This is a genomic window from Halobacillus andaensis, from assembly GCF_014636475.1.
Taxonomy (GTDB): domain Bacteria; phylum Bacillota; class Bacilli; order Bacillales; family Halobacillaceae; genus Halobacillus_A; species Halobacillus_A andaensis.
Genome location: NZ_BMEL01000004.1, coordinates 519,044 through 574,421 on the forward strand (window position 1 = coordinate 519,044; position 55,378 = coordinate 574,421).

At 38.8% G+C, this 55,378-nt stretch carries 65 protein-coding genes and 3 riboswitches (1 of these 68 only partly in view); of the genes, 45 read left to right on the forward strand and 20 right to left on the reverse strand.

Annotation, left to right across the window (positions count from 1 at the left end; all coding sequences use genetic code 11):
* From IEV27_RS17255 to IEV27_RS17295, 9 genes are all read left to right on the forward strand, one after another.
* Window positions 1–858: the 3' portion of a proline dehydrogenase family protein gene (locus tag IEV27_RS17255; RefSeq protein ID WP_188378859.1), read on the forward strand. 60 nt of this gene lie to the left of the window's left edge; only the last 858 of its 918 coding nucleotides appear in the window; its start codon lies beyond the left edge, outside the window; its stop codon occupies window positions 856–858.
* A 174-nt stretch (window positions 859–1,032) separates the two neighbouring features.
* Window positions 1,033–3,432, forward strand: a complete 2,400-nt coding sequence (locus IEV27_RS17260) for a 3-hydroxyacyl-CoA dehydrogenase/enoyl-CoA hydratase family protein (protein WP_188378740.1) — start codon at window positions 1,033–1,035, stop codon at window positions 3,430–3,432.
* Between the two features lie 21 nt (window positions 3,433–3,453).
* Window positions 3,454–4,629 (forward strand): acetyl-CoA C-acetyltransferase, encoded by a 1,176-nt coding sequence (locus tag IEV27_RS17265; RefSeq protein WP_188378741.1) that lies wholly within the window; start codon window positions 3,454–3,456, stop codon window positions 4,627–4,629.
* Window positions 4,630–4,647: 18 nt separating this feature from the next.
* Window positions 4,648–6,429: an acyl-CoA dehydrogenase FadE gene (locus tag IEV27_RS17270; RefSeq protein WP_188378742.1), complete on the forward strand. Its 1,782-nt coding sequence runs from the start codon at window positions 4,648–4,650 to the stop codon at window positions 6,427–6,429.
* Between the two features lie 131 nt (window positions 6,430–6,560).
* A complete protein-coding gene (locus tag IEV27_RS17275; RefSeq protein WP_188378743.1) occupies window positions 6,561–6,920 on the forward strand; it encodes an arsenate reductase family protein in 360 nt (119 codons plus the stop codon).
* Between the two features lie 80 nt (window positions 6,921–7,000).
* Window positions 7,001–7,384: a glycine cleavage system protein GcvH gene (gcvH, locus tag IEV27_RS17280; RefSeq protein WP_188378744.1), complete on the forward strand. Its 384-nt coding sequence runs from the start codon at window positions 7,001–7,003 to the stop codon at window positions 7,382–7,384.
* A gap of 117 nt (window positions 7,385–7,501) precedes the next feature.
* Window positions 7,502–7,849 (forward strand): toprim domain-containing protein, encoded by a 348-nt coding sequence (locus IEV27_RS17285; protein WP_188378745.1) that lies wholly within the window; start codon window positions 7,502–7,504, stop codon window positions 7,847–7,849.
* A gap of 17 nt (window positions 7,850–7,866) precedes the next feature.
* Window positions 7,867–8,172: a thioredoxin family protein gene (locus IEV27_RS17290; protein ID WP_188378746.1), complete on the forward strand. Its 306-nt coding sequence runs from the start codon at window positions 7,867–7,869 to the stop codon at window positions 8,170–8,172.
* Window positions 8,173–8,276: 104 nt separating this feature from the next.
* The gene (locus IEV27_RS17295; protein ID WP_188378747.1) at window positions 8,277–8,594 is read left to right on the forward strand and encodes a hypothetical protein; all 318 of its coding nucleotides are present in this window, start codon (window positions 8,277–8,279) and stop codon (window positions 8,592–8,594) included.
* Here the strand turns inward: IEV27_RS17295 and IEV27_RS17300 are convergent.
* Complete coding sequence (locus IEV27_RS17300; RefSeq protein WP_188378748.1) at window positions 8,587–9,003, reverse strand: TlpA family protein disulfide reductase; 417 nt, start codon at window positions 9,001–9,003, stop codon at window positions 8,587–8,589. The two genes, IEV27_RS17295 and IEV27_RS17300, sit on opposite strands and share 8 nt — an antisense overlap.
* Window positions 9,004–9,081: 78 nt before the next feature.
* A riboswitch (SAM riboswitch) is annotated at window positions 9,082–9,187 on the forward strand.
* 143 nt (window positions 9,188–9,330) lie between these two features.
* A riboswitch (SAM riboswitch) is annotated at window positions 9,331–9,441 on the forward strand.
* A gap of 71 nt (window positions 9,442–9,512) precedes the next feature.
* Between IEV27_RS17300 and IEV27_RS17305 the strand changes: the two genes are divergently transcribed.
* The 16 genes from IEV27_RS17305 (at window position 9,513) to IEV27_RS17380 (ending at window position 25,561) form a co-directional block, all read left to right on the forward strand.
* Window positions 9,513–10,538, forward strand: coding sequence for a methionine ABC transporter ATP-binding protein (locus IEV27_RS17305; protein WP_188378749.1), 1,026 nt, complete (start codon window positions 9,513–9,515; stop codon window positions 10,536–10,538).
* The gene (locus tag IEV27_RS17310; protein ID WP_188378750.1) at window positions 10,531–11,199 is read left to right on the forward strand and encodes a methionine ABC transporter permease; all 669 of its coding nucleotides are present in this window, start codon (window positions 10,531–10,533) and stop codon (window positions 11,197–11,199) included. Before IEV27_RS17305 ends, IEV27_RS17310 begins: the two co-directional genes overlap by 8 nt.
* Before the next feature lie 28 nt (window positions 11,200–11,227).
* A complete protein-coding gene (locus tag IEV27_RS17315; RefSeq protein ID WP_188378751.1) occupies window positions 11,228–12,064 on the forward strand; it encodes a MetQ/NlpA family ABC transporter substrate-binding protein in 837 nt (278 codons plus the stop codon).
* 77 nt (window positions 12,065–12,141) lie between these two features.
* A complete protein-coding gene (locus tag IEV27_RS17320) occupies window positions 12,142–12,501 on the forward strand; it encodes a carboxymuconolactone decarboxylase family protein (protein ID WP_188378752.1) in 360 nt (119 codons plus the stop codon).
* 226 nt (window positions 12,502–12,727) lie between these two features.
* Complete coding sequence (locus tag IEV27_RS17325; RefSeq protein WP_188378862.1) at window positions 12,728–12,868, forward strand: YuzK family famiily protein; 141 nt, start codon at window positions 12,728–12,730, stop codon at window positions 12,866–12,868.
* A gap of 256 nt (window positions 12,869–13,124) precedes the next feature.
* Window positions 13,125–13,910, forward strand: a complete 786-nt coding sequence (gene sufC / locus IEV27_RS17330) for a Fe-S cluster assembly ATPase SufC (protein WP_188378753.1) — start codon at window positions 13,125–13,127, stop codon at window positions 13,908–13,910.
* 19 nt (window positions 13,911–13,929) lie between these two features.
* A complete protein-coding gene (gene sufD, locus IEV27_RS17335) occupies window positions 13,930–15,237 on the forward strand; it encodes a Fe-S cluster assembly protein SufD (protein ID WP_188378754.1) in 1,308 nt (435 codons plus the stop codon).
* Complete coding sequence (locus tag IEV27_RS17340) at window positions 15,237–16,457, forward strand: cysteine desulfurase (RefSeq protein WP_188378755.1); 1,221 nt, start codon at window positions 15,237–15,239, stop codon at window positions 16,455–16,457. Before sufD ends, IEV27_RS17340 begins: the two co-directional genes overlap by 1 nt.
* Window positions 16,447–16,887: a Fe-S cluster assembly sulfur transfer protein SufU gene (gene sufU / locus IEV27_RS17345; protein ID WP_188378756.1), complete on the forward strand. Its 441-nt coding sequence runs from the start codon at window positions 16,447–16,449 to the stop codon at window positions 16,885–16,887. The genes IEV27_RS17340 and sufU overlap by 11 nt, the downstream gene beginning before the upstream one ends.
* A gap of 32 nt (window positions 16,888–16,919) precedes the next feature.
* On the forward strand, window positions 16,920–18,317 hold the full coding sequence (sufB, locus tag IEV27_RS17350) for a Fe-S cluster assembly protein SufB (RefSeq protein WP_188378757.1): 1,398 nt from the start codon (window positions 16,920–16,922) through the stop codon (window positions 18,315–18,317).
* Window positions 18,318–18,447: 130 nt separating this feature from the next.
* Window positions 18,448–19,263: a sulfite exporter TauE/SafE family protein gene (locus IEV27_RS17355; RefSeq protein WP_188378758.1), complete on the forward strand. Its 816-nt coding sequence runs from the start codon at window positions 18,448–18,450 to the stop codon at window positions 19,261–19,263.
* Between the two features lie 11 nt (window positions 19,264–19,274).
* Window positions 19,275–20,663: a bifunctional metallophosphatase/5'-nucleotidase gene (locus tag IEV27_RS17360; protein ID WP_188378759.1), complete on the forward strand. Its 1,389-nt coding sequence runs from the start codon at window positions 19,275–19,277 to the stop codon at window positions 20,661–20,663.
* A gap of 300 nt (window positions 20,664–20,963) precedes the next feature.
* Complete coding sequence (gene yunB / locus IEV27_RS17365; protein WP_188378760.1) at window positions 20,964–21,737, forward strand: sporulation protein YunB; 774 nt, start codon at window positions 20,964–20,966, stop codon at window positions 21,735–21,737.
* A gap of 54 nt (window positions 21,738–21,791) precedes the next feature.
* A riboswitch (Lysine riboswitch) is annotated at window positions 21,792–21,974 on the forward strand.
* Window positions 21,975–22,152: 178 nt separating this feature from the next.
* Window positions 22,153–23,712 (forward strand): Na+/H+ antiporter NhaC family protein, encoded by a 1,560-nt coding sequence (locus tag IEV27_RS17370; RefSeq protein WP_188378761.1) that lies wholly within the window; start codon window positions 22,153–22,155, stop codon window positions 23,710–23,712.
* A gap of 216 nt (window positions 23,713–23,928) precedes the next feature.
* The gene (locus IEV27_RS17375) at window positions 23,929–25,455 is read left to right on the forward strand and encodes a sodium-dependent transporter (RefSeq protein WP_188378762.1); all 1,527 of its coding nucleotides are present in this window, start codon (window positions 23,929–23,931) and stop codon (window positions 25,453–25,455) included.
* A gap of 1 nt (window position 25,456) precedes the next feature.
* The gene (locus IEV27_RS17380; RefSeq protein WP_188378763.1) at window positions 25,457–25,561 is read left to right on the forward strand and encodes a methionine/alanine import family NSS transporter small subunit; all 105 of its coding nucleotides are present in this window, start codon (window positions 25,457–25,459) and stop codon (window positions 25,559–25,561) included.
* Window positions 25,562–25,592: 31 nt separating this feature from the next.
* On the opposite strand, the gene IEV27_RS17385 is transcribed toward IEV27_RS17380, so the two are convergent.
* Both IEV27_RS17385 and IEV27_RS17390 read right to left on the reverse strand, forming a co-directional pair.
* Complete coding sequence (locus IEV27_RS17385; protein WP_188378764.1) at window positions 25,593–26,534, reverse strand: M23 family metallopeptidase; 942 nt, start codon at window positions 26,532–26,534, stop codon at window positions 25,593–25,595.
* Between the two features lie 30 nt (window positions 26,535–26,564).
* Complete coding sequence (locus IEV27_RS17390; protein ID WP_188378765.1) at window positions 26,565–27,146, reverse strand: YhcN/YlaJ family sporulation lipoprotein; 582 nt, start codon at window positions 27,144–27,146, stop codon at window positions 26,565–26,567.
* Window positions 27,147–27,276: 130 nt separating this feature from the next.
* On the opposite strand from IEV27_RS17390, the gene IEV27_RS17395 reads away from it, so the two are divergent.
* A complete protein-coding gene (locus IEV27_RS17395) occupies window positions 27,277–27,549 on the forward strand; it encodes a YutD family protein (protein WP_188378766.1) in 273 nt (90 codons plus the stop codon).
* Between the two features lie 38 nt (window positions 27,550–27,587).
* Here the strand turns inward: IEV27_RS17395 and IEV27_RS17400 are convergent, their stop codons facing one another.
* Both IEV27_RS17400 and IEV27_RS17405 read right to left on the reverse strand, forming a co-directional pair.
* Window positions 27,588–27,878 carry a cytosolic protein gene (locus IEV27_RS17400; protein WP_188378767.1) on the reverse strand — a complete coding sequence of 97 codons (291 nt, stop codon included), beginning with the start codon at window positions 27,876–27,878 and terminating at the stop codon, window positions 27,588–27,590.
* A gap of 90 nt (window positions 27,879–27,968) precedes the next feature.
* Window positions 27,969–28,238, reverse strand: a complete 270-nt coding sequence (locus tag IEV27_RS17405) for an SAV0927 family protein (RefSeq protein WP_188378768.1) — start codon at window positions 28,236–28,238, stop codon at window positions 27,969–27,971.
* Between the two features lie 108 nt (window positions 28,239–28,346).
* On the opposite strand from IEV27_RS17405, the gene IEV27_RS17410 reads away from it, so the two are divergent.
* Window positions 28,347–28,814 (forward strand): DUF86 domain-containing protein, encoded by a 468-nt coding sequence (locus IEV27_RS17410; RefSeq protein WP_188378769.1) that lies wholly within the window; start codon window positions 28,347–28,349, stop codon window positions 28,812–28,814.
* Window positions 28,804–29,574: a 5' nucleotidase NucF gene (gene nucF / locus IEV27_RS17415; protein WP_281063597.1), complete on the forward strand. Its 771-nt coding sequence runs from the start codon at window positions 28,804–28,806 to the stop codon at window positions 29,572–29,574. The genes IEV27_RS17410 and nucF overlap by 11 nt, the downstream gene beginning before the upstream one ends.
* A 224-nt stretch (window positions 29,575–29,798) precedes the next feature.
* Here the strand turns inward: nucF and IEV27_RS17420 are convergent, their stop codons facing one another.
* Together IEV27_RS17420 and IEV27_RS17425 are read right to left on the reverse strand one after the other, a co-directional pair.
* Window positions 29,799–31,358, reverse strand: a complete 1,560-nt coding sequence (locus tag IEV27_RS17420) for a hypothetical protein (protein WP_188378771.1) — start codon at window positions 31,356–31,358, stop codon at window positions 29,799–29,801.
* A 110-nt stretch (window positions 31,359–31,468) separates the two neighbouring features.
* A complete protein-coding gene (locus IEV27_RS17425; protein ID WP_229735405.1) occupies window positions 31,469–31,975 on the reverse strand; it encodes a phosphatidylglycerophosphatase A family protein in 507 nt (168 codons plus the stop codon).
* A gap of 142 nt (window positions 31,976–32,117) precedes the next feature.
* Here IEV27_RS17425 and IEV27_RS17430 point away from each other — a divergent pair, with 142 nt between their 5' ends.
* Entirely contained in the window at window positions 32,118–33,086 is a 969-nt protein-coding gene (locus tag IEV27_RS17430; protein ID WP_188378773.1) for a 2-hydroxyacid dehydrogenase, read from the forward strand.
* 47 nt (window positions 33,087–33,133) lie between these two features.
* Here the strand turns inward: IEV27_RS17430 and IEV27_RS17435 are convergent, their stop codons facing one another.
* Window positions 33,134–33,355 (reverse strand): NifU family protein, encoded by a 222-nt coding sequence (locus IEV27_RS17435; RefSeq protein WP_188378774.1) that lies wholly within the window; start codon window positions 33,353–33,355, stop codon window positions 33,134–33,136.
* A 164-nt stretch (window positions 33,356–33,519) separates the two neighbouring features.
* Between IEV27_RS17435 and IEV27_RS17440 the strand changes: the two genes are divergently transcribed.
* From IEV27_RS17440 to IEV27_RS17450, 3 genes are all read left to right on the forward strand, one after another.
* On the forward strand, window positions 33,520–33,843 hold the full coding sequence (locus IEV27_RS17440) for a YuzD family protein (RefSeq protein WP_188378775.1): 324 nt from the start codon (window positions 33,520–33,522) through the stop codon (window positions 33,841–33,843).
* An 88-nt stretch (window positions 33,844–33,931) separates the two neighbouring features.
* Window positions 33,932–34,168 (forward strand): YuzB family protein, encoded by a 237-nt coding sequence (locus tag IEV27_RS17445; RefSeq protein WP_188378776.1) that lies wholly within the window; start codon window positions 33,932–33,934, stop codon window positions 34,166–34,168.
* 128 nt (window positions 34,169–34,296) lie between these two features.
* Window positions 34,297–34,659 carry a HesB/IscA family protein gene (locus tag IEV27_RS17450; RefSeq protein WP_188378777.1) on the forward strand — a complete coding sequence of 121 codons (363 nt, stop codon included), beginning with the start codon at window positions 34,297–34,299 and terminating at the stop codon, window positions 34,657–34,659.
* Window positions 34,660–34,702: 43 nt separating this feature from the next.
* Here IEV27_RS17450 and IEV27_RS17455 read toward each other — a convergent pair whose 3' ends face one another.
* Complete coding sequence (locus IEV27_RS17455; RefSeq protein ID WP_188378778.1) at window positions 34,703–35,695, reverse strand: NAD(P)/FAD-dependent oxidoreductase; 993 nt, start codon at window positions 35,693–35,695, stop codon at window positions 34,703–34,705.
* A 287-nt stretch (window positions 35,696–35,982) separates the two neighbouring features.
* Between IEV27_RS17455 and IEV27_RS17460 the strand changes: the two genes are divergently transcribed.
* From IEV27_RS17460 to IEV27_RS17470, 3 genes are all read left to right on the forward strand, one after another.
* On the forward strand, window positions 35,983–37,203 hold the full coding sequence (locus IEV27_RS17460; RefSeq protein ID WP_188378779.1) for an NAD(P)/FAD-dependent oxidoreductase: 1,221 nt from the start codon (window positions 35,983–35,985) through the stop codon (window positions 37,201–37,203).
* A gap of 66 nt (window positions 37,204–37,269) precedes the next feature.
* Window positions 37,270–37,587, forward strand: a complete 318-nt coding sequence (locus IEV27_RS17465) for a YuiB family protein (protein WP_188378780.1) — start codon at window positions 37,270–37,272, stop codon at window positions 37,585–37,587.
* Window positions 37,588–37,677: 90 nt separating this feature from the next.
* Window positions 37,678–38,307 carry a 3D domain-containing protein gene (locus tag IEV27_RS17470; protein ID WP_188378781.1) on the forward strand — a complete coding sequence of 210 codons (630 nt, stop codon included), beginning with the start codon at window positions 37,678–37,680 and terminating at the stop codon, window positions 38,305–38,307.
* A 38-nt stretch (window positions 38,308–38,345) separates the two neighbouring features.
* Here the strand turns inward: IEV27_RS17470 and IEV27_RS17475 are convergent, their stop codons facing one another.
* Window positions 38,346–38,822: a divergent PAP2 family protein gene (locus IEV27_RS17475; RefSeq protein ID WP_188378782.1), complete on the reverse strand. Its 477-nt coding sequence runs from the start codon at window positions 38,820–38,822 to the stop codon at window positions 38,346–38,348.
* Window positions 38,823–38,966: 144 nt separating this feature from the next.
* Here IEV27_RS17475 and IEV27_RS17480 point away from each other — a divergent pair, with 144 nt between their 5' ends.
* Window positions 38,967–40,448 carry a leucyl aminopeptidase gene (locus IEV27_RS17480; RefSeq protein ID WP_188378783.1) on the forward strand — a complete coding sequence of 494 codons (1,482 nt, stop codon included), beginning with the start codon at window positions 38,967–38,969 and terminating at the stop codon, window positions 40,446–40,448.
* A gap of 230 nt (window positions 40,449–40,678) precedes the next feature.
* Here IEV27_RS17480 and deoD read toward each other — a convergent pair whose 3' ends face one another.
* Complete coding sequence (gene deoD, locus IEV27_RS17485; protein ID WP_188378784.1) at window positions 40,679–41,389, reverse strand: purine-nucleoside phosphorylase; 711 nt, start codon at window positions 41,387–41,389, stop codon at window positions 40,679–40,681.
* Window positions 41,390–41,628: 239 nt separating this feature from the next.
* Here deoD and IEV27_RS17490 point away from each other — a divergent pair, with 239 nt between their 5' ends.
* Together IEV27_RS17490 and IEV27_RS17495 are read left to right on the forward strand one after the other, a co-directional pair.
* Complete coding sequence (locus IEV27_RS17490) at window positions 41,629–42,117, forward strand: cation:proton antiporter regulatory subunit (protein WP_188378785.1); 489 nt, start codon at window positions 41,629–41,631, stop codon at window positions 42,115–42,117.
* A 6-nt stretch (window positions 42,118–42,123) separates the two neighbouring features.
* A complete protein-coding gene (locus tag IEV27_RS17495) occupies window positions 42,124–43,302 on the forward strand; it encodes a cation:proton antiporter (protein WP_188378786.1) in 1,179 nt (392 codons plus the stop codon).
* Between the two features lie 127 nt (window positions 43,303–43,429).
* Here the strand turns inward: IEV27_RS17495 and kapB are convergent, their stop codons facing one another.
* Complete coding sequence (kapB, locus tag IEV27_RS17500) at window positions 43,430–43,813, reverse strand: kinase-associated lipoprotein KapB (RefSeq protein ID WP_188378787.1); 384 nt, start codon at window positions 43,811–43,813, stop codon at window positions 43,430–43,432.
* Window positions 43,814–43,930: 117 nt separating this feature from the next.
* On the opposite strand from kapB, the gene IEV27_RS17505 reads away from it, so the two are divergent.
* Window positions 43,931–44,119: a hypothetical protein gene (locus IEV27_RS17505; protein WP_188378788.1), complete on the forward strand. Its 189-nt coding sequence runs from the start codon at window positions 43,931–43,933 to the stop codon at window positions 44,117–44,119.
* A gap of 105 nt (window positions 44,120–44,224) precedes the next feature.
* Window positions 44,225–44,788 (forward strand): superoxide dismutase family protein, encoded by a 564-nt coding sequence (locus IEV27_RS17510; protein WP_188378789.1) that lies wholly within the window; start codon window positions 44,225–44,227, stop codon window positions 44,786–44,788.
* Window positions 44,789–44,810: 22 nt separating this feature from the next.
* Here the strand turns inward: IEV27_RS17510 and IEV27_RS17515 are convergent, their stop codons facing one another.
* Together IEV27_RS17515 and IEV27_RS17520 are read right to left on the reverse strand one after the other, a co-directional pair.
* Window positions 44,811–45,992, reverse strand: coding sequence for a MalY/PatB family protein (locus IEV27_RS17515; protein ID WP_188378790.1), 1,182 nt, complete (start codon window positions 45,990–45,992; stop codon window positions 44,811–44,813).
* 190 nt (window positions 45,993–46,182) lie between these two features.
* A complete protein-coding gene (locus IEV27_RS17520; protein ID WP_188378791.1) occupies window positions 46,183–46,533 on the reverse strand; it encodes a helix-turn-helix domain-containing protein in 351 nt (116 codons plus the stop codon).
* Window positions 46,534–46,677: 144 nt separating this feature from the next.
* Here IEV27_RS17520 and yugI point away from each other — a divergent pair, with 144 nt between their 5' ends.
* Window positions 46,678–47,076, forward strand: coding sequence for a S1 domain-containing post-transcriptional regulator GSP13 (yugI, locus tag IEV27_RS17525; RefSeq protein ID WP_507762589.1), 399 nt, complete (start codon window positions 46,678–46,680; stop codon window positions 47,074–47,076).
* A 32-nt stretch (window positions 47,077–47,108) separates the two neighbouring features.
* Here yugI and IEV27_RS17530 read toward each other — a convergent pair whose 3' ends face one another.
* Window positions 47,109–47,348 carry a DUF378 domain-containing protein gene (locus tag IEV27_RS17530; protein WP_188378793.1) on the reverse strand — a complete coding sequence of 80 codons (240 nt, stop codon included), beginning with the start codon at window positions 47,346–47,348 and terminating at the stop codon, window positions 47,109–47,111.
* Between the two features lie 148 nt (window positions 47,349–47,496).
* Between IEV27_RS17530 and IEV27_RS17535 the strand changes: the two genes are divergently transcribed.
* The 3 genes from IEV27_RS17535 to IEV27_RS17545 all read left to right on the forward strand — a co-directional run bounded on the left by IEV27_RS17535 (window position 47,497) and on the right by IEV27_RS17545 (window position 50,644).
* Window positions 47,497–48,663 (forward strand): iron-containing alcohol dehydrogenase, encoded by a 1,167-nt coding sequence (locus tag IEV27_RS17535; protein WP_188378794.1) that lies wholly within the window; start codon window positions 47,497–47,499, stop codon window positions 48,661–48,663.
* A 130-nt stretch (window positions 48,664–48,793) separates the two neighbouring features.
* A complete protein-coding gene (locus tag IEV27_RS17540; RefSeq protein WP_188378795.1) occupies window positions 48,794–50,140 on the forward strand; it encodes a glucose-6-phosphate isomerase in 1,347 nt (448 codons plus the stop codon).
* Window positions 50,141–50,221: 81 nt separating this feature from the next.
* Window positions 50,222–50,644 carry a YugN family protein gene (locus tag IEV27_RS17545; RefSeq protein ID WP_188378796.1) on the forward strand — a complete coding sequence of 141 codons (423 nt, stop codon included), beginning with the start codon at window positions 50,222–50,224 and terminating at the stop codon, window positions 50,642–50,644.
* Here IEV27_RS17545 and IEV27_RS17550 read toward each other — a convergent pair.
* Together IEV27_RS17550 and IEV27_RS17555 are read right to left on the reverse strand one after the other, a co-directional pair.
* Window positions 50,621–51,619, reverse strand: coding sequence for a potassium channel family protein (locus IEV27_RS17550; RefSeq protein WP_188378797.1), 999 nt, complete (start codon window positions 51,617–51,619; stop codon window positions 50,621–50,623). The two genes, IEV27_RS17545 and IEV27_RS17550, sit on opposite strands and share 24 nt — an antisense overlap.
* 87 nt (window positions 51,620–51,706) lie before the next feature.
* Window positions 51,707–52,270 carry a thioredoxin family protein gene (locus IEV27_RS17555; protein ID WP_188378798.1) on the reverse strand — a complete coding sequence of 188 codons (564 nt, stop codon included), beginning with the start codon at window positions 52,268–52,270 and terminating at the stop codon, window positions 51,707–51,709.
* Window positions 52,271–52,496: 226 nt separating this feature from the next.
* On the opposite strand from IEV27_RS17555, the gene IEV27_RS17560 reads away from it, so the two are divergent.
* Window positions 52,497–53,555 (forward strand): M20/M25/M40 family metallo-hydrolase, encoded by a 1,059-nt coding sequence (locus tag IEV27_RS17560; protein WP_188378799.1) that lies wholly within the window; start codon window positions 52,497–52,499, stop codon window positions 53,553–53,555.
* A 510-nt stretch (window positions 53,556–54,065) separates the two neighbouring features.
* Here the strand turns inward: IEV27_RS17560 and IEV27_RS17565 are convergent.
* The 3 genes from IEV27_RS17565 to IEV27_RS17575 are packed head-to-tail and all read right to left on the reverse strand — an operon-like array spanning window position 54,066 to window position 55,360.
* A complete protein-coding gene (locus IEV27_RS17565; RefSeq protein ID WP_188378800.1) occupies window positions 54,066–54,554 on the reverse strand; it encodes a TspO/MBR family protein in 489 nt (162 codons plus the stop codon).
* 18 nt (window positions 54,555–54,572) lie between these two features.
* Window positions 54,573–54,941, reverse strand: a complete 369-nt coding sequence (locus IEV27_RS17570; protein WP_188378801.1) for a TraR/DksA C4-type zinc finger protein — start codon at window positions 54,939–54,941, stop codon at window positions 54,573–54,575.
* Between the two features lie 23 nt (window positions 54,942–54,964).
* Window positions 54,965–55,360, reverse strand: coding sequence for a hotdog fold thioesterase (locus tag IEV27_RS17575; RefSeq protein ID WP_188378802.1), 396 nt, complete (start codon window positions 55,358–55,360; stop codon window positions 54,965–54,967).
* Window positions 55,361–55,378 lie beyond the last annotated feature (18 nt).

The window sequence follows — 55,378 nt, forward strand, 5'->3', positions numbered from 1 at the left end:
CTGGCTAGACGATACGGATTACGTTTCGGTGCGGGACGTTTTGTAGCCGGGGAAACGATACCTAATGCTGTGAATACGATACAAAAGTTAAATGGCCAGGGGATGAGCGTCACCATCGATCATTTGGGTGAATTTATTGATACAGAAAAAGAAGCTAGAGAAGCTGCGGATGAATGCATTGAAGCTGTTAAAGCTATTGCTGAGCATAAACTGGATTCACAGCTGTCTCTAAAGTTAACATCTATGGGGTTAGACATTTCTTATGAGCTAGCTTTAGAAAACATGAAGAGAATTTTACAAGTGGCTGAAGAAAAAGATGTCTTTATAACGATCGACATGGAAGACTTTGAAAGATGCCAAAAGACCATAAAATTATTTAAAGAACTGCGAACTGAATATAACAATATAGGTACTGTTATTCAATCTTATTTATATCGAGCTGTAGAAGATATTGAAGATTTAAATCAGTACAACCCTAATTTAAGACTTGTAAAAGGGGCATATAAAGAGTCACCTAAAGTAGCTTTTCCAGATAAAAAAGATGTTGATGAGAACTATAAAAAGATTATAAAAATGCACTTGCTTAACGGGAATTATACAGCTGTAGCCACTCATGACGATGCAATGATTGAGTACACTTTAAAGGTTGTTCAGGAGCATAATATTCCGTTAGATCAATTTGAATTTCAAATGTTATATGGTATTCGAGTGGAGCGGCAGGAAGAATTAGTTAAAGAAGGATATAAAATGAGAGTTTATGTGCCTTATGGTACGGATTGGTATGGTTATTTTATGAGGCGTTTAGCGGAACGGCCGGCGAATGTAGCGTTTGTATTAAAAGGAGTTGTTGGAAAATAATCAAGTATGTCGGACGAGGGTCTGACATACTTGATTTCTTTTTATTTTTGAAAACGATTGCGAAATATCAGAATATAATTTATAGTAGAAATAGATACCAATATTTGCACCAAAATATTTTTTTACCTGTAAAATGAATGAGTGTTCATTCAAAAAGTGATAGGGGGATAAAACATGAACCAGAAAATCAAGCGTGCTGCAGTGTTAGGCTCTGGAGTTATGGGGGCTGGTATTGCTGCTCACTTGGCGAATGTCGGAATACCAACTTTGATGTTAGACATTGTACCTCGTGAACTTACGAATGCTGAAAAGGATAAAGGATTGACTCTCGAAGATCCTTTAGTTAGAAATCGAATAGCTGCTCAAAATAAAGAAGCTTTAAAAAAACATAAACCTTCACCTTTAACTAGTCAAAAGAACTTGGATTTAATTCAAGTGGGGAACTTCTCAGACGATATGGAAAAATTGAGTGAAGTGGATTGGGTGATCGAAGTTGTCGTTGAGAATTTGGAAGTGAAGAAAAAGGTTCTGGCTCAAGTAGATCAGCATCGAAAGCAGGGAAGTATTATTAGCTCAAATACTTCTGGAATATCTATAGAAGCGATGTCAGAAGATTGCAGTGAAGATTTACGTAAACACTTTTTAGGCACCCACTTTTTTAATCCGCCACGTTACCTGAAATTATTAGAAATCATTCCAACGAAAGATACGGACCAAGACGTACTTAAGTTTATGAAGAAATTTGGTGAAGATACGCTTGGTAAAGGGGTAGTGGAAGCTAAAGATACCCCTAACTTTATTGCGAATCGCATAGGTACTTATGGACTTCTAATTACCGTTCAACAAATGCTTAAGGGCGGTTACAGTGTGGGGGAAGTCGATTCCGTGACAGGTCCTTTGATAGGACGCCCGAAAAGTGCAACGTTTCGCACCCTTGATGTGGTTGGATTAGACACGTTTATTCATGTGGCAAATAACGTTTATGACCAAGTAGAAGGAGAAGAGAAGAAAGCATTTGAAGTTCCTGATTTTATGAAAGCGATGCAGGAAAATGGTTGGTTAGGAGCTAAGAGCGGCCAAGGATTTTTCTTAAAGAAAAAAGGGGAAAGCGGAAGCCAGATCTTACAGTTAAACCCTGAAACCTTAGATTATGAACCGAGTGAAAAGTTAAAATCAAAAGCCGTAGAACTTGCAAAACAAGAAAAAGGATCAAAACGGAAGCTGAAAGCTCTGGTAACTGCAAAAGGAGATCGGGCGGGAGACTTCATCTGGTCTGTTGTTAAACCTGTTCTTATCTATTCTGCAGAATTGTCTAGTGAAATAGCTGATGATCTTCCTTCTATTGATGAAGCAATGAGGTGGGGATTTGGATGGGAATTAGGTCCTTTTGAAATGTGGGATGCAATAGGTGTGAGAGCATCTGTAGAACGCATGAAAGAAGAAGGTGAAACCATTCCTGATTGGGTCAAAAACATGCTCGAAAACGGCATGGAAACCTTTTATAAACAAGAAAATGGAACCGTTTACTATTTTGACAACGGCAGTTATGAACCTCAACAATTTAATCCTAAAAACATAAATATTAAACGATTGAAAGAAACAAAAGAAGTACTAAAGAAAAACTCAGGTGCTAGCTTAATTGATTTAGGGGATGGGGTAGCAGGACTTGAATTCCACTCCCAAAGTAATGCAATAGGGTTAGATATTATACAGATGATAAATCACGCGATTGATGAAGTAGATAACAATTTTGAAGGATTGGTTATTGGAAACCAAGGAAAGAACTTCTGTGTTGGTGCAAACCTTGGAATGATCTTAATGGAAGCACAAGATTTTAATTTCTTTGAAATTGAAATGGTTGTTAAACACTTTCAAGATGCGATGATGCGTTTGAAATACTCTGATAAGCCAGTAGTAACTGCTCCATTTGCAATGACGCTTGGAGGAGGAGCAGAAGTTTGTTTACCTTCTTCAGCCATTCAAGCCTCATCAGAAACTTATATGGGACTCGTCGAAGCTGGAGTTGGCCTAATACCTGGCGGTGGAGGTAATAAAGAATTATACATTAAACATTTAAGAAACATTCCTAAGGGAGTAGATTTTGACCTTCAGAAAGTAGCAAATAGCGTTTTTGAGAAGATAGCTATGGCTAAAGTTTCTACTTCCGCAGAAGAAGCTAAAGAAAATGGATTCTTGGATCGTCAGGATGCCATAAGTATGAATCAGGATCACTTACTGCATGATGCAAAACAAAAAGTGCTTGGTTTAGCTAGGTCAGGATATCAAGCACCAAAACGTACAAAGGTACCTGTGGTCGGAGAGCAAGGCTATGCTACGATGCTGCTTGGTGCTAAGTCGTTAGCCCTCAGTGGTTATGCAAGTGAACATGATTTAAAGATTGCTGAAAAACTAGCTTTTGTGCTAGCAGGCGGACGTGTGAAAGAGGGAACGTTTGTTGATGAACAATATTTGTTAGATCTAGAAAGAGAAGCTTTTTTAAGTCTTGTTGGAGAAGGAAAATCACAGCAGAGGATGCAGCACATGTTAATGAAAGGGAAACCACTACGTAACTAATACCAAAAAGGGGGAAAAATCGTGAAAGAAGCAGTCATTGTTGCAGGAGCTAGAACACCTGTAGGCAGAGCCAAAAAGGGATCTCTTGCGAGTGCGCGGCCAGACGATCTAGCTGCCTTAACGATAAAAGAAACATTGAAACGTGCCGGTAATTACGAAGGGAATATAGATGATGTCATTATTGGATGTGCGATGCCTGAAGCGGAACAAGGAATGAACATGGCTCGTAATATAGCTGGATTAGCTGGACTCCATCATAAAGTTCCTGCGATTACGATAAACCGTTACTGTTCATCTGGGTTACAAAGTATTGCTTACGCAGCAGAAAAAATTATGTTAGGTCACATTGATACTGCCATCGCAGGAGGCGCAGAATCTATGAGCCTTATCCCTATGGGAGGTCATGTGATTAAACCGAATGTTCAATTGGTTGAGAATGCCCCTGAGTACTACATGTCTATGGGGCATACAGCAGAAGAAGTCGCAAATCGATTTAACATCTCAAGGCAGGATCAAGACGAATTTGCTGCACAAAGCCACAAAAGGGCAGAAGCGGCTTTAAAAGAAGGTAAATTCGAGGATGAGATTGTACCCGTTGAAGTTACAAATCGAGTTGTAGGAAATGACAACAAGGTGAAAGAGGGAACAAAGGTTTTATCTATGGATGAGGGAGTCCGACCTGGAACGACCGTTGATGTATTAGCTAAATTAAAACCAGCCTTTTCAGTCAAAGGGTCAGTGACGGCAGGTAACTCTTCTCAAATGAGTGACGGGGCTGCATCTGTTCTTGTAATGGACCGTCAAAAAGCTGAAGCTAATGGTTTAACACCCTTAGTAAAATTTCGATCATTTGCTGTAGCTGGGGTAGAACCAGAAGTTATGGGGGTAGGCCCCATAGAAGCTGTACCGAAGGCATTAAAGATGGCGGGGTTAACAATTGAAGATATAGGTTTATTTGAATTAAATGAAGCCTTTGCTTCTCAGTCCCTTCAAGTCATTCGTGAACTAGGTTTAGACATGAACAAAGTCAACGTCAATGGTGGGGCAATTGCTTTAGGTCATCCACTTGGCTGCACGGGTACAAAATTGACGCTAAGCTTAATACACGAAATGAAACGAAGAAACGAGCAGTTTGGAGTAGTGACAATGTGTATTGGCGGCGGTATGGGCGCTGCTGGAGTATTTGAATTAATTTAAATGAGGAGGAACTGAAAAATGAGTGAATTAAAAGAGATGATTAAAGGTGGAGGATTTCTTGTTGAAGATCTAGCAGCGGGTGATGTCATTACTCCAGAGGACTTTACAGATGAGCATCAGATGATTGCTAAAACTACGGAAGACTTTGTATTAGGTGAGGTCGTTCCTAAGATTGATAATCTTGAGAACCATGAGTTCGAACACTCTGTAGAATTACTAAAAAAAGCAGGGGAGCTAGGTCTTCTTGGAGCAGATGTACCTGAAGAATATGGCGGCCTTCAGCTTGATAAAATCAGTTCTTCTTTGATCACAGAGAAATTTTCACGAGCAGGCGGTTTTTCTGTCACTCACGGCGCCCATGTTGGTATCGGTTCTCTTCCTATTGTCTTTTTCGGGAATGAGGAGCAAAAACAAAAATATTTACCATTATTAGCTACGGGAGAAAAAATCGCAGCTTATGCATTAACAGAACCAGGGTCAGGTTCCGATGCATTAGGAGCAAAAACGACAGCCAAACTTAATGATGCAGGTACCCATTATATATTAAACGGAGAAAAACAATGGATTACAAATTCAGCATTTGCTGATGTCTTCGTAGTTTACGCTAAAATTGACGGCGATAAATTTACCGCATTTATCGTTGAGAGAGAATTCAATGGGGTATCCACTGGCCCTGAAGAGAAGAAAATGGGAATTAAGAGTTCTTCTACTCGAACACTTGTATTAGAAGATGCTGAAGTACCAGTGGAAAATGTTTTAGGTGAGATTGGAAGAGGGCATGTTATTGCATTTAATATATTAAACGTTGGACGTTATAAGCTTGCGATAGGCGGTGTTGGCGGCTCCAAACGAGCATTAGAACTAGCTGTGAAGTATGCTAATGAACGAAAACAATTTAAAACATCTATTTCTAGCTTTCCGCTCATCCAAGAGAAATTAGCCTCTGTAGCTGCGAATACGTATGCTAATGAGAGCTCAGTCTATCGTACAGTTGGTCTATTTGAGCAAAGCATGGGTAAACTCACCCAAGAACAATTGAATGATGGGAAAGAGGTAGCTAAGGTAATAGCTGAATACGCGATTGAATGCTCTTTAAATAAAGTATTTGGAACCGAGTTATTAGATTTTGCTGCAGACGAAGCTGTCCAAATTCATGGTGGATATGGATTTATGCAGGAATATGAAGTCGAAAGAATTTATCGAGATTCTAGAATTAATCGGATCTTTGAAGGTACAAATGAAATCAATCGAATGATTGTTCCAGGTACATTGCTTAAAAAAGCAATGAAAGGAGAATTGCCATTACTACAGAAAGCTCAAGCTCTTCAGGAAGAGATTATGACGCTTATGCCAGAAGAACCTGGTGATGAGGCCCTCGAGCAAGAGAAATATTTGCTTAAAAATGCGAAGAAGATTGCTCTACTAGCAGCTGGTCTTGCTGCTCAAAAGTATGGTGAAAAATTAGAAGGCGAGCAAGAGCTATTAGTGAATATCGCAGATATTACTGGAGAAATTTATAATATGGAATCTGCTATATTAAGAACAGAAAAAGCGATACTAAAAAACGGAGAAGATAAGAATATGCAAAAGCTTCTTTACACGCAAATTTATGTGCAAGAAGCGTTCAACCGCATTGAAGCTCATGCGAAAGAAACCTTAATTGCAGCGGAATCTGGTGACTCATTGCGTATGATGCTAGGAGCTTTAAGAAAGCTTACACGTCATACTCCAACAAACGTAATTGCCAAAAAACGAGAAGCTGCTCAAACGTTAATAAGCGCTCAAAAATACGTCGTTTAAGCTTTAAAAACCAGCTGTTTCTAAGAAACAGCTGGTTTTTAATTTGACTAAGTTTACATATATCCAATGAATTGATGGACATGAGTATGGTAAAATAAGAATCAACAAGAAACGAGGAGGGTATGATAAGCATGTCATTAACCTTTTACTGGTATCCAAATTGCGGTACGTGCAAGAAAGCAAAAAAGTGGTTGGACGAACACGAAGTCTCTTATACGACGGTACATATTGTAGAAGAAACTCCAAGTGAAGAGGAATTGTCAACCATAATAGAGAAGAGTGGCTTATCGGCCCGTAAGTTCTTTAATACGAGTGGTAAGAAGTATAGAGAATTGAATATGAAAGAAAAACTTAACGATGCTAGTGAAGAAGAAATGATTAAGTGGCTTGCTTCTGAGGGTATGTTAATCAAAAGACCCATTGTTACGGACAGTAATACTGTAACAGTAGGATTTAAAGAGGAACAATTTGAAAATCAGTGGAAGCAGTGAGCAGAACATTGGAAATAAAAGCGTAAAGCTTTTATGTTTATAATTGTTGTTTATATTAATTTTAATCTGGAGGGGTTATCATGAGTTTACCAAAAGAATTGCTTTATTCTGAAGAACACGAATGGGTTAAAAAAGAAGGCGAAAAGGTTCGCGTAGGAATTACTGATTTTGCACAATCAGAATTAGGGGATATTGTTTTTGTTGAGTTACCAGAAGAAGGTGACGAAGTAGAAGCGGATGAACCATTCGGTAGTGTTGAATCTGTGAAAACAGTATCTGAGCTTTATGCACCTGTAAGTGGAAAAGTTGTAGAAGTTAATGAAGAATTGGAAGATAGTCCTGAATTCGTAAACGAATCACCATACGAAAAAGCATGGATGATCGTTGTGGAGCCAAGTGATGCTTCTGAAATAGATGACTTGATGTCTGCTGATGAATACAAAGAAATGATCGATGAAGACTAAATACTAATGAAGTCATGTACGTATAAGATTACATAGGTGCATGACTTGTATGCTCTTATCACAAGGTGCAGGCCGTGCTTACTAGCATGGTCTGTTTCTATATAGTAGGTGACTGCGATGATGGATGAAAGAATATTAATCGTTGAGGGAATTACGGATAAAAAGCAAATAAACAAGGTGTTGAATACCCCTGTAGAAATTTTATGTACGCATGGCACGTTAGGTATCGAGCGAATGGAAGAACTTATTATGGACTATAACCTCGATCATCGTCCTGTTTTTATTTTGGTGGATGAAGATGATTCTGGCAATAAACTACGAAAACAACTGACTGCAGAATTACCACATGCAGAACATATCTATATAGATAAAATGTTCAGAGAGGTGGCTGCTACACCTGAATCTGAACTCGCTCGTGCATTATTGAGCCATCATTTTAAGGTGAAACCTATCTATCTCACCTAGGGCTTAGGAGGACTATTTTGCAAGTTATTGAAAATCAAGAATCATTTAATATTAACGATCATGAATTAGCACTCATTTATATTTATACTCCCTTTTGTGGTACCTGCCGTCTGGCAAGAACATTTTTGGAAGCTGTAGAACATACAATCGGGCGTTCGGTTTTTTATGAATTGAACGCTTCTCTACACCCTGAGTTTATGCAAGAGTATCAAATTAAAAGTGTTCCTTGTTTATTAATTACTAAATATGGTCAAACACTAGAAAAAACCTATGCCTTTCATTCCGTTTCTCATATGTACGAAAAAACAAAAGAATATGTTTGAAAATAGCGTCATTTCCCGGGAAATGACGAACGAATCTTATCTAGTTAGAAAGGTGAACCCTCCTCTGATGCCGAAATAGTTAGTACAGCAGAGGAGGGTTTTGTATGGAAACTATTTTAGAATGGATGAATAGTGTTAACGATAGACAGGATCTACTTCCCCTTTGGAAGGAAAGACCTATCGTTATATTTATTCAAGAAGAAGAGAAAATGGTTCCCTTAACAGTCAACTCAAATGAAATTAAAATTGATCACGATTATGAATTTCATCGTCAGGTTCACATTGAAGGAAATCCTCAAAACATAAAAAAAATGCTGGAAGGAAAAGTAAAGCTTACTGATCTTCATCCCCACGTTGTTCATGTAAAAGGGAAACTTCGGGACTTATTATACGTCGAATCGCTATTTTTCCTGGCTAAATAGCTTTCCCTATAGATTCAACGATTTCCAGAAAATCAGCCTGGTCATTAAATTGATCAATTATGAAACCATCTTGATCAATAATTACAGTGGTGGGTACACCTTCTGCATTATATTTTAAATAAGTGTCTACATCTTCATCTACTAATGTAGGCTGAGTGATGTGCTTGTTAAAATAGTTAATAGCTTCCTCAAAATTACGTTCCCTTCCTTTAACATTAATAGTAATCATAGAAACTTTATCCTTGTTCATCGTTTGATAAAGGTGTTCTTTTTTAGGTAAATCTCTTTGGCAGTCGGGGCACCATGAGGTCCAAAAAGTTAAGACCACGACTTTTCCTAAGTCATCTTTAAGTTGATATGATTTGTCAGCTTGAATGGTAGCTAGATTGAAATCTGGTGCTTTTTTCATCTTTGATCACCTCTCTATATTGATTGACGTGTATAATGAACCATGCTAACATATTAGATAATTTCATAGCCACATCTTCACTTATCCAGAGAGGCGGAGGGGACTGGCCCTATGAAGCCCAGCAACCGGTTGATAAACACGGTGCTCCTTCCAGCAAAGCATTCATTGCTTTGAAAGATGAGAAGAGGAACCATTAGAAGCTCTTCTATATAGTGAAGAGTTTTTTTGTGGGCATTTTTATTAGTTGACAGGGTTATTAGTGGGTGCTACAATCCATTTTGGTACTTAAGTAATTTAGTGCATTAATCAACTAAAATTAAATGAAACCTCTTATCGAGAGAGGCGGAGGGACTGGCCCGTTGATGCCCGGCAACCGTCAAGTAAGCGAACTTGAGAAGGTGCCAAATCCTGCAAAGAATAATCTTTGACAGATGAGAGAACAGATACGAAAGTGGACACGCTTTTCTGTTCTTATACAGAAAAGCGTTTTTTAGTTAGGAGTGGAGTACATGATTTCCATCAAAGATTTAACAAAAGTGTTTCAAACAAAAGATCAAGAAGTTCGTGCCGTAGACGAGTTAAATCTTTCCATAGACAAAGGTGAAATCTTTGGGGTGATTGGTTATAGTGGTGCGGGTAAAAGTACCTTTATTCGTTTATTAAATCGATTAGAAGAGCCTACAAGTGGAGAGATTGAGCTAAACAATGAAAATTTGACAGGGTTAAAGAAAAACGAGTTGAGATTAGCCCGCCAAGAAATTGGGATGATCTTTCAACACTTTAATTTACTTTGGTCTCGAACGGTTTTTGATAATATTGCCTTCCCTCTAGAGATAGCTGGTGTGTCTAGGAAGAAAAGGGAAGAACGTGTAAACGAGTTAATTGAACTCGTGGGCTTAAGTGGACGCGGAGGCTCTTATCCGTCCCAATTAAGCGGGGGACAAAAGCAGCGTGTAGGTATTGCAAGAGCTTTAGCTAATAATCCCAAAGTTCTTCTTTGTGATGAAGCGACTTCTGCATTAGATCCAGAAACAACGGATTCGATTTTAGATTTACTCGTAGGGATAAATGAGAAGCTGGGGCTGACTATAGTTCTTATCACTCACGAGATGCATGTAATAAGGAAAATATGTCATCGCGTAGCCGTAATGGAGCAAGGTAAAGTAGTGGAATCTGGAGATGTCCTTGATGTATTCTTGCACCCTAAGGAGAAAGTAACGAAACGTTTTGTGGATCAAGTCATGGGTGATCCTGATCGAGAAGATTCTTTAAACCTGATTCAAGAAAATTATCGCTCTGGGGAAGTCATACAACTTCATTTCGTTGGAGAAAATACGAATCAGGCCCTAATCAGTGATTTATCACGCAAGTTTGAAGTTGATGTTAATATTCTCCATGGTAAAATCACCCAAACACAAAAAGGGGCATATGGAACTATGCTTGTCCAGCTAGTTGGAGACGAAGAAGTTGTGAATCAATCCATTGAATACATTCGCACGACTTCCGTTGAAGTGGAGGTGAGTCCAAATGCTTGAAGAGCTTTTTCCTAATGTGAAAATGGAGGATATGATAGAAGCAACAAATGAAACTCTCTATATGACAACAGTATCTGTAGCTGGAACGTTTATTTTGGGCTTGCTTCTAGGACTGCTATTATATTTATCTGGTCCCGGAGGATTATGGGATAATAAATTATTAAATTGGATTACGGCCACAGTAGTCAATGTGTTCCGTGCCATTCCCTTTATTATTTTAATTTTGCTATTGTTTCCGTTTACTGATTTTCTTATGGGGACGATTAGAGGACCGGGAGCTGCCCTGCCTGCGCTTATCATAGGGGGAGCACCTTTCTATGCGAGATTGGTTGAAATTGCTCTTAAAGAAGTGGACAAAGGTGTTATTGAAGCAGCTAAGTCTATGGGAGCAAAGTACAGAACGATTATCTTTAAAGTCTTACTTCCTGAATCAATGCCGGCTTTGGTTTCAGGTATTACAGTTACGGCGATTGCTTTAATAAGTTATACGGCAGTAGCTGGTGTAATCGGGGCTGGAGGTCTTGGAGACTTTGCTTATTTTTATGGCTTTCAACGTAGGGATTTTGACGTGGTAGCTGTATGTACGATCTTAATCGTTATTATTGTATTTATTTTCCAATTTATCGGGGATTATGTTTCTCGTAGATTGGATAAAAGATAAAAATATTGATTGAAAAGGAGATATAAACATGAAAAAAATATGGTCCATTTTAATTTTTACAGCTTTAGCACTTGTTTTAGCCGCATGCGGATCTTCAGACGAAGAAGGTTCATCAGAAGATGGAGAAGATCAGTCTGAAATTACAGTTGGAGCTTCAAGCACTCCTCACGCAGAAATCCTTCAGGAAGCACAACCACTTCTTGAAGAAGAAGGGATTACGTTAAATGTTGAAGAGTATCAGGATTACGTATTACCTAACCGTGATTTAGAAGAAGGTGAAATTGATGCGAACTACTTCCAACACATCCCTTACTTAGAGGATCAGCAGGAGCAAAACGGTTATGATTTTGCAAACCTTGGTGGTGTTCACATTGAACCAATGGGGATTTATTCCAAAGACTTTGAAAGTCTTGATGATGTACAAGAGGGAACAACTGTATTGATGAGTAATTCAACAGCTGATCATGGTCGTATTCTCTCCCTTATGGAAGAAGAAGGCTTAATTACTCTTGATGAAGATGTAGAAAAGGTTGAAGCCACAGTAGATGATATTGCGGAAAACCCTAAAAACTTAGAGTTTGATGCTGGAATTGACGCAGCATTGCTGCCGGAAAACTATGAGCGTGAAGATAATGTACTAGTAGCGATCAATACAAACTATGCTATTGAAGCAGACTTGAATCCTAGTGAGGATGCTTTGATTCTTGAAGGTTCTGACTCTCCGTACGTAAATGTGATTGCTGCCAATAGCGAGGACGAAGATAACGAAGCCTTAAATACGTTAGTGGAAGTTCTTCGCTCTGAAGAAATTCAATCATTTATTGAAGAAGAGTACGAAGGAGCAGTTGTCCCTGTAGACGAGTAAAGATGTATGAAATCCGTAATGCGGTTGATACTAACCGCATTACGGATTTTTTTATTTTGGAAGGAGATGAGTGGAAGATGGAAAATCAGGAAATGAATCTTGCTGAAGCTTACCTACAGGAATATAAGCATGGGATGGGAGTATTTTCAGAAAAAATGCCTCATATAGCTCATGCTTTTAGTGAATTTTCGGATACATGTTTTAGAGAAGGAGAACTTTCTAAAAAAGAAAAACAACTTATCGCGTTAAGTATTAGCGTAGTAGCACAAGATGAGTATTGTATTGTTTATCATACTAAAGGTTGCATAGATCAAGGGGCCAGTGAACAAGAAGTGATGGAAGCTTGTGGAGTAGCTGCTGCCTTTGGTGGAGGGGCAGCTCTTAGTCAAGCGGTTACTCTCGTTCAAGAATCAATGACCGATTTAAACCACCATTGATTGAAAAGTTAGAAAATTAAAGGAAATCGAATTAATGAGATCTATGTTTTAGATACAAGCGCTTACATTAATAAATATAAGCAAATTAAGCAATAAAACAAGTGTATAGCAAGTTTGGAGCAAATACCAATCTATGGTAACCTGAATTGTGTAAAAAATCTGAAAGGATTGATTTATTATTACTGACAATTTAGGTTTGAATTATACTCCGGACATGGAAAAAGCCATGCACCAAACGCATAATGTGAGTTATGCTGAGTACGCTAGTAGCTTAGACCAAATGATGAAGGTTGAAAAGAAGCGCGAAAAAGAATTCGAACGCAGTCAGAAATTTGTTTCAGAAGTCGGTCGTCAAATTCATAAATAATAAGTTAGAATAGAAATCGGATAGCTATTTTAGTTATCCGATTTTTTATTTGCTATAAGTTTGTTATTATAATAAGGAAGAAAATAGGTGAGGATTTCTTACAGGTCAAATCATTCCCGATTGATGTCGAAACAAAGGAAATCAGTTGATATCAGTTTCTAAATGATATAAGATTGTAATGAGAATAAATTGAGAATGGTTTTTGATCCAATTCAACTAGAGCAAGTAATAAAAATAGATACTGGAGGTATTATTTATGGCAGGATCAACTCTAGAAATTAAAGATCTTCATGTAGAAATCGAAGGTCAACAAATCTTAAAAGGTGTTAACCTTACAATAAAAGGTGGAGAATTCCACGCGGTAATGGGACCTAACGGAACTGGTAAGTCAACGCTAGCGTCCGCAATTATGGGTCACCCTAAATTCGAAATTACTCAGGGACAAGTCTTGCTTGATGGCGAGGATGTACTTGAAATGGAAGTGGATGAGCGAGCCCAAGCGGGTCTTTTCCTTGCGATGCAATACCCAAGTGAAATTAGCGGCGTAACGAACTCCGATTTCTTACGTTCTGCTATTAATGCTCATAGAGAAGAAGGCGATGAAATTTCTTTAATGAAATTCATTAAAGAAATGGACGATGCAATGGATACGCTGGATATGGATAAAAACATGGCGCAACGTTATTTAAATGAAGGATTCTCTGGCGGTGAGAAAAAGCGTAACGAAATTCTTCAACTTATGATGATACAGCCAGCGATTGCAATTCTAGATGAAATTGACTCTGGACTTGATATAGATGCTCTTAAAGTAGTTGCTAAAGGAATTAATGAAATGCGTGGCGAAAACTTTGGCTGCTTAACGATTACTCACTATCAACGACTTCTAAATTATATTACACCTGATAAAGTACACGTAATGATGCAAGGCCGTGTTGTGAAATCCGGCGGACCTGAACTAGCTGAACGTCTTGAAGCTGAAGGCTATGACTGGATTAAACAAGAACTAGGCATCGAAGACGAAACGATCGGTCAAAAAGCGTAACAGAGATAGGAGGGATACAATGACTGTAAAAGTCTCACTACCATACGACAAAGATTATGTTTCAAATTTCTCTCAAGGCTTAAATGAACCAGAATGGATGAAGACCCTTCGTCTAAACGCTCTGGATAAAGCAGAATCTTTAGAATTGCCTAAGCCTGATAAAACCAATATTAAAGACTGGAATTTCACTGATTTCAAACATTTTGTTGAAGGAGAAGAAATCCAGTCCATTCAAGAGCTTCCTAGCGAAATGCTCAGTCTCATCGATCAAGAAAAAGAGCAGCAAAATTTAATTTTGCAACGAAACCATTCGGTGGCATATGCAAATCTTGAGCCGGGATTAAAAGAAAAAGGTGTTATTTTCACTGATATTCAATCGGCACTTCGTGACCATAGTGATTTAGTAGAAAAATACTATATGACAGATGCTGTGCATGTCGACGAGCATAGGTTAACAGCTTTGCATGCAGCCCTAATGAATGGCGGAATCTTCTTATATGTACCAAAGAACGTAACGATTGAAGAGCCCCTTCAAGCTATTTTCTGGCAAGAAGATCCAGAAGCTGCTTTAGTGAATCATGTTCTAGTCGTTGCAGAAGAAAATAGTTCTGTTACGTATGTAGAGAACTATACTTCCAACAATAAGGATGAAAAGACATCAGCTAATAATGTCACAGAAGTTTTTGCTAAAGCTGGAGCGAAGATTTCATTTGGCGCAGTAGACAACTTTGAAGCAGGTACAACTGTTTACGCTAACCGCCGTGGTCTTACTGATCGTGACGCAACGATTGAATGGGCACTGGGTCAAATGAATGAAGGAGATACAGTCTCTGAAAACATTACTCATCTTATTGGTGACAATTCACATTCTAATGCCAAAACAGTGGCTATCGGTAAAGGTGCTCAAAAGCAGAATTTTACAGCAAACATTACTCACTTTGGAAAAGGATCCGATGGATATATCCTTCAACACGGTGTTATGAAAGATAAGTCCACTGGTATCTTTAACGGAATTGGGAAAATTGAACATGGAGCATCAAAATCAAATGCAGAACAAGAGTCACGTGTATTGATGTTAAGTAAGGATGCTCGTGGGGATGCCAATCCAATATTACTGATTGATGAAGATGATGTAACGGCTGGTCACGCTGCTTCCGTTGGACGAGTTGATCCAATGCAGCTTTTTTATCTAATGAGCCGTGGAATCTCTCAATTTGAAGCTGAGCGCTTAATTATTCATGGATTCTTAGCACCTGTCGTAAACCAATTGCCAATTGAAGCTGTAAAACAACAGCTCAGACAATTGATTGAAAGGAAAGTATATTAATGGATGTGAAAGCCGTTCGTGATGCTTTCCCTATTCTGCACCAGGAAGTTAATGGACATCCTCTCGTTTATTTAGATTCTTCTGCAACTTCTCAAAAACCTAATCAGGTTATTGAGAAGTTGGAAGAATATTACCGGGGGTACAACTCGAATGTGCACCGTGGTGTCCATACACTTGGAACAAGAGCGACAGATGAATATGAAGGTGCTCGTGAGAAAGTTAGACGATTTATTAATGCCGAAAGTACTCAGGAAGTAATTTTTACAAGAGGTACGACAACTGCTATTAATACAGTGGCTGCAAGCTATGGACGTGAAAACTTACAGGAGGGTGATGAGATTGTCATCACTCCAATGGAGCACCATAGTAATATTATCCCTTGGCAGCAAATTGCTAAAGAAACAGGAGCGTCCTTGAAATATATGCCGTTACAAGCTGACGGCACCATTTCGTTAGATGATGCTGAAAATACAATTACAGATCAAACGAAAATTGTAGCCGTCATGCAAGTTTCAAATGTTTTAGGAACAATTAATCCTATTAAAGAACTTGGAAAAATTGCTCATAAACATGGGGCAGTTATCCTCGTAGATGGTGCCCAAAGTGCCCCTCACATGAAAATTGACGTTCAAGATATGGATTGTGATTTTTATGCCTTTTCAGGTCACAAGATGTGTGGTCCTACAGGAATAGGGGTACTCTATGGGAAACGTTCACTTCTTAAAGAAATGGAACCGGTAGAGTTTGGTGGAGAAATGATTGATTTCGTAAACCTTTATGATTCTACTTGGAAAGAGTTACCTTGGAAATTTGAAGGCGGCACGCCAATTATCGCTGGCGCTGTCGGATTAGGGGCAGCGATTGATTTCTTGACGGAAGTTGGACTTGAAGAAATAGAAGCCCATGAACACAAGCTTGCTCAGTACGCTCAACAAAAAATGAGTGAAATTGAAGGCCTGACGATTTATGGTCCTAAAGAAAGAGCTGGGTTAGTTACTTTTAATATATCCGATGTTCATCCTCATGATGTCGCTACTGTTTTAGATGCTGAAGGTATTGCAGTGCGAGCTGGACACCATTGTGCACAGCCACTCATGAGATGGTTAGATGTTACAGCGACGGCTAGAGCGAGCTTCTACTTGTATAACACAGAAGATGATATTGATCGCCTCGTCCAAGGATTACAAACAACAAAGGAGTATTTTGGCGATGTCTTTTAATAACTTAGATACGCTATACCGCCAAGTTATCATGGATCACTATAAGAACCCCCGTAACCGTGGAGCTGTGGAGGGCGATCATCTGACGGTTGATATGAATAACCCTACATGCGGAGACCGAATCCAATTGCAGCTTCAAGTCGAAGACAACGTGGTTCAGGATGCTAAATTCGATGGTGAAGGATGTTCTATCAGCATGTCGTCCGCATCCATGATGACGCAGGCAATAAAAGGTAAGTCAGTTGATGAAGCGCTTAAAATGTCACGTATTTTTTCTGATATGATGTTGGGTAATGAAGTAGAAGATGGTAACCTTGATTTAGGGGACATCGAAGCCCTGCAAGGAGTTGCTAAGTTTCCTGCTAGAATAAAGTGTGCCACATTAGCATGGAAGGCAATGGAAAAGGGTGTTGACGAAGAGGAAGCGTAATTGCTTGATATACCAAAAGGAGGTATTTAACAATGGCTAAAAAAGCGCCAGAAGTTGGAGAGTACCAATACGGGTTTCATGAAAAAGATGTCTCTATTTTCCGTACTCAAAAAGGTTTAACTAAAGAAGTTGTTAAACAAATTTCTGATTATAAAGAAGAACCAAAGTGGATGCTTGATTTCCGCTTAAAAGCATTGGAACAATTCTATAAAATGCCTATGCCTCAATGGGGCGGCGATCTTTCAGAACTGAACTTTGACGATATTACGTATTACGTAAAACCTTCAGAGCGTTCTGAACGTTCTTGGGATGAAGTTCCTGAAGAGATTAAGAATACGTTTGATCGCCTGGGTATTCCGGAAGCTGAGCAGAAATATCTAGCAGGTGTCTCTGCCCAATACGAATCTGAAGTTGTTTATCACAACATGGAGAAAGATCTAGAAGATCTAGGGGTCGTGTTTAAGGATACGGATACCGCCCTTAAAGAAGACGAAGAGCTCTTCAAAGAATACTTCGCAAAAGTAATTCCAGCTTCAGATAATAAGTTCTCAGCGCTAAACTCTGCTGTATGGTCTGGCGGTTCATTTATTTATGTACCAAAAGATACAAAAGTGGAAACACCGTTGCAGGCTTATTTCCGAATTAATTCTGAAAATATGGGACAGTTTGAGCGTACGCTTATAATTGTAGATGAAGGCGCATCTGTTCACTATGTAGAAGGTTGTACAGCGCCAACGTATTCTTCAAGCTCACTACACAGTGCAGTTGTTGAAATCTTCGTTAAGAAGAATGCCTACTGTCGTTATACAACGATCCAAAACTGGGCCAATAACGTTTATAACCTTGTTACGAAGCGTGCTGTAGCTGATGAAAATGCAACAATGGAATGGGTTGATGGTAACTTAGGTTCTAAACTTACCATGAAATATCCAGCTGTTATCCTTAAGGGTGAAGGAGCACGAGGAATGACGCTTTCCATCGCTCTTGCTGGTAAGGGACAGCACCAGGACGCAGGAGCTAAAATGCACCACTTAGCACCTAACACGTCTTCTACGATCGTTTCTAAATCCATCTCAAAACATGGTGGTAAAGTTACGTATCGTGGAATTGTGCAATTTGGTCGTAAAGCAGAAGGAGCACGTTCGAACATCGAATGTGATACACTCATTATGGATAACAAGTCTACCTCCGATACCATTCCTTATAATGAAATTATGAACGAGAATATTTCATTAGAACACGAAGCCAAAGTATCAAAAGTGTCTGAAGAGCAGTTATTCTACCTGATGAGTAGAGGTCTTTCTGAGGAAGAAGCTACAGAAATGATCGTTATGGGCTTTATTGAACCATTTACGAAAGAGCTTCCAATGGAATATGCTGTAGAAATGAACCGTCTGATTAAATTCGAGATGGAAGGTTCTATTGGTTAAGAAACAAAAAGGTGAAACGTACAGGCGCATGCCGCCTGTACGTTTTTTTATTTATGAAAAAGGCAAGATGAATTTCGCATAGTAAACATGATACTATAATATTATCTTATATATAGTTAGAAGGCTGAATATGTTAATTGTATTATCTTTATTAATTGGTTTTATTACTGCATTTATTGGCAGCATAGCTGGACTAGGAGGCGGGGTTATTCTCGTTCCAGTTCTATTATTTTTAGGTGATCAGCTTGATTCATTCCAATGGGTTTCACCTCAAACGATTGTGGGAATTTCACTAGTCGTAATGATTTTTACTGGTCTTTCTTCTGCTCTTTCATACTTAAAGCATAAACGAGTCGATTTAAAAGTAGGTTTTATCTTAATGGCGGGAAGTATTCCGGGAGGTATATTCGGTTCATGGCTTAATCAGTTTTTTCAAACGGATGGTTTTGCATTATTGTTCGGAATCGTCATGATTGCCGTATCGCTAGTTTTTTTCCTGCCAAGAGATAGTTCAAAAGAAAATCCTTTTCATAGAGGCATTTCTCGAGAAAAAGAAATAAATGGACAAACTTTCTTTTATCGTGTACCCATTATGGTGAGTGTGCTTTTTGCATTCGGCGTTGGAGTTCTATCGGGCCTGCTTGGGATCGGCGGTGGCTCATTAATCGTTCCAGCTTTGATTTTACTATTTAAGATTCCACCGCACATTGCAACGGCTACTTCTATGTTTATGATCTTTTTTGCAAGTATTACTAGCTCAGCTACTCATGTCTACTTAGGACATGTAGAATGGGCCCATACCTTATTATTCATTCCAGGTGCTTATTTAGGGGGCACAGTCGGAGCGATCGTTAATCGTCAACTAAACAGTCAAACCGTAGAATGGTTCTTAAGAATATTGCTTATATTAATTGGAATACGACTAATTTGGCAAGGCATCGGATAAGGAGAATGAAAATGAAGGAAAAGATTTTTCTTTATTATACGAGCGACCTACATAGTCACTTTGAGAATTGGCCTCAAATTGTAGGTTATTTCAACCAGAGAATAAAAAAACATAAACAAAAAGAAGAAACGTACTGGCTTCTTGATAACGGGGACCATGCAGATCGTTTTCATCCTATAACAGAAGGTCTTATGGGAAAAGGTAATGTGGAGCTTCTCAATGAGGCAGGTTACAGTTTTGCGACGCTAGGTAATAATGAAGGAATTACGCTTTCCTATAATGACCTTTATCACCTTTATGATGATGCAGAGTTTCAAGTATTGTGTGCTAATTTACGTTCAATCGAAGGTCGCCAGCCCAAATGGCTGTGTCCTTATACGATTAAAACCACACCATTTGGGACAAAGGTGGCGGTGATTGGGGTAACGGCTCCTTTTGAAACCTTCTACCGACTGTTGGGGTGGGAGATTCAGCCTCCGTTTGAAACATTAAGTCGCTATTACGATGAAATAAGAGAGCAAGCCGATATCTTTATACTGCTCTCTCACTTAGGGATTCATGATGATGAAGAGATGGCTAGAAAGTATCCTGAAATTGATGTCATAATTGGCGGGCATACTCATCATTTGTTTCAAAACGGAGAACTGTACGGAGAGACTATTTTAACGGCAGTAGGTAAACATGGAACTCATCTTGGTGAAGTCTTTTTAGAGTGGGACCATGAATCAAATCGCTTATCCAAGAGAGAAGCTTATGCAGTTTCAACAGAAAATCTAATGAAAGATCAGGAGGTCACTGAAGATGTGGAGACTATGAGAACTAGAGCTCTGCAGCATTTACAAACCAGTGTGACTACTCTAGAAAAATCTCTGCCAGTCGCCTGGTTTAAGGAAACGCTTCTTATGAGGCGTCTGACAGAAGAACTGCAAGCTTGGACACAATCCGATGTTGGAATGCTTAATGCCGGCGTGTTACTTGATCATTTAAATCAAGGGAAGATTACGTATGAAGATATCCATCGCATCTGTCCACATCCAATGAACCCTTGTAAAGTAGAAGTAACAGGGGATGAATTGCTTGAAATCATTCGGGTAGGTCATACTAAAAAGCTTACCGAGATCCGCTTAAAAGGGCTGGGATTTCGGGGTGAAGTCATAGGGAAAATGGTTTTTACAGGCGTTGATATTCAAACCGTTATGAGTAAAGATGGTGAAGAAAGAGTCCGAAAAGTAAAGATAAATGGAGCTCCGATAGAGCGCAGCCAAGTGTATACATTAGGTACAGCGGATACGTTTACTTTCGGTCGCCTTTTCCCTGAAATTGCTTATGCCAAAAGTAAAAAATATTTTATGCCGGAGCTTTTGAGAGATGTCCTGGCGAAAGCTATTCAAAAAATCTAGTGCACCAACTGCAGTCGGATTTTTATATTGATATCATGAAGAATACTAGCTGCCCTTTGGCAGCTTTTTTTATTAGGTTAACTATATTGAAGATATGAACTGTCCAGGTGTAACTCCTGTACAAAGTTTAAGATAGAGATTGTGATAGTTTTTAAAAAAAGATTTTAAGTGATCATCCGATTGTTAGCGTTAATTCAGTGGTTGATTTTTTAAGGGAACTGCAGGCTGTCTCATAACTTCATTAAGTTAGTTTTAAACCTCTTTAATTGATCATATAGATAGGTCAGGAGGGGTTGTTTAATGGGGAAAATCAGGGCGAATCCACCCTCATTTGGTAAACGAATATTATGGACGATCATCTTCTTTATTTTATTTACAGGCATATGTTTAGTAGTTATTGACCGGGGGATTACACCTACTCTAGAGGAAATTGCAGAAACGAAAGCACAGCAGCTGGCAAGAGATGCGATCAACGAAGCAGTGAGTAAGCAGATATCAGAGGAATTACAATTTGATGATTTAATTAGAATGGAAAAGGACAACGACGGAAATATTGTGTACATGGGCTGGAATTCAGTAGTAGTTAACAGAACGTTACGAAACACTACATTGCGAGTACAGAATTTTTTGAAAAGAATGGAGTTGAATGAACTTCCCCTTGAAGATACTTCATTAGAAGCCGACATCTTTCCAAATGAAGAGACTACCGAAGAATTAGGAGAAGAACCGGCTACTCTTATTGAAATTCCAGTTGGTTTAGCTACAAATAATTCAATTCTCTCCAACCTTGGACCGAAAATACCAGTACAGCTAAGGGTAATTGGTGATGTCCAGTCTGAGTTTAAGAATGAAATAACGGAATATGGTATAAATTCTGCTCACTTTCAATTGTCCATTAATTTTACAGTTAGTTTGCGAGTTGTTATCCCTTTCTCTACTGAAACTACAACAGTGGTTAATGATATTCCAATTGATTCAAGTACGATCATGGGAGAAGTTCCACAGTTTTTTAATGAAACTGGAGATACAGGAAAATCACCAACATTTTCCTATCCTATGGACCCCTTGCAATAACAATGACCACCTGTTAAAATGTGAAGGAATTAAATATGCGTGACCTTATCAGATCGGTGAGGTAGAGGCGCAGGTTTCATTAGTATTCAGTGGGAGCGGGACAGCTAAGATCACATGAAGAAAGGGGAGACCTGCCGAAGTTTATTTGAGTCGTCAGCTCTTATAAGCTGGTATATGTCTAAATAAGAGATATACTGTCATGCAAGCTTTTTAGGTGCATGGTGCGCTACTGATCGAAATGGAGGATAATCAAATTGCTATAAGGCAATGGTAGGTTATTTTCTATCATTGCTTTTTTGTATGCCGGAAAAAAACATCCTTTTTCGGCATAAAGCTCTCCAGAATCCCTCATTTGCCCCAGTAGACTTCCATACCGCCTATTCTTATCAAAAGATTTACGGAAGGGGAACCACACATGGAAGGAACAATTTATTCTTTAATTCCTGCCGTTTTAATGCTGATTCTTGTAATTGCCACGAGGAAGGTCATACTTTCACTTGGAATCGGTATTATTGTAGGCGCATTTATGCTTACGCAATTTAATATTCTTGAAGGAATTCAACTAATCTGGACGAATTTTTATTCCATATTCGTCAGTGACGGCGCCTTAAATACAGGGAATTTATATTTATTATCATTCTTAGTTTTGCTGGGTATTACAACTGCATTCTTAACAGCCTCAGGAGGAAGCCAGGCTTTTGGACGCTGGGCAGTACAAAGAATAAAAACCCGCAAAGGGGCAAAGCTGGTCCCTGCGCTACTCGGAATTATTATTTTTATTGATGATTATTTTAACGCGTTAGCTGTAGGCCAGGTTGCGAGACCTGTGACAGACCGTCATCGTATTTCCCGAGCGAACCTGGCTTATTATATCGACTCCACATCCGCACCAATTACAGTCATCTCACCTATTTCCAGTTGGGGTGCTTACATTATCGGAACAATCGGGAGCATTTTAGCAGCTAACGAGATAACACAATATCAGCCGCTTGAAGCCTTTGTCCGAATGATTCCGGCTAACTTCTATGTTTTTGCAGCCTTACTTCTTGTATTCTTAACGATCTTCTTAAAGCTTGATGTTTTTTCGATGAAAAAGCATGAGCAGAAAGCGATCAAAACAGGTGTGCTAAAAGATGAAGAAAAAGGAGATATTCCTGGAGACTTAAATGATGAATTTAAGGATCACAGCCAAGGGAAGATATCTTATTTGATCTGGCCGATCATTGCTTTGATAGCCGGAACGGTTGGTACAATGATTGTTACGGGTATTCAAAACACAGAAGGGGCTGTAACAGCTCTGAGTATTTTTGAGAATACGGATGTTAATATTTCTTTATTTACCGGTGGTATGATCGCCGTATTGCTGGCTGCCATAATGTATATGATTCAGCCTGGAGAAAAATCTGGAATGGGTCATGTGCTGATTGAAGGTGTAAAAGCCATGCTGCCTGCCATTTATATTCTTATTTTTGCTTGGATGATTGGGGATGTAATCAGTCAGATGCAGACAGGGGAATATTTAGCAGGTTTAGTAAATCAGTCTAATATTAGTACAGGATTTCTGCCATTGTTATTATTTATAGTTTCCGGTTTTATGGCGCTGGCAACAGGTACTTCATGGGGAACTTTCGGTATTATGCTCCCAATCGCCGGGGAGATTGCAGCAGTTTCCGATGTTACAATGATTCTTCCGGCATTATCTGCTGTGCTGGCGGGTTCTGTATTTGGAGATCATTGTTCACCAATTTCGGATACGACCATTCTTTCGTCAACAGGAGCCGGCTCAGACCATATTGACCACGTAGTAACACAGATTCCTTACGCGTTTATAGCTGCTACCGGTGCAATTATTGGTTACGTACTGCTTGCCGTTACAGGCGGTATAGTTATCCCACTGGTTGTCACATTGGTAGCAGTAGTGGTAATAGGTATATTGATTCATATAAAAAATCGATCCCACTATATTCCGGAATAGAACAAAGGACAAAGAAGTGCATCAAATGTACTTCTTTGTCCTTTTTTTAGTAATATTTGGATAATAATTAATTTTATAATATTACTTTGACATCGAACTAGCGTATCGGTATAATAAGCTTGAATAATCAGAAAAAAATAAAAATTGGAAACATTCTCTTCTGTACATGCTCATAATATAAAAGGAAGAGAAATGTATCTAAGGGAGGTCTTACACATGGAAAATCGTGCACAATGGGGGACGAGAGCCGGGTTTATCCTAGCAGCTGTCGGGTCTGCAATCGGTCTGGGTAATATATGGCGTTTCCCTTCAGTAGCCTACGAAAATGGTGGAGGGGCATTCTTCATACCGTATTTATTCGCTCTTTTAACCGCAGGTATCCCGCTACTGGTTATGGAATTTACAATCGGTCATAAGTACCGTGGATCAGCACCGCTATCATTTTTCCGTATGAATAAAAAAACAGAATGGCTTGGATGGTGGGCCGTACTCGTTTCATTTGTAATTTCAACGTATTACGCCGTCATTATTGCCTGGGCAATTTCGTACAGTATTTTTGCCTTCAACCTCTCTTGGGGACAAGACACGGAAAGCTTCTTGTTTAGTGATTATTTGAATTTATCCGTAGATCCTGGTCAAGCAGGAAGCTTAGTCCCTGGTGTCTTAATCCCGCTTATTGCTGTTTGGGTAATCACCTTAGGAGTTCTATTCAAAGGTGTCAAGAAGGGGATCGAGGCGGCAAACAAGATATTCATTCCGACGCTGGTTGTATTGTTCTTGATCATTGTGATCCGAGCAATCACGCTGCCTGGTGCTGCAGAAGGTCTGCAAACCTTTTTTGCGCCGAATTTTGAAACCATTACCTCAGGTAGTGTATGGGTCGCAGCTTATGGACAGATTTTCTTTAGTCTTTCCATTGCATTTGCGATTATGATTACTTATTCCAGTTACCTGCCAAAGAAATCAGATATCACAAATAACGCTTTTATTACTGGTTTTAGTAACTCTAGTTTTGAGTTGTTAGCTGGTATCGGTGTATTCGGGGCATTAGGTTTTATGGCATCCCAAATTAACGTCCCTGTGGAAGAAGTCGTTAGTGGAGGAGTAGGTCTTGCCTTTGTCGTTTTCCCGCAAATTATTAATGAATTCCCTGCTTTAAATGGACTATTCGGCTTCTTGTTCTTTGCATCTTTAGTTTTGGCAGGATTGTCTTCCTTGATCTCTATTTCCGAGACCTACGTGGCGGCACTGAGTGAGAAGTTTGGATTGTCGAGAACGGCCGCTGTGGGATTAGGCGGCGGAGTTGCTGCAGTTATTTCTCTTACATTTGCAACTCAAGGCGGTCTATATTTCTTGGATGCTGCCGATTACTTTATTAACCAGTTCGGCGTAGCCTTTGTCGGGTTAGTTGAAGTTATCGTTATTGCATGGTTTGTACGTAATCTTAATGATTTCCAAACCCATGCGAATGGCATTTCTGATTTGCACCTGGGCGGATGGTGGAAGATTTGTCTTGGAGTTATTACACCAATCGTGCTTGGATATATGATGTTCGACCTTTTCAAAACGAACCTGCTTGGACAGTTTGAAACTGAGACCGGAAACTACGAAGGGTATGGAGATACCTTCATCTTATTTGGTGGCTGGGCTGTCGCAGCATTTGCAATAGTAGTTGGTTTCCTAATGACTATGAAGCGTTGGGACTCCAAAGCTCTTGAAGAAACACACAAGGAGGTAGAATGATATGACAGCAAGTGCAATTTTTATGATGATCATCGGGATAGTCGTAATTTGGGGAGGACTTGCTGCGAGTATCATGAACGCAGTCAAGAAATCAAAACAATCATAAATACGAAATAAGCGTCGCACACGTGCGACGCTTATTTATTTCTAACCATACGCTCCCATCTTTTCAGATAAGGATAGGGATCAAACGACCATTCATTTTTTCCATTATCCTGGTACATCCCATAATGTAGATGTGGGGGAAACTTACCTGAAGTTCCGGGAGGTCCATACCCTGTAGAACCAACTGAGCCAATAACGTCCCCTGGCTGCACCACATCTCCTACTTTTTTGCTTTCTTCAAAACCGCTTAAATGGGCATAGTAGTGATAAATATTGTAAATATCCCGTATACCTACTCTCCACCCGCCAAACTCGTTCCAGCCCTTCATCTCAATAACACCGTAAGTAGTAGAATGCACAGGTACACCGTAATCAGCAAAAATATCTGTGCCTTCATGTATTCTTCTACCGCCAAACCCTCTAGCATCTCCCCAGGTATTATGGTACGTATAGTTGGATGTAATAGGAACTGGAAAATCGCGATCTGTTAATGATACCGTTTGAAATTTTTCAAAAACTTTTGCGGTGTTCATAATGGTTTGCACCGTTAAATCTCGTTTGTAATAGTTCCATAAGGCAATACGAATATCTTGCTCTGTCGTGCCGTAAGATTGAAGATATTTTCCAAGGCTCCATAAAATATCTTCATCATTTGTCATATCGACTTTATTATTACCATCTCCGTTATCTCCCCAGCCTTTTGGGAAAAAGGAAGGCTCAGTGTCAATTCCGTTCCAAAATAGAGGATCGGGACGAAACGCTGTTACCCTGCCCTCTGGAATCTCATCATGAATTTGCCTTTCATACTGATCGATGGCAGCATAATAAGTCCATGGAATTCCGCTAACTGTAGCTGTCTTTTTATATAAAGACATTCTTTCTATATCTTCTTCTTCAGTTGCTGCGAAAGCGGTAAGGGAAGGTATAGAACAAATTAATAATAAACTAAAAGTGATACGTAAAGCTGTCTTCATTTTTATGAACACCTCCCTATTATTTACTGTTTAGTTTTCTTTTACATTTTCACTGTTTGTTTCTCCTTGAGGAGACTTTTTCATTCTTTCTACCATACGCTCGATAACTTCACTATATTGGTCATCATATACGGTGGAGTTACTTAGACTTTGTATATCTCCGAATGCGGTGGGGTTATCTGAAACATAAACATGATAGAAGCTAGGTACTAGAGAGTAAGCTGTCTTTTTAATCATGTCCGCTGCTTCGTTGCGATCTTTACCTTCAGGAGCCGTGTAGGCCACAAGAATTTCATCGTCGGCAACTAGTGTGGCTACATCATCAAAATCCTCATATCTAAGAATCATACGAGTGATCATATCTGCCATTTGTTCACGGTTCACTTTGATTTTATGGTTTTTTTCTGCTTCTTGATCTAATTGGTCTTTTTGGAAGCGAACATAACCAACCTGGCCATCAGCTGATGGTTCATTGTAGTTATCCATGGCATTTCCTTCAATAGAGTGATCCTTATCTTGTTCTTTTTTCATTCCTTCCTCTTCATCCGTGTTACATCCAGAAATGATCGTAAAAGGAATGGCCATTATTAATATCATTTGATATAGCTTCATTAATCTCATCCTTTGTTCGTTCTTTGCTTTTAGCTTGGACGTAAATTTAATTATGATACAATTTTTTCGGTTCTATTTCCTTGAACAAATGGAAATATGGTACACTAAGGACAAGTTAGAGGTGATGGTAATGATCGAATTATTTGGGAAGAATTACGAATTAATGGAAGATTATAGAGAAGGTTTTAAAGAGGAAGATGTTGAAGCTCGTTTTAGTGATATTCTAAGTAAGTATGACTTTATTGTCGGGGACTGGGGCTACGGACAACTTCGTTTAAAAGGGTTTTATGATGACCAAAACTCAAAAGCTTCCTTTGATACAAAAATAAGCACATTAGATGATTATCTATACGAGTATTGCAATTTTGGCTGCGCCTATTTTGTATTAAAGCGAGTGGACTAATAAACCGACGTGCAGCCTATACGCACGTCGGTTTATTTTTAGTGATCCTCTTCGGAAGGCTTGATATCTTCGTGTTTTTCGTCATGAGTGGGATGAGCACCTGGCATTCGTCTTTGTAAGTCCTGATGCAGAGCTTTATACTCATAGTTAAATGCACTGTAGTATCGTTGCTCGTCTGTCCAAGGAGCACTTTTATCATTTGAAACAGGTGTGTTTTTATTGCGTGGAGATCCATAAGGACCTTCGGGAAGTTGTTCTGGTACTAAATAGTTGCGTTGAGCTTCTACGTTCGCAAAGTCGGAATAATTTTTTTTATCTTTTTTACTCATAACAATAGACCTTCCTTCTTAGATCAAGGCAGTAAACTAATTTTGTGATAAAGTTTACTTTAGTTTGACCATAGAAAAAAGTTTTATGCGTTAGTATAAGAATTCATCAAGACAGTCCCTTAGTTGATCGGCCTGCATTTCGTTAATATGAAATACGTGCTCAAGATGTCCTTTTTTATGAAGAGTTTCATGATTCAACAAGAAGTTGTGATTGCCTAATAAGTCGATAACTAATGTATCTCCTTTAAAATAGTCAGCTTTAAGAAAAGCAAATTCGAAACGCCTTCCACTAGTTGAAAAATTAATAAAACGGGTGGGTGCTTTTTCTTCTTGATCTTTTATTACTTTAATGTCACTCATCTAAATAACTCCTTTATTATTTTTATTCGTGATAATTCCAGTTACAATTTATCATAGCAGAAAGATGATTTATTAGTAAAATTTGCTATTGTTTAGGAGGAACATATTATGTATTTTGTCAATCGCCAGCAATTAGAAAATATATTACAATACATGGAGCGGCTTCTAGAGGAGCAGTCAAAACATGAGTATCGCTCTTTTTCGGAGTTTTTATTGTTAGAGAGACTTACCCATTTAACTGTAGAAGCTATAATTGATGTAGGGAATCAAATGATCGATGGATTTATTATGAGAGACCCAGGCAGTTATGAAGATATTATTGATATATTAACCGATGAGAAAGTGCTGCCACTTGAACAAATGGATGATTATAAAGAAGTTATTCGTCTGCGCAAAATGGTGGTTCAGAATTATACGGATATTAAACATGAGGCCATACTCTCAGTATGGAAACGGCAAATTGGAACATTAACTCAATTCCCGAATCGTGTGCGAAAATATTTAGACCAAGAGCTTGGGCCTGTATCTGCTTTTGCAAATGATGGAGTGGATGAAAAAGACAATGATGAATTATAAAGCTTACCTAATCGATCTAGATGGAACGATGTATAGAGGAACTGAACCTATTCCTGGAGCAGCAGATTTCGTGAAACGTTTAAACGAATGGTCAATTCCATTTATGTTCATTACAAATAACTCATCGTCAAAGCCTGAAGATGTCGCAGCAAAATTAAGAAACATGGGTATAAAAGCTAAAGATGAACAAATCTTTACTTCAAGTATGGCTACTGCTAGCTATATTCATACCATTAATCCCGATTCAAAAGTATACGTTATTGGTGAAAAAGGTCTTTATGACGCGTTAGCTAAGCATCATATTGAGGTCGTAAAAGAATCAGCTGATTATGTTGTCATTGGGATTGATCGTTCAATTAATTACGAGAAGCTTGCCGAGGCTTGTTTACTGGTCAGAAATGGAGCCAAACTGATTAGCACGAATAAAGATATAGCTATTCCAACGGAGAGGGGGCTGCTTCCAGGTAACGGGGCATTAACCTCAGTAGTTTCTGTAAGCACAGGCGTAGATCCTCTCTTTATAGGCAAGCCTGAAGCTATTATCATGGAGCAAGCAATTGAAAAATTGGGCCTCCCTAAAGAAGAGATTTTGATGGTAGGGGATAACTATCAAACAGATATATTAGCGGGAATTCGTTCCAGAGTGGATACGCTAATGGTAGAAACTGGGGTAAGTTCAATGGAAAGTATTAAGCATTTGAGTGAGCAGCCAACATATTGTGTTGGAAATTTATCAGAATGGAACCCTAAGGCTCCGTAATTAGCGTCTTAGGGTTTATTTTTATAGGCTGGATTACAAGATGCTGTTGATATCTTCAGAACAAGGGAACACTGTTCGATTACTTTCATGTGGAGAAAAGGGGCGGGAAAAAGAATCGATTTCGCAAGGCATGACGGAAAGCCTCCTGGCCTACGACTTGCTTCCCCGTTTTCCCAACCTTATTCGCCTTACAAGTAACAGAACCCTTCTTTTTCACAAAAACCTCATAGTAAATAGGGGCCGAAAAATACAGTAATAAATAATAAATGAACACCGATAAAATAACTAAGTTTGACGGATACGGACCAGTCAATACTTTTCTTATTTACAGCTAAAATGATGTAAGCAAGTAAGGCAAACAGTAAGATGTAAATAAACGGACTTGCTAAGAAACTTAAGTATTCCGGTGCACGAGCCATTAAATCAGGAGTGAACACTCTGTCTTTAAAGAAGAAAGCGGCAAGCAAATAAATACTTGCACCCGAAAAAAACACCCAGCCTCGGTCTTGATCGAGAGCTGAACTCCGTCCGAACATAATAAACAGCATAAACACCATTGGCCAAATGAACCAAACAAGTGCAACAATTAGCGTTAAAAAGCTATAGGAGAGCATTCCTAACGTTTTACCTAATGCATCCATGAAGTAATGACCAGAAACTTCGCTTGCTTTGCCAATGATGGTTTCATCAGTAGAAGCAAAAAGGAGTTGGTTTTCATCGCCCTTTATATCTAGCCAGGCAATGGCATTGTCATTTACCCACTGAGGATAAGCAGAAGACTCAGGCGTATTACTTAACCTTGTTACGTTAACAGGTGACGTTTCTATTAACTCGGCTTCATAAATATTAAATTGACGCCCAGACTTGTACTGGGTGTCAGTCTCCCCATAACCTTTGAATAACATTTTCATCGTATTGTTTGAAAAATTGAGCCTTATATCCGAAATTTCCGATAAATTTTTAGAACCATGAGGATCATTAAAATCCAACTCGTTAAATTCGGGATTTTCATTTAGAGGCTGATTCGAATAATAGTAATAATTTGTTGGTGAACCAGACATGTTTCGTTTTTGATATGTAGTAAGAAGAAGCGCATAGTTACCATCTTGAATAGTAAATTGAAGATCATTTACAACTTCAGAATTTTTTGCTGTAAATTCACTAGAACCGATTTTATCAATTTCATTTGAACTAATATCGTAAAAGGTAAGTTCCGTGTTGCCATTTCCATTATATTCTGTAAGGAGGTAAGTATTTTCCTGAGTCTCAAATGTGTGAAGTTTCATTTGTTCGTTTTCAAGGGTGAGGAGATGGGCTGATTCTGAAGTGGCGGGATCGTAAAGGTTAACATCTAAATTTTCTTGAAAAATGATAGAATCTTCTAAAGGAATGAATTGATTGATGTCTGCTATCTTATCATTCGTTTTCCCGTTATACATTGCATAATAATCAGAATAAATGAGATGTTCCCTATCAATATAGAACTTTGTCCATTTATTATAAGGGATTGAGAACGAGGACTCTTTTTCCCTCGTCAGATTTTCGTTATACGATATTTTATGTACCCCATGGTTTGTCAGGTAAGCAGCATCTATGCCACTTTCTGTTTCTTTCACTACAGGGTCATTGGTAGAAGGAGTTAGTCCCAGTTCCAGCTCTCTGCTCCATTCTTCACTAGGGGGTTCGGTAACCTTTTGATAATTTTCATAATATAGAAGAGTGATTCCTAAAAAAATAATCAATGAAGGCCAAATCCAGACATATTTTCTTTTCAGCGATTTCATTATTTTCCTTTCCTTTCCACAAATATCATTTATTTACCATGCCATTATATACGAGGGAACAGGAAAGAAGTTTCAAATAAATAAAAAACCACGCAAATTTGCGTGGCTGATTAGTACTCTTCTCCAACAGCACTATGAGCTAGCCTGCTTGAGGCAGCAGCGGCAATAGCGCCTACAATATCATCTAAAAAAGTATGACATTCTCCAGAGGATTTATCATTTAACTTTTTAAGAATTCCTGGTTTTTGTTTATCGATATATCCATAATTCGTAAAACCTATCGATCCATAAACATTTACGATAGAGAAAGCGATGACTTCATCTACGCCGTATAGGCCTTCATCCGCTTCAATGGTCGATTGAAGTGGTTCCTCAAGGCTGTTTTTTTCAGCCAATATATCAAGCTGAATACCTGTAATTACAGCATTCTGAACTTCTCTTTTTTTAAGAACTTGATGAACATTATAACGGCAGTCCTCCATTGTTAAGTTAGGATGATATTTGGACTGCAAGAAATGAACAAGCTCTGCCATATCATCAATTGTTACGCCTCTTTCAACAAGCCAATCTCTGGCCTTCTTTTCAAGTGTGCTGATTTTTCGATTTTCGTCTGTCACTCTGATGACCTCCCTGTACATTGGTTCTCTCTATTTTAAAAAATAAAAACGATACCTGTATTATACCAGAGTTGCATTATAGTTATCTAAAATTGTGTCTGCGCTTGCATTTCCTTTATAATGAAAGGAAGAGGTGATGGCAATGACGAAACCATATATCTTTATTACAAGAAAAATTAGCGAAGAGCTGATCGCTCCACTACGAGAACATTTTGACGTTCAGATGTGGGAAAGTGAAACTACACCTGTGAGTAAAAAGGTGCTTGAAGAAGAAGCTTTAAAGGCTGATGGCTTATTAACTATGTTAACAGACCAAGTAGATGAAGAACTGCTTCAACGTGCTTCTCAACTAAAAATTGTCGCTAACATGGCAGTAGGGTATGACAATATTGATGTGAAGTCGGCAAATAAACAGAACATTATCGTTACAAACACGCCTGACGTGTTAACAGATACAACGGCTGACCTGGCTTTTAGTTTATTACTTACGACAGCACGCCGAATGATAGAAGCCGCTGAGTATGTGAAAAAGGGAGAGTGGGAGAACTGGTCGCCATTTCTTTTAGCCGGCACAGATGTTCATCACAAGAAGCTAGGCATTGTAGGGATGGGCAGGATTGGTGAGGCTGTAGCTAAGCGTGCCAAAGGTTTTGATATGGAGGTCGCTTATCACAACCGGTCAAGAAAAAAAGATATAGAGAAGAAACTCTCTGTTCATTATGAAGAGTGGGAAGAATTGATTGAAACCTCTGACTATGTGATGTGTCTTGTACCTTTAACAAGTGAGACTAAGCATTTATTTAATACACAGGTGTTTCAAAAGATGAAAAATAGTGCGATTTTTATTAATGCATCTAGAGGAGCGACGATGAACGAAGAGCATTTGTATCATGCGCTAGCAGCCGGAGAAATTAAAGGAGCAGGGTTAGATGTGTTTGAGCAAGAACCTATTTCCTCATCCCATCCACTCCTTTCTTTACGTCAGGTTGTTTGTTTACCTCATATTGGTTCGGCAAGTGTGGAAACGAGGGAAGCCATGCTCCAGCTTAGCTTAAGAAACTTGAAAAATGTGCTGCTTGGGGAAGAACCTATAACTCCAGTCTCTTCATAAAAAAAACCGTACACATTACATGTGTACGGTTTTGGAGTTGTCCTTATTTAGAAAACTTGCTCTACTTCGTAAACTCCAGGAACTTCTTGAGCAAGGGCACGTTCGATACCTGCTTTAAGTGTGATTGTAGAACTAGGGCAGTTACCACATGCTCCCATAAGGCGCAGGCGTACAATACCATCTTCTACATCTACAAGCTCCACGTCCCCGCCGTCACGAAGTAAAAATGGGCGAAGTTTATTAAGTACTTCTTGAACTTGAGCTTCCATGTTCAATCTTCCCCTTTCGTTAATTCTATTATAAAACGGATTCACTAAAAAATCTATTCATGTCTCATTAGAAAAATAAATTGAGAACCATTTTCATTTTATCTTTTTTATGAAGTTTTGTAAAATTGAAGTGCAAATACATCGGTCGACAGGAGGAAACAACAGTGAGTGGTGATGTACGGATTATTGTATACGGGGCAAACGAGCGTTGTGCAAGTTGTGTTAATGCTCCAGGCTCTAAAGAAACTTATGAATGGCTACAAGCAGCTATTGGAAGGAAATATCATACAGATCATCTTTTCTATCGTTATGTAGATCTATATGAAGACGAACATACGGCTGACGATCAAAAATATATTGAAAAGATCAAAGATGATGAATTGTTTTACCCATTAGTCGTTATAAATGATGAGGTAGCTGGGGAAGGAAATCCAAAATTGAAGGAAGTTTATGCTGTATTGGAAAAAAACGGGGTAGAACCTTTGTGAGAATGGTCTAAGAACATACTCAATTACAAAAACTTATGATATTATGGAAATGGACTGGGGGTTCATCCAGGTTAAAGAGGTGATACGGATGAATCCAATTATTGAGTTTTGTGTTAATAATCTAGTTAGTGGTTCTGATGAAGCCATGGAGGTGCTCGAGAAGGATCCTGACTTAGATGTTGTAGAATATGGTTGTCTTAGCCATTGTGGCATATGTTCACAAGGTTTGTTTGCTTTAGTAAATGGAGAACGAGTGATGGCTGACACTGCTGAAGAGCTTGTTTCAAATATATATAAGCACCTGGAAGAAAACCCCCTGTTTTAAACGCAGGTCAGCTAAGCTTTTGCAGTGCTTACTGCAAAGGCTTTTTATTATTAAATCAATTCCATTTATTTGATTAAAATAATGACAGTTAGTATACTGACTGTAACGAATGGAAAGGAGAGTCTTAGATGATTCTTAATATTACAGATGCGGCAAATCATCAGATTCAGCAAATGTTGAAAGAAGAAGAGTCGACTGAGGTCAGCCTTCGTTTTGGAGTAAAAGGCGGAGGATGCAGTGGATTGTCTTATGCCATGGGATTTGAAGATGATATTAATGAAGAATTAGATACGATAGAAGAGCACAACGGAATTCCAGTGGTTATTCGAACGCAGGATATTCCAATCATTGAAGGAACAAAAATTGATTTCAAGCAAAATATGATGGGCGGCGGGTTTACCATCGATAATCCGAATGCCATTGTATCTTGTGGATGTGGCTCTTCATTTAAAACGGCTACAAATGAAGGAACGCCGGATCCGAACTGTTAAAACTACAAAAAGCATCTTTCCTATTAGGAAAGATGCTTTTTTTTTAGGAGAACATGCTTGTGGAGTGCTTGGGTTGAACCCTTGCGTCTGGGTCCATGTAAGCTTTTGCATTATTTACAGCCGTTGGTCCCTCTCCGAATCCGGAAGCAATTAGTTTTACTTTTCCTGGATACGTGCAAATATCGCCAGCCGCATAAATTCCCTTAATGTTGGTTTCCATTTTTGAATTAACGACAATACTGTTTTTTTCAATTTCTAATTCCCACTCTTTAATGGGACCTAAGGAAGAGATGAATCCATAATTGACAATAACTTCATCAACGTCAATCGTCTTCACGTTATCTCCTTTAACTTCGTGAAGTTCCACTTGTTTGATTCGATGATCACCAATCATTTTTTCAGGAGTATAAGGAGTTAGGATGTTGACTTTAGAGTTATTTAGTTGTTCTACACTGTGCTCATGAGCTCTAAATTTATCTCGACGGTGAACAAGGTGAACTTGTTTTGCAATCGGCTCAAGCATAAGTGCCCAGTCAACTGCTGAGTCCCCGCCTCCGCAAATGACTACGTTTTTGTCGGCAAATTTATTCATATCGTCAACGTAGTAATGAAGGTTTGTGTCCTCAAATTTCTCAGTATCAGCAATTTTTAAGCGTCTCGGTTGAAACGCTCCGTTGCCAGCCGTAACAATGATCGTCTTTGTATAATGGACTTCTTTATTTGTCGTTAGTTTAAAAGAATCGTCTTCAAGGCGTTCAATCGTCTGAACTTCCTGTTCTAAAGAGATTGTAGGATCGAAAGCTAATGCTTGCTCTTTTAAATTGTCTACTAATTCTTGTGCGCCTACTCTTGGAAACCCAGCTACATCAAAAATATATTTTTCAGGGTAGAGAGCTGACAGCTGACCACCCAAGTGAGGTAAGCTTTCAATAATTTTAACGCTTGCTTGGCGCATCCCACCATAGAATGCCGTGAATAATCCGGTGGGGCCGCCGCCAATAACAGTTATATCATAAACTTTATCGCTCATCTTCATTGTCCCCCTATATAAATTGAAATTACACTTTTTCTATTCTATCATAAAACAAGTCGTGTGAGCACAGAAGATCTAAGGAAAGCGCTTCCTAATTATTTAAATATTTAAACTTTTCGGATAAAACAGCAAGGGGTTGAAAATGTAAATAAAAACGTCTAATATTGACACTAGAAAACATTTAACGATTTTGTGACAGAAATATATACGAAACGACAGGCTTTTTTTTATGCAGCATTGTGTGAAACGAGTCACAAGTAAACAAAACATATGAGATGGAAGTGATAAGGATGAATAACCCTAATATCGTCATTCTCGGTGCCGGTTACGGTGGGATTATGACAGCAGTTAAATTGCAAAAGAGCCTTGGACCTAACGATGCAAACATCACGTTAGTTAATAAGCACAGCTATCATTATCAAACAACATGGCTTCACGAAAATGCAGCTGGTACTCTTCACCATGATCGCACTCGTATTAACATTAAAGATGTTGTTAACACAAGCCAGGTGAATTTTGTTCAAGATACGGTAACAAGCATTCTCCCTGAAGAGAAAAAAGTAGTTCTTGAGAATGGTGAGCTTTCTTATGATTATTTAGTAATCGGACTAGGTTTTGAAGCAGCTACATTTGGTATCCCTGGTCTTAAAGAGAATGCCTTCACAATTAATAGCATCAATAGTGCTCGTTTAATTCGTCAGCACATCGAGTATAACTTTGCTAAATACAATAACGAAGCTAACCCTAAAGAAGAACGTTTGAACATCGTTGTCGGCGGTGCTGGTTTTACAGGAATTGAGTTTGTAGGAGAGTTAGCAAACCGTATTCCTGAACTTTGCAAAGAGTACGATATTCCACGTGAAAAAGTACGCATCATTAATGTTGAGGCTGCTCCAACAGCTCTTCCTGGCTTTGACCCGGAACTAGTTGAATACGCCATGAATTCTCTTGAAGCTAGAGGAGTAGAATTTAAAATTGGTGCTATGATTAAAGAAGTGACTGAAAACAAACTGGTTTTCGAAAAAGATGAACAGCGTGAAGAAATTGCTACAAACACAGTTGTGTGGGCAGCAGGTGTACGCGGGAACTCTTTAGTAGAAGAATCAGGATTTGAAGCCAACCGTGGACGTATTCCTGTAGAGGCTGATTTAAGAAGTAAGCAATATTCAGATGTATTTATTGTAGGAGACTGTGCTCTAATCTTTAACGAAGAAACAGAGCGTCCTTACCCGCCAACTGCACAGATTGCCATTCAAATGGCTGAAAATACAGCAGAAAACATTGCGAAGCTGATTAAAGGTGACGATCACATCGAACCATTTAAGCCAGATCTTAAAGGGACAGTTGCTTCATTAGGCCATAACGACGCCATTGGTGTTGTATTCGACGATAAGAAATTATTTGGTTGGTCTGCTACTGCGATGAAGAAAGTCATTGATAATAGATATCTTCTTAAACTAGGCGGCCCAAGCTTACTGTTGAAAAAAGGAAAGCTGAATTTCTTTAAATAAAGGAAGATGAGAAAAGCAAAGACAGCGATTCTGTCTTTGCTTTTTTACAAGTAGGGGGATCTTCTGTTGAATATTGTACAATTTGCAGTATCTATGCTTTTATTTTTTGTGTTATTTTTTGGTATTGGTTTCTTGTTAAATATGATTTTGCGATCATCCTGGATTATGGCATTTTTCTATCCAGTCATCGTTTTGTTAATTGTTGATAATTTTAAGTTCAGCTTATATTTTACTAATCCATCGGAAGCTTTCTCTACCGTATTTAGTTTGCTAGCGAATTTAAAAGTCGTAGATATTGTTATCTTAACAAGTGGATTTTTTGGAACAATTTTAGCTGGCTTAGTCATTAAATGGCTTAGAAAAAATGGCTATCAAATGTTTTAATCTTATCCAATCTACTGCCTCAAAGTGCCATCACAGCCAGAATAAAAAGCTTGAATATTGGACATGATGAACACCGAGAGGTGATTCATCATGTCTTTATTATTAAAACAACTGGTACTTTTTCTGTTATTTATAGGCGCTGTTTATAGTACATGGTACAATATTTCGAACCTATCGATTAAAGACTTAAATGATTGGTTATCGAGTAAAGAAAGTGATGGAAATCAGCAAGTGACATCCCCTATTAGCCAGCAGGCTGCAGCGACATCCCCAATTGGAACATCTGATTTAAAGGATTTCTTAGATCTAGCTCAATACCCTTCTCATACAGTGGTTGCTACTGGATATACCGCTGGTTATGAGTCTACGGGGAAACATGAGGATCATCCTGCCTACGGAATTACTTATTCTGGCGTCGGTGTAACTAGAGACTTGTACTCTACGATCGCAGCTGACCCTGATGTTTTCCCAATTGGCACTATCTTATTTGTACCAGGATATGGTTATGGAGTAGTTGCGGATACTGGCTCGGCTATTAAAGGGGACAAGTTAGACTTATATTACCCTACTGTCGAGGCAGTTTATGAAAACTGGGGAAAACAAGAGGTAGAAGTGTATGTGATTGAAGAAGGAGACGGTACTTTAAAAGAAGAAGACTTACTTCATTACAACAATAATGAAACCTTGAAAGTATATAGAGAAGCTATATTAAATGAGTAAAAAATCCGGTCCGTTTTAAGAAAACGAACCGGATTTTTCTAGTTAATAAGAGTATGAAGTAAAGTAGTAAGCAATATGCCGGTAAGACCTCCAAAGAAAACTTCAATTGGCTTGTGACCTAACAACTCTTTTAACTCTTCCCGCTTTTGGAATTGCTCTTTACTTGACCATTCCCGTGCTTCATTAACAAATCGGTGAAAATCATTGAGTAAAATATTTAACATAATAGCTTGTTCACCCGTTTGACGTCTTACTCCTGTTGAATCAAACATTACAATTATAGTAAATACTGCTGCAATAGCAAATATAGACGAATTAAATCCGTGCTCTATACCAACTGCTGTAGATAATGCTGTAACAGCTGCAGAGTGACTGCTGGGCATGCCGCCAGTGCTGAAAGCTAAACCAGCATCTAGCTTTCGGGATGCGATATACTGAATGGGGATTTTAACTATTTGAGCGAATAAAATGGCGGTAATAGAGGCCCATAAAGGGAAATTTTGGAGTAAATCCATCTCTGTTTTTGACATCCTCTCTCATTATGTACTAAATAAAAATTGGTAGTATTATGATTGTAGCACACAACTAAAATAATTGTCCTCCACGTTCATAGGAAGAAATGAAATATTTTAGTATACTGAATGTGGGAGGGGATATAGATGTTTACGATCCATACATCGTTAATGGAGGAAAAAGAAACCTTAGTCGTAGGTTTATTTCATAATGATACACCGTCTGAAAACTACAAAAAACTAAATGAGCGTTTGGATGGGGCGTTAGATCACTACATAGAGAATGGCGATCTTACAGGAGAATATAAAAGAGTAGAAAAGGTGTTACCCCCAAAGGATAGTGGAGTGAAAAGGATCTATTTTTTAGGGTTAGGGAAGGCCTCTGCTTTAAATAGGGATAGGTATCGGAAAGCCTTTGGAACGTTATTTAAAAAAATTCAACAGGATAAGATTAGTGAGGTATCTATATTATTAGATAGTGTAAGTCACCCTTCTTTAAGGGAGGAGGAATGTGCCTCTCTTATTGCTGAAACCATGGGCATGGCTACTTACCAATTATCCCATTTTAAAACAACCCAGCAAAAAGAGTTACCTTTTTTAAGTCGTTTATCACTGATCACAGATACATCCTCTAATTCATTGCTTTACTCACTGGCTACTGGCTATGCATTAAGTAAAGGAGTAAACACAGCTAGGCATCTTATTCATTCACCAGCTAATTTGTTAACTTCTACAGCTATGGCAGAATTTGCCCGAGAATTAGCATTAATGCACGATTTCTCAGTGGATATTCTTGAAAAAGAAGATATTGAACGGTTAGGTATGGGGGCTCTTCTAGCTGTAAATCAAGGCTCCTCAGAACCGCCTGCCTTGATTGTTATTAAGTATCAAGGATTAGAAGAGTGGAAAAACGTGACGGCTTTTATTGGAAAAGGGATTACCTATGATACGGGTGGTTATTCCATTAAATCAAAAACGGGTATGCCTGGAATGAAAGGTGACATGGGTGGAGCAGCTGCTGTTTTAGGGGCCATGGAAACCATCGGACGAATAAAGCCGAAATGTAATATTCTCGCTGTTATTCCTTCTACAGACAACATGATTTCAGGGGAGGCTTTCAAGCCTGATGATGTAATTACCTCTATGAGCGGTAGAACGATCGAAGTGTTAAATACGGACGCTGAAGGACGCCTTGCGTTAGCTGATGGTATTACGTATGCCAAGCAGCAAAAGGTCGATCGTATCATTGATGTAGCTACACTCACAGGAGGTGTGGTTACAGCACTAGGATCATGGATGACGGGAGCGATGACCAACGATCAAATGTTATATGAAAAGGTTCGTAAAATGGCAGAGCTAATGGGCGAACCTGTCTGGCAGTTGCCCTATAATGAAGATTATCGGACTCAAGTTAAGAAAAGCGATGTAGCCGACCTTAACAATTCACCTACGAGAAAAGCGCACCCTATTATGGCAGGGGCCTTCATTGGTGAATTTGCGGAGGATACGCCATGGGTTCATTTAGATATTGCGGGCACTTCAATCGCTGAATCTGCTTACGAACTGGGGCCTAAAGGTCCTACTGGTGTGATGGTGAGGACTCTAGCTGGCTTTGCCATGGAATCATAAAAGAATGGGGCTGTCCCAAAAGCCTTTTTAAATCACCTTCTGAGGATGGTGATAGATGGAATTGCTACAATAAAAGCAGGCTGAAGAGTTACTCATAAAAAATAGCTCCTCTTTCATTTTATGATGGTTTAGTTGCTTACATTATAACGAGTGGAGCGATTTTTTTGTACATGAAAAGAGGGCTGCCCCAAAAAGTCTATTTTTTTAGACTTTTGGGACAGCCCTGTATTTTAATCTTGAATCGCAGCTTCTAAAGCAACTTCAATCATTTCGTTAAAAGTCGTTTGACGCTCTTCAGAAGAAGTTTCTTCTCCTGTAAGGATGTGGTCGCTTACCGTTAGAACGGATAGTGCTTCACGGCCATATTTGGCAGCTAAAGTGTAAAGTGCAGTGGTTTCCATCTCAACCGCCAGGACATTGTATTTAGCTAACAAATTGAAGAGGTCCATGGCATTGTCTCTGTAAAAGCTGTCGCTTGTAAAAACGTTACCTACGCGAAGCTTTAATCCTTTTTGAACACCAGCCTCATAAGCGTTTTTCAATAAATTAAAGTCAGCTGTAGGGGCAAAATCAATTCCATCAAATACCATGCGGTTCATTTGGGAGTCCGTCGTTGATGTAGAGGCAAGAATAACGTCACGAACTTTAACGTCTTTTTGGAGTGCTCCACATGTTCCAACGCGAATCAGTTTTTTAACATCGTAACTTTCCATCAATTCGTTTATATAAATGGAAATAGAAGGTACACCCATTCCTGTGCCTTGCACGGAAATACGTTCCCCTTTATAAGTACCAGTGTATCCATACATTCCGCGGACTTCATTATAGCAAGTTGCGTCTTCTAAGAAATTTTCAGCGATATATTTCGCTCGCAGCGGGTCTCCGGGTAATAAAATTTTATCAGCAATATCTCCAGGTTTTGCACCAATATGTACACTCATTGGTCAGACCTCCTTCTCGTTCTTTAACACTTTTAAAATTACCATAATCAATTAGATAAAACAAATAAAGAAGTGGAATGGCAAATAGTCAACTGGTAGAATAAACTTAATTAAATGAAAACGATGTCAGAATTACGAGTACTGAAAATAAAACGAATGATCAAAAAATGACTGCTTCTATGAGAAAGTTACCTTCACGATGGTAAGTAGTCAGCAGATTGGTTTGAAAGGATGACGACATGAATATTTCTATTTCTCAACTTCCCGGAATTGGACAAAAAATATCTCTAAAAACAGCAGAGGATAGTATGCTTGTTTTGATCGTACATCATACTGGAAAGCGGGAATTGTACTTCTTTGATGATTCAGAAAGTGAAGAAGCTGATTTCGCTATGGATTTAACCTCAGATGAAACACGAGAACTTGGGGCTCAATTATTAGGGGCAACTTATCAGCCGGTGAATGCTGATCAATTGAAAATGTTTAAAAATCAAATTGTGATTGATTGGATTGAATTAAAACCGAATTCACCGATTGTTTATAAAACAATTGAAGAATCTGAAGTGCGTAACTTAACAGGTGTCACTATTATTGGAATAGTAAAAGGCGACGAGACGATTGCTATTCCAGAAGCTGATACTAAATTACAGCCTGGTGACGTTATTATGTCCATAGGGAAACAAGATCAGATTGACAGCATGACAGCCTTATGCAATGGAGGGGAATGATCGAACTTGCATACAGATTTTCCAGAGTTACTAGGTGCGGGGCTCATTTTGCTATTTATTTTTTATCTAGGGTTTTTGAGCCTGAAAATAAAAATACCGAATGTTATTCTTTATATTTTGTTAGGTATAATACTTGCAGATGCATTAGCTGATAATGAAATTTTGCACTTTGCCAGCGAAGTAGGCATTGTACTGTTATTCTTTTTGCTCGGTTTAGAATTTAACGTAAAACGGCTTGGAGGAATTGCGAAGAAAGTTTGGCCTTCAGGTTTATTGGACGTTTTTTTAAGCTTAGGTGTCACGACAGTAATCGCTTTGTTATTTAATTTAGATTTGTTTTCCAGCTTTCTTGTCGGAGGGATTGCTTATGCGACGAGTTCTTCGATAACGGCTAAGCTTTTGGATGATCGAGGGCGCATGGCGAATACGGAAACTGAATTTATTCTTGCTATTTTAATATTTGAAGATCTCGTCGCTCCTATTGTTGTAGCTATCCTTTTTGGCATAAGTTCTGGAGAAAGTTTCACTAGCATTACTTTTTTTGCTTTAGTCGGTAAAATCTTCGGGCTGACTTTACTAGCCATTATTTTAGGTAAAACTGTATTTAAGAAATTTGAGCGATTCCTTGACCGCATTTCTGATGAGGATTTCAAAATTTCACTGCTTATAGGCATTGCATTAGCTTATGGAGGTCTTGCTCTTTTCCTCGGACTCTCAGAAGTATTAGGTGCTTTTTTAGCTGGGATGATGCTTGCTGAAATAGGAAAAATTGAAAAAGTCGAACAAACGGTGTTCCCTGTGAGAGACTTAATGCTCCCTACTTTTTTTGTTTATTTTGGGACAACTATAGAACTGGGCGATGGCGTTCCTATGGCTATGTTGTTAGTTTCAGTTATTATTTGGTCGATTCTAGCGAAGTTAATCTTAGGAGTAGTCGGAGGTCCGCTTTACGGCTTATCTAAGCGTTCTTCATTACGCGCAGGTTTATCCTTATGTGCTAGAGGGGAATTCTCAGTGGTCATAGCAAGTGTAGCTACAGGAACCTTGAAAGCCTTTAGTGGACTTTATATTCTCATTGCAGCTTTTATTGGAATGGTATTGTTTGAGAAAGCCCCCAAAATAACAACGAAAATTTATGGGAAGCCTGTGAAGAAAAAAAAGAGTCTCCGGGTACCTGGAGATTAACAAGAAAAATACCCCTAAAAAAAGAAGAGAAGGGTTGGGGAGACTTTGCCGTCATGCCTCTTGGAATGCGACTCTTTTTCCTGCCCCTTTCTCCACACAAAAGTAATAAAACCATGGATCACAACCTTTATTTGAAATATTGTTTCTCTAAACTTTCTACTTGATCTAACGCCAGTTTATTAAATTCTGTTTCACGACGATTTAACTTTTCTTTTAATTGGTCTACTGCTTTCTTTAAGGACTCGGTATACTCTGGAACAGGCTGACCGCCAAGCGGTTCCACTGCTTTTTTATGAATGTTCGCTTTTTCTAAATAACTTAACGCTTTTCTTTGATGAAAAAAGACCTCATCTGTCTGTCCTGGATTGTGCAGGTCTCCTTGCATAGGATGCTTATCAACTGCTAAGATTTTGACTAAATAAGCATGAGGGCGTTCTTCTATATACTCTCCTATATAGATGCCGGTTTTATAATGTGCTTTTACTGTATCACCTGGTTGTAAATGAGTCATAAGATATTTCCTCCTTTTCGCTATTGTAACAGAGAGCGGTATTTGTGATAAAATAGTGAAATCCATTCTCTCTTATAGTAAATCTGTTATAATAATGATCGAAAGGTAGTGGTTGTTATGATGGAATTTTTATATTTTCCAACTGATAAATCAGAGTACATACCAGCTGTCCTTATGTTAGCAGTTTTTATTCTCTTGGCAGGCATAACGATGTACTTTATTATTAAAGCTTCACGTAAAGAAGAGAAGAAGACGGAAAATTTCTCTGCTTCTCAGACAGAACATCCTACAAAGCATCATCATTAAACAAGACCAGGATAAGATTTGTCCAAGTCTTGTTTTTTTTGTTATAAAGTTTATCGGTTATGGAAAAACTAACCACTATATTGTCTGTTGAAAGGACGTTTTATCATGAAACAGTGGTTAGGAATGGTAAGCTTACTTTTATTAATTGCATGTAATGATAATAGCCGTTCTCCCCTTGAAACACCAATTTATAATCAAGAGGGTGATCGAATTGGGAGTGCTACATTTAGAGAGCAGGCTGAGGGAGTAGAGGTAAAAGTAACAGTAGAGGGTCTTGAACCCGGAGTACATGGTATTCATGTCCATGAACGACCAGAATGTAAAGGTCCTGATTTTAAAAGTGCAGGAAATCACTTTAACCCGAAAAATGCGGATCATGGTTTAATGAATGAAAATGGAGCTCATATAGGAGATCTCCCTAATATAGAAGCTGGGGGAGATGGAACCGTGGATGTTGAACTCATGCTGCCAGAGGCTACACTTAAGGATGGTCAAACCTCTTTGTTAAGAGATGAAGGAACTTCATTAGTGATTCATAGTGAAGCAGATGATGGAATGAGTCAGCCTGCGGGTGATTCTGGAGAGAGAGTTGCATGTGCTGAGATTACTGTGGATGCGGATGATGATGAATCAAGTGATCCTACTGAATTAAACGAAAACCAGGAATAAAAACAACACCCTAGTTTAACTACTAGGATGTTGTTTTTTGATGCACAGCAGTTATTATCCGGTTGACTCCTTCTTCAACAATTTCACGTGGAGCAGCTAAATTCATTCTCATGAATCCTTCACCTTCTTCACCAAAGGACACACCATCATTTAAGCCCACTTTAGCTTGCTTCTGCATAAATGATTTTAGTTCAGCTTGAGACAAGTTCATTAAACGGCAATCCATCCAAAGCAAGTAGGTTCCTTCCAGTGGTACGATTTGGATTTGATCAGAAATCCTTTGAAATTGTTCAATGGCAAAATCTCGATTTGTTTGTATCGTTTCAACCAGTTCTTCAAGCCATTCTTCGCCATTTAAATAAGCGCTTTCCATAGCGGTAAGGCCTAGAGTGTTCAGCATAAACATACCTTGCTGATCAAATTGTTTTTTAACTTTCTTTCTCTTATCTTCACATGGCGTAACTATATAAGAAGCTTGTAAGCCAGCTAAGTTAAATGTTTTCGTTGGAGAAAAACAGGTAAGGGTTTGATTGCTTAACTCATTATTCATGGATGCCATTGGAATGTGTTTATGGTTGTCCAATATAAGGTCTGCATGAATTTCATCTGAAACAATTAAAACATTATGTTTTAAGCAGATTTCTCCCATTTTAGATAACTCATCTTTCGTCCATACTCGACCAATTGGATTGTGAGGATTACATAAGATAAACATTTTCACATCGCCCTCAACAATTTGATGTTCAAAGTCCTCAAAGTCAATCGAATACGTCCCCTCATTATACAGGAGAGAATTAGTTACGACTTTACGCTCGTGATCCTTTATTACACTAAAAAAGGGAGGGTAGACAGGTGTTTGGATAAGAATCCCGTCATGTGTGTTTGTTAATGATTGGACGATCATGTGAAGACTTGGAATGACACCAGGACTGTAAGTAACCCAATCCTTTTGTATCTTCCATTGATGTCTCTTTTCAATCCAATTTGTAATGGAATGTTTAATCTCTTCGTCAGGCATGGTGTAACCAAATACGCCGTGATCTACTCTTTCTTTTAGTGAATCAATAACCGCTTGTGGAGCTTGAAAGTCCATATCAGCCACCCACATCGGTAAAATATCTTTATCTTGATAAAGCTCTTCAGCATAGTCCCATTTTACTGAACGTGTACCCTTTCGTGGGATTACAGTAGTAAATCGGCTCATTTCGCTATCCCTCCATTTGTTCATTCACACTTTTCATCATAACCAAAAAAGAAAGAGGAAAACAGTAATGTGATTCTTAATTTAGACAAAAAAAAGCAAAGCGATAAATCGCTTTGCTACACAGGGGGAATACGAGAAAGTCTTACGTTACTCAATATAGCCATTTTTTCATATCTTTAAACCTATTTTTTTATTTTTTTTCATCTTTTAAATCATAGAGTAGATTCATAGCTTTTAATACTTCATCTTCTGAGAAGTCTTGTGCTTTTCTAAGTAAAAGTTTAGTGCGTTTGATTCCTACTTGTTGTATTAAACGATGCAATTCCTCATCAACCTTATGTTCTTCTTCATCCTCCATCAGCTCGGAAGCTGGAATATCAAGGACAGTAGAAATCTTTAATAACGTATCAAGTTCAGGAACCCTTTGGTTTGATTCATAGGCTTCTAACGTGTGGACGCCAATTCTAGCTTTCAAAGCAAGTTCTTCTTTCGTCATTTCTTTGAGGTTGCGATACCTTTGGATATTTTCTCCTACAGCCATGTTTATCCCTCCTCATCTATACCCTAAGTATAGCATGAACGCTTCTTTTAAGTTGTGGAACTTTCATGAACTCTTTGCTTAAACACGAAAGATATGATAAAATCAATAATTGCGTGAAAAGAAACGAATAATTTATATCAGGAGTTGTATAGCATGTCAGATAAGTTTCAAGAAGGTCAAGTTTTAGAAGGTAAAGTTACAGGAATTCAGCCATATGGAGCATTTGTTGCTTTAGATGAGCAAGTTCAAGGTCTAGTTCACATTTCAGAAGTGACACACGGTTATGTAAAGGACATTAATGAGCATCTTACTGAAGGTGACGAAGTTCAAGTTAAAATCTTAAACATCGATGAAGAAAAGAATAAATATTCTCTTTCTATTCGTGCTACTCAGGAAGCGCCTAAACAAGAACAGCGTCGTCCTCGTAAGCCGGTAGCTGCTAAACAGCAGCAAGAAGATGCTTCTGCAGGTTTTAACACTCTTAAAGACAAACTGGAAGACTGGATCAAGCAGTCCGACGATCGCGAAAAATTCCGTAAATAACAAGAAAACCCGGCTGAATCGCCGGGTTCTTTTTATTTCTCAGTAGCATCAACTGTAGCATCATGGTATTCAGCGGCACGTGAGAAATAGATCGAAATGGCTATAAGTCCGCTAATTCCTACAAGTGTATAGATGACACGTGCAAAGGCTCCACTCTGCTCACCGCCGCCAAATAAACCAGCAACCAAGTCATATTGGAACAGTCCAATTAACCCCCAGTTAATCGCGCCAACGATAATTAAAAATAATGCAGTACGTTGTACCCAACTCATCATCATCCCTCCTTATTTTTTATTACATGCATAGCTTGAGCATTGCTTGAAAAATTATACATGACGCATTTCTTTTGAGTATCAGTTTGAGATAAGGGATAATGTGATAATGTAAGAATGATGCAGATAACAGGAAGGAGAATATGAAATGGATTCATTTACATTCCATAATCCGACGAAATTGATTTTTGGTAAGGATCAAGTACAGCAATTATCTGAACAACTACCTAAAAATACAAGCAAAGTGTTGCTTGTCTACGGTGGGGGAAGTATAAAGAAAAATGGTGTGTACGACCAGGTGATCGAGCAGCTGAATCAAGTTAACGCACAAGTATTTGAATTGGCAGGCGTAGAGCCGAATCCTCGTCTAACCACAGTAAGAAAAGGTGTCGACATATGTAAGAAGGAAGGCATTGACTTTCTTCTAGCCGTAGGTGGCGGAAGTGTTATTGATTGTACAAAAACAATTGCAGCCGGGGCTAAATATGAAGGGGATGCTTGGGAACTAGTTACTCGTCAATCCACTCCAGATGGTGCACTGCCATTTGGTACAGTATTGACACTTGCGGCTACAGGGTCAGAGATGAATGGCGGAGCTGTTATCACAAACTGGGAGACCAACGAAAAGTATGGTTGGGGTTACGCACCTTACACGTATCCATCCTTCTCTATTTTAGACCCGCAGAACACGATTTCTGTACCGCGTAATCAGACGATTTATGGGATAGTGGATATGATGAGTCATTTACTTGAACAATATTTCCATAATAACACTCAATCCCCTATACAAGACGAGATGATTGAAGGAGTCTTGCGCACAGTTATCGATACAGCACCTAAACTTCTAGATAATCTAGAGTCTTATGAACACCGTGAAACCATCCTTTATGCAGGAACCATTGCGTTAAACGGTATGCTGCAAATGGGCTATCGAGGAGACTGGGCCACTCATAACATTGAACATGCGGTTTCAGCGGTTTATGATATTCCCCACGCCGGCGGATTAGCAATTTTATTCCCGAATTGGATGAAGCATAACCTTGATGTTAATGTAGATCGCTTTGCTCGTCTTGCTGTTAAGGTTTTCCGTGTTAGTGAAGAAGGAAAGAGTGATCGCGAAGTTGCAGAACAAGGTATAGAAGAACTCCAAAACTTCTGGGCTTCTTTAGGAGCTCCTCAAACTTTAGCGGATTATGATATTGGAGACGATCAATTTGATGTTATCGTAAACCGAGCGATGAAACGAGGAGCATTTGGAAACTTCAATAAGCTCGAAGACCAAGACGTAGAAAAAATATTGGAACTTTCCAAGTAAGGAAAAGGGCACAATTTTGTGCCCTTTTTTTAAATGAATGCGGTTACAGTGATAACCTTACTTGATTTGAGGGTGAGGTTTCGATAAAGTAAAGTTGATTTAGTAAAAAAAGAAGTTGGAGGAATCATTAATGACACATGTGCGATTTGATTATGAAAAAGCATTGCCATTCTTTGGAGAACATGAACTTGAATATATGCAAGATGCAGTAACTTTAGCTCATAATGCCTTACATGAAAAAACAGGAGCAGGTAATGATTTTCTTGGTTGGTTAGACCTTCCGAAAAATTATGATCGTGAAGAATTTGGAAGGATCCAAAAATCTGCTGAAAAAATTAAAGCAGACTCTGATGTACTGCTTGTCATTGGAATAGGCGGTTCATACTTAGGTGCTCGTGCAGCTATTGAAATGTTAAATCATAGTTTCTACAATGAACTTTCTTCAGAGCAACGCAAAACTCCTCAAGTATTCTTTGTGGGCAATAGCATTAGTGCTCCTTATTTAAATGACTTATTCGACTTGCTAGATGGAAAAGACGTTTCTGTTAATGTCATTTCAAAAAGTGGTACGACAACAGAGCCAGCTATTGCATTCCGCGCCTTCCGTAAGTTTCTTGAAGAAAAGTACGGCCAAGAGGAAGCACAAAAGCGCATTTATGCAACGACTGATAAAGAAAAAGGTGCTCTAAAGACGTTAGCAGATGAGCAAGGGTATGAATCCTTTGTTGTGCCTGATGATGTAGGAGGACGTTATTCTGTTTTAACAGCTGTAGGGCTACTGCCTATTGCTGTAAGTGGGGTGAACATCGAAGAGATGATGGCAGGAGCACAAAAAGCTCGTCAAGAGTTAAGCTCTGCCAAACTATCTGAAAACCCAGCTTATCAGTATGCAGCTGTCCGCAATGTCTTATACAGTAAAGGTAATACCATTGAAATGATGATTAATTATGAACCTTCCTTGCAGTACTTCTCTGAATGGTGGAAGCAGCTGTTTGGTGAAAGCGAAGGAAAAGATCAAAAAGGAATTTACCCTTCTTCAGCGAACTTCTCAACGGATCTACATTCGTTGGGTCAGTATGTACAAGACGGCCGTCGTGATTTATTTGAAACTGTGTTGCATGTGGAAACCCCTAAATCTGACTATACGATTGAAGAAGATGAGCAGAATTTAGACGGTTTAAATTACTTGGCTGGTCAAACAGTTGATTACGTGAATGAAAAAGCGTACCAAGGTACCATGTTAGCTCATACAGATGGACAGGTTCCTAACTTGATCGTTCATCTACCTAAATTAGATGCTTACACATTTGGGTATCTTGTCTACTTCTTTGAGAAAGCCTGCGCAGTAAGCGGCTATCTTCTTGGAGTTAATCCATTTGATCAACCAGGAGTTGAAGCTTACAAAAAGAACATGTTTGCTCTCTTGGGAAAACCAGGATTTGAAAAAGAAAAAGAAGAACTAGAAAAGCGTTTATAATTATAGTGAAAACCACCTCCATTTATTGGTTAATCGGAGGTGGTTTTTTTGGGTAAACTAAGCTCTAAAGGAGGGATAGTAATGATTACTTTAGAGTCAGATTTAACTAATAAGTTTTTTGTGTATCACGAAATGGAACAAGCACTTGGTCCAATTGGATTTAAGCTTGCGGACAACTGGGATTACGATCATGGTTATTTTGATTATATGATTGGTGACCAAGATGGATACCTTTTCTTACGACTTCCGGTAGAAGTGATGGGAGGATTCATGGATTCTCCAGATGAGTCAACAATGGTGAAAGTGAAAAATCCATTCTTACTTTATCATCAATATCAAGATGGTCTTGATGATCACGTAAGAGAAGGAAACTTCAGAGCTTCATTTGATCAGTTCCAAGAACCTAAGAATAAAGATGCCGAGTTCCCGCAAGAATATGTCGAGGCAGGTAAACAAGCGCTGAAAGAAGCTGAGCAAGCCTTACGTACGCAGCGGAATAAGTAAAATTAACGTATGGATGTCAGCTAAAGGCAGTGACGGCTCCAATATAAAATGTGGGGTTTGATTATATCGATACCCAATAACAACAGAACCTTTTTCTAAATAAAAGGTAACAGCATCTTCAACAAGCTGATCCTGCAATTCTGTTGGCACGGTTTCCTCATGAAACTGTCTAGAAGTTAAAAGATCTAACAATAGTTGAAAAGGCTCTCCTGGATCCGTATGGAAGAGTTCATGATAAAATAAACTGCTCATAAAATCGTTTGAGCGAACGACACGGTCGGCACCTGCTCGCTCAGCATTTATTTTCTGTTTATCGGTTAAAACCTCAGCAATAATAAACAATTGAGAGTTGTGCCCTTTTAAAGAGACGACTTGGTGAATGACAGATTGATCAGCCGCATGCTCTGCTTTAGAAGGGTCAGCTGTCACTATTGCCGTTTTAGCCTCTTTAACATTAGCTTTATCAAGTGTTTCTTCCATTGTGGCGTCTCCATGAATAAAATGAACATTTGAATGGTTCTCGTAAAGCTGTTTCATCGTACGATCAATAAGAACGATGTATTCATGGCATTTGTTTTCTGTCATCATTTCAATTAATTGGCGGGTACGTTCATTCCAGCCTATAAGGATAATGTGTTCTTTTCCTTTAAAATCTACTTTTCCCCTTGATAAGTTACGTTCGTGCTGAACAGTGGCCGCTGAAAGAGTGGCCATATAAAAGGTCACCAATCCTCCGCCTGTAAGTATAAGAAAAATGGCTGTGATTTTTCCTGCTGTGCTTAAAGGCACATAGTCTCCGTACCCTACGGTCGCCCCTGTAACAAATGCCCACCATATCCCATCAAAAAGAGTAGGGAAATTATTAGGCTCAATCGTATGAATGATAATTCCAAAAAATATCATGAAAACAATTACTGTACTAAAAAGTCTTATAAACAAAGGGAGTTGAAAATATAAACGCATCCAGTGCTGCATAGAATAGCTCCTCTTTTTTTAGTTAGTATGGCTTTTCGTGTAAATCTTCAAACATAAAAAAGCCCCCCCTAGAAGGGAGAGGCTCTTTTAGTGAGTTCGACTTGTTAATGCATTTTTTAGATCTTGATACACATAATACCTAAAGTCTTCATTGTCTCTAAATGCTTTCGTTATAAATTGATACATTTCTTTTTGTTTATCTGCAAATTGGGACTCTTCTTTGCTTGGAAGTGAAGATGTGGCATTTTCGATAAATTGCTGAATTTCTGGAGCTCGAGGCCCCCAATTTAATACTTCCTCTCCCTCTTGATCGATGATAATAATTTTAGGAATGGCTCTTGACTGCTCATTTGTTAAATATTGATCCATGAGGTCCAGGTTTTCGTCTCTCGCTAAAAATTGAGTATTAATCCTGCCAACTTCAGCAATTCTTAAGAAGATGGGTATATTCAGCATGGCATCTCCACACCAGTCTTCTGTTAATATAATCGCTCGCCATTTTTTTCCTCTTAAGTTTGCAAAAAGCGGCTCATCTTCCGTTGGAATTTTGAAATGTTCGTAAATATAAATAAAGCCCTCTTGGTGCTGTTTCATTGAATCAACATATTCTTGGGCACTTAAACCTTTTGAATACCAATCGTTTAAAACCATTACAATTCCTCCTCATAAACTACATCCTTTTACCCGTTCCCCAAATATAGAATGCTTAAGCACCTTTTGTGATTTACTGGGTACCCATACTGCACAGGGATAAACAGGTCAGGGTAACCTCCTCGCTTTCCGCCGGGAAGGTACACCAATAGAAATAGCACCAACAGAGCCGTATTTTTAAAGAGAGAGTGTTATAATTTATAATAAATGAATGGAGGAATTACATATGGATCACAAAGAACAAGATTTTTTATTAGAGCTATTAGATACCCCATCTCCCTCAAGTATGGAGATGACTATACAGAAGCGATGGATTAAAGAGATGAAGCCTTACGCAGATGAGGTTCGCACCGATCACGCAGGGAATGCCATTGCTATTCTAAACCCAGAAGCTGAATTCAAAGTTTTACTTGCGGGTCATTGTGATGAAATAGCATTAGTCATTAACCGAATAGATGATCAGGGATTTTTATACTTTGATAAGATGGGTGGCATTAATCCTAAAGCGGCCGTAGGGATGAAAGTAAAGGTTTTAGGAGAGAAGAAACAATTCAGTGGCGTCATCGGGGTAAATGCCCAGCATCATGGGGGTCTTAAAGGCGACTTCGGATTAGATGATCTGTTTATTGATTGTGGTGCCAAAACAAAAGAAGAAATAGAAAACGATATACAAATTGGTGATTTAGCAGTTTATAAACGGGAACCCGAAGTGATGATGGATCGATTCATTACTGGGAGAGGGCTAGATAACAGAACTGGGCAATTTATTGTTGGAGAGGTGGTTCGTAAGCTTTCCAACAAAAATATAAAGGTTGGTTTATATGCAGCCAGTACTGTGAATGAGGAAACGAACATGGGAGGAGCTTATTTCGCAGCTGCCGGGGTAGAACCCACTATGGCATTAGCGTGCGATGTTACATTTGCTACTGATTATCCAGGCGTTAATAAAAATAAACACGGAGATGTAAGGCTGGAAGGTGGTCCAGTGTTAGCGAAGGGGGCGCCTATTAATCGCAAGATCAACCAAATGCTCGAAGCCAGTGCTAAAGCGTTAAGTATAAATGTGCAGTATGAGTTAACTTCTCGTGCAACAGGAACAGATGCTGATCGCATGCGGTTGACAGGAAAAGGGGTTCCCGTCAGTTTAGTTTCCCTTCCTTTACGTTACATGCATTCTCCTGTGGAAACAGCCAGCATAAAAGATATTGACCAAGAAATTGAATTGCTTGTTCACATGATTGAGAATATGACAGGAAATGAAAGTTTAAACCCGTTAGATGATTAAAATTAAACAAAAATGGAGCCCTATTTAGGGCTCCTCAGCTTGTAGAGAATTTTAAAAGAGTGTAAAATTCCTTGCGTTAGAGAGTGTGAAGGGTTTGAGGAAACGACTCCTTTTCCGCGGGCGAATGGTGTGCCTCCTCGGGCTTTATCAGCCCTCCGGGGTCACACCTTATTCACATTTCCCGCAGGAGTCTCGCCGTTTCCTCAAACCCTTTTTCGAAATAGATCACTGGCAAAATCATTTACTCAAGCTGTGCCCTTATGAAAACAGCGTTTGCAAAAGGGCATTCACATTACGAGGGTTTCAAGATTCCATTCGGGTCAAAGGAATGGAAAAAGTGCCGACTCCTGCGGGACGAGCAGACAGGAGAAGCCCCGCAGGTCGCAGACCGAGGAGATTTTCCGTCTTGCCCCGCGGAAAGCGGCGCTTTTTCCTGTTCCTTTCTCCATACTTATATGAAGTACATCTTAGCTTTTTCGACAGACTGAGGAGCCCTAAATAGGGCTCCTTTTAAAATGCAGTCATGCTTGGGTTAAGCATATAAAAGGTGAAAGCTAAAAATGTGGCAAATGTACTCCATGCTATATAAGGGATAAATAGTAAGCTGCTTAATCGACTGATTTTATTCAATAAAAGACCGACCCAGATAGCAGTTATCGCTACAAGTACACAATCAATGGAAGCTAATAATAGGTCTTTTTGAGTGAATTGGAAGTAACTAAATAATTGATTACATACATAATTTAATATAAAAGCTAACCATAAAGATTTAGGGAGATTTTTGAACCCTTTTTTATAAATTACATAAGAGACGGCTAGCGATATGAAAGCAAATAAAATCGCCCATACGATTCCTATCGTGCCACCCGTTGGTGTCCAAGAGGGTTTCTTGAGTTGATCGTACCAACTCTGGTCAATTGGAAATAAGAAACCTGCTAACGAAAAACTAATATAAATGATGATGAAACTAAGAATGGCGGGTGCGAATTTTTTAACCATAGTAATAAGAAGAGCGGATTAGCGCCGCTCTTCTTCTACCTCTTCTACTTTTAATCGTGCTGTTGGCATAGCTTCTAAGCGTTCAACAGGGATAGGTTCACCTGATTTTTCACTCTGTCCAAACGTACCGTCTTCAATACGTTGAAGAGCATCATTGATCTCCATTAATTTTTCTTTGGATTGTTCATATAAAGTTTGGTCTTTCTCTCGTTCATGCTGTACCGTTCCAAGGTCTCCGGGGTGATCGGAGACGCTTGATAACTCTCCCTCATAATCACTAGAAGAAGTATCTTGTTCTTCAACATATTGATCAATGTCTTTCTCTGTTTCTTTTTTCATTTCTTCCAGCTGTTTCTTAAACTTTGATAATTGTTGCTCTGTAAGCATTTGTTCGCTCTCCTTTCATTACGTTAGGAGTTTTTTAAAGGAACTACCCCCACAGTACAACGAGAAATAGAAATTAAATCGTTTTTTTCATCTGCGATTTTTATTTCCCACACCATCGTACGCTTTCCAATGTGAAAAGGCTCAGCTGTACCATAAACATATCCCGTTTGAATGCTCTTTATATGGTTAGCGTTAATTTCGATTCCAAAAACCTGGTGGGTCTTAGGATTAATATTTAAAAAACCCGCTATACTTGCAGCGGATTCTGCCAGAGCCACAGTGGCTCCGCCGTGTAAATATCCCATTGGCTGGTGTGTTCGCTCGTCCACCGGCATTTTAAGAATCACTTTGTCGGGGGCAGCTTCTACAACTTCTATACCTAACGTTTCCATTAATGTATTTTTCATTGATACATCCATTTTTAATCATTCCTTTTT

Excerpts from the sequence above, each read along its gene's own strand:
- IEV27_RS17260 (WP_188378740.1), top strand. The coding sequence starts at position 1,033 with ATGAACCAGAAAATCAAGCGTGCTGCAGTGTTAGGCTCTGGAGTTATG.
- IEV27_RS17270 (WP_188378742.1), top strand. The coding sequence starts at position 4,648 with ATGAGTGAATTAAAAGAGATGATTAAAGGTGGAGGATTTCTTGTTGAA.
- IEV27_RS17275 (WP_188378743.1), top strand. The coding sequence starts at position 6,561 with ATGTCATTAACCTTTTACTGGTATCCAAATTGCGGTACGTGCAAGAAA.
- gcvH (WP_188378744.1), top strand. The coding sequence starts at position 7,001 with ATGAGTTTACCAAAAGAATTGCTTTATTCTGAAGAACACGAATGGGTT.
- IEV27_RS17285 (WP_188378745.1), top strand. The coding sequence starts at position 7,502 with ATGATGGATGAAAGAATATTAATCGTTGAGGGAATTACGGATAAAAAG.
- IEV27_RS17295 (WP_188378747.1), top strand. The coding sequence starts at position 8,277 with ATGGAAACTATTTTAGAATGGATGAATAGTGTTAACGATAGACAGGAT.
- IEV27_RS17300 (WP_188378748.1), bottom strand. The coding sequence starts at position 9,003 with ATGAAAAAAGCACCAGATTTCAATCTAGCTACCATTCAAGCTGACAAA.
- IEV27_RS17305 (WP_188378749.1), top strand. The coding sequence starts at position 9,513 with ATGATTTCCATCAAAGATTTAACAAAAGTGTTTCAAACAAAAGATCAA.
- IEV27_RS17310 (WP_188378750.1), top strand. The coding sequence starts at position 10,531 with ATGCTTGAAGAGCTTTTTCCTAATGTGAAAATGGAGGATATGATAGAA.
- IEV27_RS17315 (WP_188378751.1), top strand. The coding sequence starts at position 11,228 with ATGAAAAAAATATGGTCCATTTTAATTTTTACAGCTTTAGCACTTGTT.
- IEV27_RS17320 (WP_188378752.1), top strand. The coding sequence starts at position 12,142 with ATGGAAAATCAGGAAATGAATCTTGCTGAAGCTTACCTACAGGAATAT.
- IEV27_RS17325 (WP_188378862.1), top strand. The coding sequence starts at position 12,728 with ATGCACCAAACGCATAATGTGAGTTATGCTGAGTACGCTAGTAGCTTA.
- sufC (WP_188378753.1), top strand. The coding sequence starts at position 13,125 with ATGGCAGGATCAACTCTAGAAATTAAAGATCTTCATGTAGAAATCGAA.
- sufD (WP_188378754.1), top strand. The coding sequence starts at position 13,930 with ATGACTGTAAAAGTCTCACTACCATACGACAAAGATTATGTTTCAAAT.
- IEV27_RS17340 (WP_188378755.1), top strand. The coding sequence starts at position 15,237 with ATGGATGTGAAAGCCGTTCGTGATGCTTTCCCTATTCTGCACCAGGAA.
- sufU (WP_188378756.1), top strand. The coding sequence starts at position 16,447 with ATGTCTTTTAATAACTTAGATACGCTATACCGCCAAGTTATCATGGAT.
- sufB (WP_188378757.1), top strand. The coding sequence starts at position 16,920 with ATGGCTAAAAAAGCGCCAGAAGTTGGAGAGTACCAATACGGGTTTCAT.
- IEV27_RS17355 (WP_188378758.1), top strand. The coding sequence starts at position 18,448 with ATGTTAATTGTATTATCTTTATTAATTGGTTTTATTACTGCATTTATT.
- IEV27_RS17360 (WP_188378759.1), top strand. The coding sequence starts at position 19,275 with ATGAAGGAAAAGATTTTTCTTTATTATACGAGCGACCTACATAGTCAC.
- yunB (WP_188378760.1), top strand. The coding sequence starts at position 20,964 with ATGGGGAAAATCAGGGCGAATCCACCCTCATTTGGTAAACGAATATTA.
- IEV27_RS17370 (WP_188378761.1), top strand. The coding sequence starts at position 22,153 with ATGGAAGGAACAATTTATTCTTTAATTCCTGCCGTTTTAATGCTGATT.
- IEV27_RS17375 (WP_188378762.1), top strand. The coding sequence starts at position 23,929 with ATGGAAAATCGTGCACAATGGGGGACGAGAGCCGGGTTTATCCTAGCA.
- IEV27_RS17380 (WP_188378763.1), top strand. The coding sequence starts at position 25,457 with ATGACAGCAAGTGCAATTTTTATGATGATCATCGGGATAGTCGTAATT.
- IEV27_RS17385 (WP_188378764.1), bottom strand. The coding sequence starts at position 26,534 with ATGAAGACAGCTTTACGTATCACTTTTAGTTTATTATTAATTTGTTCT.
- IEV27_RS17390 (WP_188378765.1), bottom strand. The coding sequence starts at position 27,146 with ATGAAGCTATATCAAATGATATTAATAATGGCCATTCCTTTTACGATC.
- IEV27_RS17395 (WP_188378766.1), top strand. The coding sequence starts at position 27,277 with ATGATCGAATTATTTGGGAAGAATTACGAATTAATGGAAGATTATAGA.
- IEV27_RS17400 (WP_188378767.1), bottom strand. The coding sequence starts at position 27,878 with ATGAGTAAAAAAGATAAAAAAAATTATTCCGACTTTGCGAACGTAGAA.
- IEV27_RS17405 (WP_188378768.1), bottom strand. The coding sequence starts at position 28,238 with ATGAGTGACATTAAAGTAATAAAAGATCAAGAAGAAAAAGCACCCACC.
- IEV27_RS17410 (WP_188378769.1), top strand. The coding sequence starts at position 28,347 with ATGTATTTTGTCAATCGCCAGCAATTAGAAAATATATTACAATACATG.
- nucF (WP_281063597.1), top strand. The coding sequence starts at position 28,804 with ATGAATTATAAAGCTTACCTAATCGATCTAGATGGAACGATGTATAGA.
- IEV27_RS17420 (WP_188378771.1), bottom strand. The coding sequence starts at position 31,358 with ATGAAATCGCTGAAAAGAAAATATGTCTGGATTTGGCCTTCATTGATT.
- IEV27_RS17430 (WP_188378773.1), top strand. The coding sequence starts at position 32,118 with ATGACGAAACCATATATCTTTATTACAAGAAAAATTAGCGAAGAGCTG.
- IEV27_RS17435 (WP_188378774.1), bottom strand. The coding sequence starts at position 33,355 with ATGGAAGCTCAAGTTCAAGAAGTACTTAATAAACTTCGCCCATTTTTA.
- IEV27_RS17445 (WP_188378776.1), top strand. The coding sequence starts at position 33,932 with ATGAATCCAATTATTGAGTTTTGTGTTAATAATCTAGTTAGTGGTTCT.
- IEV27_RS17450 (WP_188378777.1), top strand. The coding sequence starts at position 34,297 with ATGATTCTTAATATTACAGATGCGGCAAATCATCAGATTCAGCAAATG.
- IEV27_RS17455 (WP_188378778.1), bottom strand. The coding sequence starts at position 35,695 with ATGAAGATGAGCGATAAAGTTTATGATATAACTGTTATTGGCGGCGGC.
- IEV27_RS17460 (WP_188378779.1), top strand. The coding sequence starts at position 35,983 with ATGAATAACCCTAATATCGTCATTCTCGGTGCCGGTTACGGTGGGATT.
- IEV27_RS17470 (WP_188378781.1), top strand. The coding sequence starts at position 37,678 with ATGTCTTTATTATTAAAACAACTGGTACTTTTTCTGTTATTTATAGGC.
- IEV27_RS17475 (WP_188378782.1), bottom strand. The coding sequence starts at position 38,822 with ATGGATTTACTCCAAAATTTCCCTTTATGGGCCTCTATTACCGCCATT.
- IEV27_RS17480 (WP_188378783.1), top strand. The coding sequence starts at position 38,967 with ATGTTTACGATCCATACATCGTTAATGGAGGAAAAAGAAACCTTAGTC.
- deoD (WP_188378784.1), bottom strand. The coding sequence starts at position 41,389 with ATGAGTGTACATATTGGTGCAAAACCTGGAGATATTGCTGATAAAATT.
- IEV27_RS17490 (WP_188378785.1), top strand. The coding sequence starts at position 41,629 with ATGAATATTTCTATTTCTCAACTTCCCGGAATTGGACAAAAAATATCT.
- kapB (WP_188378787.1), bottom strand. The coding sequence starts at position 43,813 with ATGACTCATTTACAACCAGGTGATACAGTAAAAGCACATTATAAAACC.
- IEV27_RS17505 (WP_188378788.1), top strand. The coding sequence starts at position 43,931 with ATGATGGAATTTTTATATTTTCCAACTGATAAATCAGAGTACATACCA.
- IEV27_RS17510 (WP_188378789.1), top strand. The coding sequence starts at position 44,225 with ATGAAACAGTGGTTAGGAATGGTAAGCTTACTTTTATTAATTGCATGT.
- IEV27_RS17515 (WP_188378790.1), bottom strand. The coding sequence starts at position 45,992 with ATGAGCCGATTTACTACTGTAATCCCACGAAAGGGTACACGTTCAGTA.
- IEV27_RS17520 (WP_188378791.1), bottom strand. The coding sequence starts at position 46,533 with ATGGCTGTAGGAGAAAATATCCAAAGGTATCGCAACCTCAAAGAAATG.
- IEV27_RS17530 (WP_188378793.1), bottom strand. The coding sequence starts at position 47,348 with ATGAGTTGGGTACAACGTACTGCATTATTTTTAATTATCGTTGGCGCG.
- IEV27_RS17535 (WP_188378794.1), top strand. The coding sequence starts at position 47,497 with ATGGATTCATTTACATTCCATAATCCGACGAAATTGATTTTTGGTAAG.
- IEV27_RS17540 (WP_188378795.1), top strand. The coding sequence starts at position 48,794 with ATGACACATGTGCGATTTGATTATGAAAAAGCATTGCCATTCTTTGGA.
- IEV27_RS17545 (WP_188378796.1), top strand. The coding sequence starts at position 50,222 with ATGATTACTTTAGAGTCAGATTTAACTAATAAGTTTTTTGTGTATCAC.
- IEV27_RS17550 (WP_188378797.1), bottom strand. The coding sequence starts at position 51,619 with ATGCAGCACTGGATGCGTTTATATTTTCAACTCCCTTTGTTTATAAGA.
- IEV27_RS17555 (WP_188378798.1), bottom strand. The coding sequence starts at position 52,270 with ATGGTTTTAAACGATTGGTATTCAAAAGGTTTAAGTGCCCAAGAATAT.
- IEV27_RS17560 (WP_188378799.1), top strand. The coding sequence starts at position 52,497 with ATGGATCACAAAGAACAAGATTTTTTATTAGAGCTATTAGATACCCCA.
- IEV27_RS17565 (WP_188378800.1), bottom strand. The coding sequence starts at position 54,554 with ATGGTTAAAAAATTCGCACCCGCCATTCTTAGTTTCATCATCATTTAT.
- IEV27_RS17570 (WP_188378801.1), bottom strand. The coding sequence starts at position 54,941 with ATGCTTACAGAGCAACAATTATCAAAGTTTAAGAAACAGCTGGAAGAA.
- IEV27_RS17575 (WP_188378802.1), bottom strand. The coding sequence starts at position 55,360 with ATGGATGTATCAATGAAAAATACATTAATGGAAACGTTAGGTATAGAA.